The 57083-nt window shown below is 63.9% G+C and carries 52 protein-coding genes and 1 riboswitch (1 of these 53 running past the window's edge); of the genes, 32 read left to right on the plus strand and 20 right to left on the minus strand.

From position 1 onward, the window contains the following. Both E1N52_RS30930 and E1N52_RS30935 read right to left on the minus strand, forming a co-directional pair. Positions 1-208, minus strand: a 208-nt coding sequence (locus E1N52_RS30930; protein WP_484217452.1) for a transposase, incomplete at its 3' end; no start/stop codon positions are given. Positions 209-295: 87 nt separating this feature from the next. Continuing rightward, positions 296-1513 carry an FAD-dependent monooxygenase gene (locus E1N52_RS30935; protein ID WP_133187034.1) on the minus strand — a complete coding sequence of 406 codons (1218 nt, stop codon included), beginning with the start codon at positions 1511-1513 and terminating at the stop codon, positions 296-298. Between the two features lie 138 nt (positions 1514-1651). On the opposite strand from E1N52_RS30935, the gene E1N52_RS30940 reads away from it, so the two are divergent. The 3 genes from E1N52_RS30940 to E1N52_RS30950 all read left to right on the plus strand — a co-directional run bounded on the left by E1N52_RS30940 (position 1652) and on the right by E1N52_RS30950 (position 5495). Then, positions 1652-2596: a LysR family transcriptional regulator gene (locus E1N52_RS30940; protein ID WP_133187036.1), complete on the plus strand. Its 945-nt coding sequence runs from the start codon at positions 1652-1654 to the stop codon at positions 2594-2596. Between the two features lie 95 nt (positions 2597-2691). Then, entirely contained in the window at positions 2692-4512 is a 1821-nt protein-coding gene (locus E1N52_RS30945) for a chloride channel protein (protein WP_133187038.1), read from the plus strand. 50 nt (positions 4513-4562) lie between these two features. Then, positions 4563-5495, plus strand: a complete 933-nt coding sequence (locus E1N52_RS30950; RefSeq protein ID WP_133187040.1) for an SAM-dependent methyltransferase — start codon at positions 4563-4565, stop codon at positions 5493-5495. A 21-nt stretch (positions 5496-5516) separates the two neighbouring features. On the opposite strand, the gene E1N52_RS30955 is transcribed toward E1N52_RS30950, so the two are convergent. Together E1N52_RS30955 and zwf are read right to left on the minus strand one after the other, a co-directional pair. Further along, positions 5517-6356 (minus strand): ROK family protein, encoded by an 840-nt coding sequence (locus E1N52_RS30955; RefSeq protein ID WP_133187042.1) that lies wholly within the window; start codon positions 6354-6356, stop codon positions 5517-5519. 22 nt (positions 6357-6378) lie between these two features. After that, positions 6379-8013: a glucose-6-phosphate dehydrogenase gene (gene zwf / locus E1N52_RS30960; RefSeq protein ID WP_133187044.1), complete on the minus strand. Its 1635-nt coding sequence runs from the start codon at positions 8011-8013 to the stop codon at positions 6379-6381. Between the two features lie 222 nt (positions 8014-8235). Here zwf and E1N52_RS30965 point away from each other — a divergent pair, with 222 nt between their 5' ends. The 4 genes from E1N52_RS30965 to E1N52_RS44935 all read left to right on the plus strand — a co-directional run bounded on the left by E1N52_RS30965 (position 8236) and on the right by E1N52_RS44935 (position 12379). After that, positions 8236-9990 carry an IlvD/Edd family dehydratase gene (locus E1N52_RS30965; RefSeq protein ID WP_133187046.1) on the plus strand — a complete coding sequence of 585 codons (1755 nt, stop codon included), beginning with the start codon at positions 8236-8238 and terminating at the stop codon, positions 9988-9990. Between the two features lie 104 nt (positions 9991-10094). Further along, a riboswitch (SAM-I-IV-variant riboswitch) is annotated at positions 10095-10198 on the plus strand. A 42-nt stretch (positions 10199-10240) separates the two neighbouring features. Next, positions 10241-10558, plus strand: coding sequence for a hypothetical protein (locus tag E1N52_RS44230; RefSeq protein WP_165979476.1), 318 nt, complete (start codon positions 10241-10243; stop codon positions 10556-10558). Between the two features lie 43 nt (positions 10559-10601). Next, a complete protein-coding gene (locus tag E1N52_RS30975) occupies positions 10602-11570 on the plus strand; it encodes an ROK family protein (protein ID WP_133187048.1) in 969 nt (322 codons plus the stop codon). A gap of 113 nt (positions 11571-11683) precedes the next feature. Then, positions 11684-12379, plus strand: a complete 696-nt coding sequence (locus E1N52_RS44935) for a hypothetical protein (protein ID WP_246089286.1) — start codon at positions 11684-11686, stop codon at positions 12377-12379. 11 nt (positions 12380-12390) lie between these two features. Here E1N52_RS44935 and E1N52_RS45345 read toward each other — a convergent pair whose 3' ends face one another. Beyond that, a complete protein-coding gene (locus E1N52_RS45345) occupies positions 12391-12519 on the minus strand; it encodes a hypothetical protein (protein ID WP_281282771.1) in 129 nt (42 codons plus the stop codon). A gap of 22 nt (positions 12520-12541) precedes the next feature. Between E1N52_RS45345 and E1N52_RS30985 the strand changes: the two genes are divergently transcribed. The 3 genes from E1N52_RS30985 to E1N52_RS30995 all read left to right on the plus strand — a co-directional run bounded on the left by E1N52_RS30985 (position 12542) and on the right by E1N52_RS30995 (position 18315). After that, positions 12542-13531 carry a chemotaxis protein CheB gene (locus E1N52_RS30985; protein ID WP_133187050.1) on the plus strand — a complete coding sequence of 330 codons (990 nt, stop codon included), beginning with the start codon at positions 12542-12544 and terminating at the stop codon, positions 13529-13531. Between the two features lie 76 nt (positions 13532-13607). Then, positions 13608-17687: a CheR family methyltransferase gene (locus tag E1N52_RS30990; RefSeq protein WP_133187052.1), complete on the plus strand. Its 4080-nt coding sequence runs from the start codon at positions 13608-13610 to the stop codon at positions 17685-17687. 34 nt (positions 17688-17721) lie between these two features. After that, positions 17722-18315, plus strand: a complete 594-nt coding sequence (locus E1N52_RS30995; RefSeq protein ID WP_246089288.1) for a recombinase family protein — start codon at positions 17722-17724, stop codon at positions 18313-18315. Here E1N52_RS30995 and E1N52_RS31000 read toward each other — a convergent pair. Then, positions 18308-18664: a hypothetical protein gene (locus E1N52_RS31000; protein ID WP_133187056.1), complete on the minus strand. Its 357-nt coding sequence runs from the start codon at positions 18662-18664 to the stop codon at positions 18308-18310. The genes E1N52_RS30995 and E1N52_RS31000 overlap by 8 nt on opposite strands. 279 nt (positions 18665-18943) lie before the next feature. Here E1N52_RS31000 and hpnJ point away from each other — a divergent pair, with 279 nt between their 5' ends. Both hpnJ and E1N52_RS31010 read left to right on the plus strand, forming a co-directional pair. Further along, a complete protein-coding gene (gene hpnJ / locus E1N52_RS31005) occupies positions 18944-20365 on the plus strand; it encodes a hopanoid biosynthesis associated radical SAM protein HpnJ (protein ID WP_133187058.1) in 1422 nt (473 codons plus the stop codon). Between the two features lie 254 nt (positions 20366-20619). Beyond that, positions 20620-22299: a hybrid sensor histidine kinase/response regulator gene (locus tag E1N52_RS31010; RefSeq protein WP_133187060.1), complete on the plus strand. Its 1680-nt coding sequence runs from the start codon at positions 20620-20622 to the stop codon at positions 22297-22299. An 11-nt stretch (positions 22300-22310) separates the two neighbouring features. Here the strand turns inward: E1N52_RS31010 and E1N52_RS44235 are convergent, their stop codons facing one another. The 4 genes from E1N52_RS44235 to E1N52_RS31025 all read right to left on the minus strand — a co-directional run bounded on the left by E1N52_RS44235 (position 22311) and on the right by E1N52_RS31025 (position 23711). Further along, positions 22311-22466, minus strand: coding sequence for a hypothetical protein (locus E1N52_RS44235; RefSeq protein ID WP_165979477.1), 156 nt, complete (start codon positions 22464-22466; stop codon positions 22311-22313). A gap of 343 nt (positions 22467-22809) precedes the next feature. Then, positions 22810-23070, minus strand: coding sequence for a DUF1488 family protein (locus E1N52_RS31015; RefSeq protein WP_133187062.1), 261 nt, complete (start codon positions 23068-23070; stop codon positions 22810-22812). An 81-nt stretch (positions 23071-23151) separates the two neighbouring features. Beyond that, entirely contained in the window at positions 23152-23403 is a 252-nt protein-coding gene (locus E1N52_RS31020; RefSeq protein ID WP_133187064.1) for a hypothetical protein, read from the minus strand. A 98-nt stretch (positions 23404-23501) separates the two neighbouring features. Continuing rightward, complete coding sequence (locus E1N52_RS31025; protein ID WP_425468168.1) at positions 23502-23711, minus strand: hypothetical protein; 210 nt, start codon at positions 23709-23711, stop codon at positions 23502-23504. A 159-nt stretch (positions 23712-23870) separates the two neighbouring features. Here E1N52_RS31025 and sufB point away from each other — a divergent pair, with 159 nt between their 5' ends. The 10 genes from sufB (at position 23871) to E1N52_RS31075 (ending at position 33064) form a co-directional block, all read left to right on the plus strand. Further along, positions 23871-25319, plus strand: a complete 1449-nt coding sequence (sufB, locus tag E1N52_RS31030) for a Fe-S cluster assembly protein SufB (RefSeq protein ID WP_133187066.1) — start codon at positions 23871-23873, stop codon at positions 25317-25319. Positions 25320-25332: 13 nt separating this feature from the next. Next, positions 25333-26145 carry a Fe-S cluster assembly ATPase SufC gene (gene sufC, locus E1N52_RS31035; protein WP_133187068.1) on the plus strand — a complete coding sequence of 271 codons (813 nt, stop codon included), beginning with the start codon at positions 25333-25335 and terminating at the stop codon, positions 26143-26145. Next, positions 26142-27467 (plus strand): Fe-S cluster assembly protein SufD, encoded by a 1326-nt coding sequence (gene sufD, locus E1N52_RS31040; protein WP_133187070.1) that lies wholly within the window; start codon positions 26142-26144, stop codon positions 27465-27467. Before sufC ends, sufD begins: the two co-directional genes overlap by 4 nt. Then, positions 27464-28717 carry a cysteine desulfurase gene (locus E1N52_RS31045; protein ID WP_133187072.1) on the plus strand — a complete coding sequence of 418 codons (1254 nt, stop codon included), beginning with the start codon at positions 27464-27466 and terminating at the stop codon, positions 28715-28717. Before sufD ends, E1N52_RS31045 begins: the two co-directional genes overlap by 4 nt. Further along, positions 28714-29166 (plus strand): Fe-S cluster assembly sulfur transfer protein SufU, encoded by a 453-nt coding sequence (gene sufU, locus E1N52_RS31050; protein ID WP_133187074.1) that lies wholly within the window; start codon positions 28714-28716, stop codon positions 29164-29166. The genes E1N52_RS31045 and sufU overlap by 4 nt, the downstream gene beginning before the upstream one ends. Positions 29167-29194: 28 nt before the next feature. Beyond that, positions 29195-29521: an SUF system Fe-S cluster assembly protein gene (locus E1N52_RS31055; RefSeq protein WP_246089289.1), complete on the plus strand. Its 327-nt coding sequence runs from the start codon at positions 29195-29197 to the stop codon at positions 29519-29521. 1 nt (position 29522) lies between these two features. Continuing rightward, positions 29523-29855, plus strand: a complete 333-nt coding sequence (locus E1N52_RS31060) for a non-heme iron oxygenase ferredoxin subunit (protein WP_133187078.1) — start codon at positions 29523-29525, stop codon at positions 29853-29855. Between the two features lie 135 nt (positions 29856-29990). Further along, a complete protein-coding gene (locus E1N52_RS31065) occupies positions 29991-30206 on the plus strand; it encodes a hypothetical protein (RefSeq protein WP_028204280.1) in 216 nt (71 codons plus the stop codon). A gap of 69 nt (positions 30207-30275) precedes the next feature. Further along, the gene (locus E1N52_RS31070) at positions 30276-31022 is read left to right on the plus strand and encodes an SDR family NAD(P)-dependent oxidoreductase (protein ID WP_133187080.1); all 747 of its coding nucleotides are present in this window, start codon (positions 30276-30278) and stop codon (positions 31020-31022) included. Between the two features lie 371 nt (positions 31023-31393). Continuing rightward, positions 31394-33064 carry a phospholipase C gene (locus E1N52_RS31075; protein ID WP_133187082.1) on the plus strand — a complete coding sequence of 557 codons (1671 nt, stop codon included), beginning with the start codon at positions 31394-31396 and terminating at the stop codon, positions 33062-33064. Between the two features lie 92 nt (positions 33065-33156). On the opposite strand, the gene E1N52_RS31080 is transcribed toward E1N52_RS31075, so the two are convergent. Further along, the gene (locus E1N52_RS31080) at positions 33157-34527 is read right to left on the minus strand and encodes an MFS transporter (protein ID WP_133187084.1); all 1371 of its coding nucleotides are present in this window, start codon (positions 34525-34527) and stop codon (positions 33157-33159) included. Between the two features lie 267 nt (positions 34528-34794). Between E1N52_RS31080 and E1N52_RS31085 the strand changes: the two genes are divergently transcribed. After that, positions 34795-35535 (plus strand): hypothetical protein, encoded by a 741-nt coding sequence (locus tag E1N52_RS31085; RefSeq protein WP_133187086.1) that lies wholly within the window; start codon positions 34795-34797, stop codon positions 35533-35535. Positions 35536-35544: 9 nt separating this feature from the next. Here the strand turns inward: E1N52_RS31085 and E1N52_RS31090 are convergent, their stop codons facing one another. The 4 genes from E1N52_RS31090 to E1N52_RS31105 all read right to left on the minus strand — a co-directional run bounded on the left by E1N52_RS31090 (position 35545) and on the right by E1N52_RS31105 (position 40309). Continuing rightward, positions 35545-37305, minus strand: a complete 1761-nt coding sequence (locus E1N52_RS31090) for a peroxidase family protein (protein ID WP_133187088.1) — start codon at positions 37303-37305, stop codon at positions 35545-35547. Positions 37306-37565: 260 nt separating this feature from the next. Further along, the gene (locus tag E1N52_RS31095; protein WP_133187090.1) at positions 37566-39347 is read right to left on the minus strand and encodes an ABC transporter transmembrane domain-containing protein; all 1782 of its coding nucleotides are present in this window, start codon (positions 39345-39347) and stop codon (positions 37566-37568) included. A gap of 73 nt (positions 39348-39420) precedes the next feature. Then, a complete protein-coding gene (locus tag E1N52_RS31100) occupies positions 39421-39723 on the minus strand; it encodes a hypothetical protein (protein WP_133187092.1) in 303 nt (100 codons plus the stop codon). Between the two features lie 16 nt (positions 39724-39739). Next, a complete protein-coding gene (locus E1N52_RS31105) occupies positions 39740-40309 on the minus strand; it encodes an RNA polymerase sigma factor (RefSeq protein WP_133187174.1) in 570 nt (189 codons plus the stop codon). A 176-nt stretch (positions 40310-40485) separates the two neighbouring features. On the opposite strand from E1N52_RS31105, the gene E1N52_RS31110 reads away from it, so the two are divergent. After that, positions 40486-41427, plus strand: coding sequence for a flagellar brake domain-containing protein (locus E1N52_RS31110; protein WP_133187094.1), 942 nt, complete (start codon positions 40486-40488; stop codon positions 41425-41427). 19 nt (positions 41428-41446) lie between these two features. Here the strand turns inward: E1N52_RS31110 and E1N52_RS44940 are convergent, their stop codons facing one another. From E1N52_RS44940 to E1N52_RS31135, 5 genes are read right to left on the minus strand one after another with little or no spacing between them, the layout of a single operon-like run. Beyond that, positions 41447-42214 carry a phospholipase D-like domain-containing protein gene (locus E1N52_RS44940; protein ID WP_246089290.1) on the minus strand — a complete coding sequence of 256 codons (768 nt, stop codon included), beginning with the start codon at positions 42212-42214 and terminating at the stop codon, positions 41447-41449. A gap of 20 nt (positions 42215-42234) precedes the next feature. Continuing rightward, a complete protein-coding gene (locus tag E1N52_RS31120) occupies positions 42235-43263 on the minus strand; it encodes a hypothetical protein (protein WP_133187096.1) in 1029 nt (342 codons plus the stop codon). Between the two features lie 2 nt (positions 43264-43265). Continuing rightward, complete coding sequence (locus E1N52_RS31125; RefSeq protein WP_246089291.1) at positions 43266-43787, minus strand: (2Fe-2S)-binding protein; 522 nt, start codon at positions 43785-43787, stop codon at positions 43266-43268. After that, positions 43784-46513 carry a xanthine dehydrogenase family protein molybdopterin-binding subunit gene (locus tag E1N52_RS31130; RefSeq protein WP_133187098.1) on the minus strand — a complete coding sequence of 910 codons (2730 nt, stop codon included), beginning with the start codon at positions 46511-46513 and terminating at the stop codon, positions 43784-43786. Before E1N52_RS31130 ends, E1N52_RS31125 begins: the two co-directional genes overlap by 4 nt. A gap of 36 nt (positions 46514-46549) precedes the next feature. Further along, positions 46550-47785 carry a formylglycine-generating enzyme family protein gene (locus tag E1N52_RS31135; RefSeq protein WP_425468169.1) on the minus strand — a complete coding sequence of 412 codons (1236 nt, stop codon included), beginning with the start codon at positions 47783-47785 and terminating at the stop codon, positions 46550-46552. Between the two features lie 407 nt (positions 47786-48192). On the opposite strand from E1N52_RS31135, the gene E1N52_RS31140 reads away from it, so the two are divergent. The 8 genes from E1N52_RS31140 to E1N52_RS31175 all read left to right on the plus strand — a co-directional run. Then, on the plus strand, positions 48193-48618 hold the full coding sequence (locus E1N52_RS31140; RefSeq protein ID WP_133187102.1) for a DUF4399 domain-containing protein: 426 nt from the start codon (positions 48193-48195) through the stop codon (positions 48616-48618). Positions 48619-48669: 51 nt separating this feature from the next. Beyond that, complete coding sequence (locus E1N52_RS31145) at positions 48670-49095, plus strand: DUF4399 domain-containing protein (RefSeq protein WP_133187104.1); 426 nt, start codon at positions 48670-48672, stop codon at positions 49093-49095. A 324-nt stretch (positions 49096-49419) separates the two neighbouring features. Beyond that, entirely contained in the window at positions 49420-49686 is a 267-nt protein-coding gene (locus tag E1N52_RS31150) for a hypothetical protein (RefSeq protein WP_246089292.1), read from the plus strand. A gap of 171 nt (positions 49687-49857) precedes the next feature. Further along, complete coding sequence (locus E1N52_RS31155; RefSeq protein ID WP_425468170.1) at positions 49858-51282, plus strand: efflux transporter outer membrane subunit; 1425 nt, start codon at positions 49858-49860, stop codon at positions 51280-51282. A 177-nt stretch (positions 51283-51459) separates the two neighbouring features. Continuing rightward, positions 51460-53322 (plus strand): FHA domain-containing protein, encoded by a 1863-nt coding sequence (locus tag E1N52_RS31160; protein WP_133187108.1) that lies wholly within the window; start codon positions 51460-51462, stop codon positions 53320-53322. Further along, positions 53297-54730, plus strand: coding sequence for a beta-barrel domain-containing protein (locus E1N52_RS31165; protein WP_133187110.1), 1434 nt, complete (start codon positions 53297-53299; stop codon positions 54728-54730). Before E1N52_RS31160 ends, E1N52_RS31165 begins: the two co-directional genes overlap by 26 nt. A 48-nt stretch (positions 54731-54778) precedes the next feature. Further along, positions 54779-55531 carry a peptidylprolyl isomerase gene (locus tag E1N52_RS31170; protein WP_133187112.1) on the plus strand — a complete coding sequence of 251 codons (753 nt, stop codon included), beginning with the start codon at positions 54779-54781 and terminating at the stop codon, positions 55529-55531. A gap of 18 nt (positions 55532-55549) precedes the next feature. Then, positions 55550-57083: the 5' end (the start) of a peptidase domain-containing ABC transporter gene (locus tag E1N52_RS31175; RefSeq protein WP_133187114.1), read on the plus strand. The gene runs 1538 nt beyond the window's last position; the window shows 1534 of its 3072 coding nt (coding positions 1-1534); its start codon is at positions 55550-55552; the stop codon falls past the right edge of the window.

Here is a 57083-nt window from a genome sequence, read left to right on the forward strand (position 1 = left end):
GCATGGCTCGCAGCAACTTCTCTGGCGCGATGCTCGGCCGCCCGCCCTTTATGTCCGCTTCGTACATCTGGGCGAACTGTCGATCCATCTTCGCCAGCGCTTCATTCGCCATCACGCGGATCGAACGCAACGGATGCGACTTGGGGACGAAGTCGTCCAGCTTGCGCATGGAAAACAGACTCTCGGTGAATGTGTCGGCGCCGCGCATGATCTCCAGGGGACAAGTAGTGGTCCATCTATCAACGCCTCACGAGCTCTGCGCGATGACGTGTTTAAGCGGTATTTCAGCGGCCTGTTAAAGCCACGTTCCCCCTTGGCGCTCGTTCGGCTCCTGGGCAAGCGCGTCGAAATCGTGGATCCAGTCCAGATGATTGAGCACGCCCTCGCGCGAGCCGAGCCGGGCGTTGCGTTCCTGCGCAGCGGGGCCATCGGGAAGATGCAGCACGTCCGCCGTGGTGATCGAAGCGTACTGCACTTTGCGCGTACGGCCCCGGCGCAGGCGCTCGTAGGCTTCCTGCGCTTCACGCCAGTTGCCCGGGGCCGCCTTTGCCAGCTGGTCGGCCAGGACCACGGCATCCTCGATCGACTGGTTAGCGCCCTGGCCGTGGTGCGGCACCAGCGCATGCGCGGCGTCGCCGATCAACGTGATGCGGCCCTTGCTCCAGCGGCCGAGCGGCGGACGATGGAACAGCCCCCAGCGCTGGCTGATCGGCACGGCGGTAATCATCTGCACGACGGCGGGGTGCCAGTCCCTGAAAAGGCGCAGTTGCTCGCCCTCTTGGGCAGGCATGACCCACTCGCGCGACGGCCACGGCGACGGATGGCGCTCCACCAGCAGGAAGTTCTGGTCGCCCTTGTCGCCAATCGGATAGTGCAGCAGGTGGCCGCCCGGCCCGACCCAGAACTGAATGGTCTCGGGATCGGGCAGCAAGTCCATGCGTTCCGCGGGCACCACGCCGCGAAAGCCCGAGCAGCCCGAATACAGCGCGTCGTCGTAGCCCAGCATCCAGCGTCGCGTGATCGAGCGCGCGCCGTCGGCGCCGATCACGAGATCGGCGTCTACACGTTCACCGTTCGCGAACGTCAGGCTCACGCGATCGGGATGCTGCGCGAGATCGACGAGCCGATGGCTGAGCTTGATCCGCTCGAGCCCGACCGCGCCCGACAGCACCGCTTGCAGATCGGCGCGATGCACGCCCCAGTACGAGCCGCCGAATTGCCCGCGGTAGTCCGGTGTGCCGCGATGGTGGCCGATCACCGCGCCGCTGCGTCCGTCGCGATAGACGAGCCCCGGCACTTCCGCGCACACTTTTTCGAAGGCCGGGCGCAGGCCCATGCGCTCGTAGAAGCGCGTGGCGTTGGCCGAGAGCGCGACAGCCGCACCCACTTCGCGTAGCTCGTCGGTCTGCTCGAAGAGTTGCGCGTCGATGCCGTGCTCGCGCAGCGCGAGCGCAAGTGTGAGGCCGCCGATGCCAGCGCCGACGATCGCAATCTTCAGATCACGTGGTTTCATGACTGTGTCTCCGATATTCAGATTGATGGGTGCGGCTGGCGCGGGGTCGTCACGCGCACACCGTGTCCGTATTCTCGGTAGCCACATCTCATTCCACAATAAAATGGAATGAATCTGCTTCATCACTGGATTGAATGAATGGAACTGGGCGATATCGATCTGAACCTGCTGCTGCTTTTTCATCGGCTCATGCAGGAGCGGCGCGTGGCAAGCGTGGCCGAGCAGATGAACATGAGCCAGCCCGGCGTGAGCAACGCGCTCGCGAAGCTGCGCCGCCTGCTGGGCGATCCGCTCTTCGTGCGCGGGCCGGGCGGCGTGGTGCCCACGCCGTTCGCGCTGCGTCTCGCGGAACCGGTCGCGCAGGCGCTCGCCACGCTGCACGGCGCGCTCAATCCCGTGACCGGCTTCGATCCGCTGCGCGCCACGCGCACCATGACGATCGGCATGACCGACATTGGCGAGGTCGTGTTTCTGCCTGCGCTGCTCGAGCGCCTCGCGCGCGAAGCGCCGGGCGTCGCGCTCAATACCGTGCGCAATACGGGCGTCAATCTCAGCGACGAGATGGCAGACGGCCGGGTCGATCTCGCCATCGGATTGCTGCCGCAACTCAAAGGCGGCTTCTACCAGCGGCGCCTCTTCGATCAGCGCTACGTCTGCCTCTTCAGGCGGGGGCATCCGCTGGAGAACGCGCCGCTCACGCTCGCGTCCTGGCGTGAGGCCGAGCATCTGGTGGTGGTGTCGGCGGGCACGGGGCACGGCCAGGTCGACGAATGGCTGAAACGGCGCGGCGTGAAGCGTCAGGTGCGGCTCTCGGTGCCGCACTTCATGAGCGTGGGTTACATCCTCGAACGCACCGACCTGATCGCCACGGTGCCGGAGCGGCTCGCGCTGCAACTGGCGAAGCCGTTTTCGCTGAGCCTGAGCGCGCTGCCCATGAAGCTGCCTGCCGCGCCCATTCATTTGCTCTGGCACGCGCGCGTGCAGCACGACGAAGGCAATCGCTGGCTGCGCGAACTCGTGATCGAACTCTTCGCCGATGGGGGCGGGCAAGCGCGCAAGGGCGGCGCAGGTGTCCGCTCCTGAGCGGCGAGGGAATCAGCCAGCGCCACGAGTTACATCATAATGTGATATAAAGTGCGGAGGACGTTACTGACCGATCTAGAGCGGCAAGAGGAACCATGAGTAATCACAACGGCGACAGAGGCGATTTCGCAACCGATGTCCGGCTTCTGCGCATCAGCGCCATTGCGGCCGCTGGCGGCGCGTTGAGCACCGTCGCGGCGGACTTTCTCCTGCACCTCATCCGCTTTTTCACGAACCTGTTTTTCTTCCAGACGTTCTCCACGGCGAATCATTCGCCGGCGGAGAATACGCTCGGCTTGTTCGTGGTCGCGATGCCCGTGATCGGCGGCCTGATCGTGGGGCTGATCGCGCGCTATGGCTCCGAGCAGATTCGCGGCCACGGCATTCCCGAAGCCATCGAAGCCATTTTGTTCGGCAAGAGCAAGATGTCGCCGAAGGTGGCGGTGCTCAAGCCGCTGGCCTCCGCCATTGCGATCGGCAGCGGCGGCCCGTTCGGGGCAGAAGGCCCGATCATCATGACGGGCGGCGCGATTGGGTCGCTCATCGCGCAGTTCTTCCACCTTTCGGGGGCGGAGCGCAAGGCGCTGCTCGTGGCGGGTGCGGTGGCGGGCATGACCGCGGTGTTCGGCACGCCGGTCGCCGCCGTGCTGCTCGCCATCGAACTGCTGCTGTTCGAATTGCGGCCTCGCAGCCTGCTGCCAGTCGCCATTGCCTGTGCCGTCGCCGGATTCACGCGTCCGCTGCTGCTCGGCAGCGGCCCGCTCTTCCCGCTGCAAACCATGCCGCTCGGCACGGTCGGCATCGTGTCGTCGTGCATTGCCGGGCTCGTCGCGGGCGCGTTGTCGTGGGGCCTTTCCACGTGGCTCTACAAGGTCGAGGACCTGTTCGGCAAGCTGCCGATTCACTGGATGTGGTGGCCGGCGCTGGGCGCCATCGCGGTGGGCATCGGCGGGTACTTTCAGCCGCGCGCGCTCGGCGTGGGCTACGACGTGATCGGCGATCTGCTGCACAACCACCTCGCCATGCAGGCGGTGATCGGCATCGTGGTCGTGAAGGCCATCATCTGGGTCATCGCGCTCGCTTCGGGCACCTCGGGCGGTGTGCTGGCACCGTTGCTGATGATGGGTGCGGGCGTGGGCGCGCTGGCCGGCCCGTACATGCCGGGCCACGAGCCCGCGGTATGGCCGCTCATCTTCATGGCGGCGGCGCTCGGCGGCATGATGCGCGCGCCGGTCATGGCCGCCGTGTTCGCGTTCGAACTCACGGGCGACGCCAACGCCTTGCTGCCACTGCTTGCTTCGGCGGCTGTTGCATACGGCTTCACGGTGCTGCTCATGCGACGCTCGATTCTCACCGAAAAGATCGCGCGCCGCGGCTATCACATCTACCGCGAATACAGCATCGACCCGCTCGAGCGGCACTACGTGGAAGAGGTGATGACCAAGGGCGTGCAATCGATCGACGCCCGCACGACAGTCGCCGACGTGCTGCGCACCTACTTCGGCGCGCAGCAGAAGTTCCGCGCGTTCCCCGTGGTCGACAACGGCGTGCTCGTGGGCATGGCCGATCGCGCGCTGCTCGACCGTGCGGTGTCCAGTTCCGCGGATGCGCCCATCGGCGCGCTCTTTTCCGACGCGTTGCCCGAAATCGCGCTGCCCGGCGAGACCTGCCGGAACGTGGCCGCGCGCCTGGCCATCACGGGCCTCGACCGCGTTCCCGTCGTCGACGACGACAAGACCCGCCGCCTGCTCGGCATCGTGTCGCGGCACGATCTCGTCAAGCCTTCGCTGTCGGTGTTCACGGAAGAGCGCGAGCGCGAACAGTTCCGCCGCGTATGGGTGCCGCGCAGCGAGCGCTTCGCACCTACCGGCAAGCGCCCGGGCATGACGGACGAGCGCGCCGAAGCCAAACACTGAGCCCCGGCTGTACAACGCACACAACACAACGCGCCAAAACGGAGAAATAGATGCCTGATGAGGGAAAAGCAAAACACGGGTTTGGCTCCTTCCTTAGATCATTTGCGGCGCGCGTGCTGACCGAGCGCGACACGCACCTGGGCGATGTGCCCAACGAGTACTTCGCCATGTGGCTGGACCCCAGAATGGTCTACTCGTGCGCGTGGTTCGAAAGCGGCGAAGAAGACCTCGCCACGGCGCAGCTCAAGAAAATCGACCACGTGCTGACGAAAATCGGCCTGCAGCCCGGCCACCGCCTGCTCGATGTCGACTGCGGGTGGGGCGCACTGGTCATTCGGGCCGCTGAGCAATACGGCGCGCGCTGCGTAGGCATCACGCAGTCGAAGAATCAGTTTGAATGGGCGCGCGAGTCCGTGAAGGCCGCGGGTCTTGCCGATCTCATCGACATTCGCCTGCAGGCGTACGCCGATGTGAAAGGCCGCTTCGACCGCATTGCGAGCCTCGGCATGTTCGAATGCGAAGGCCGCAGCGATCTTCAGGACTACGTTTCAGTGTTGCAGCAACACCTCGAACCGGACGGCGTGCTCGTGAGCCACGGCATCATGTCGACGGCGCCCGGCGGCATCGACTCGCGCTTTGGCCTCGACAGCGGCGCATACCTCGCGCGCTATCTTTTTCCCGACGACGAACTGCCCGACCTGGGCTATGCGCTCACCGCCATGCGCGAAAGCGGCATCGAAGTGTCGAACATCCAGAACCTGCGCCGGCATTGCGTGCGCACGCTGCGCCTGTGGGAGGAGAATTTCCGCGCGAGGGAAATGGCGCTGCGCCAACTCGTGAACGACCGGAAATATCAAACGTGGCGTCAGTATCTGCGCGACTGGGCCACGGCGTTCGAGCGCGACGACGTTTCGATCTACGAGATCGTCGGGCGCAAGGTGGGCACGCGGGCCAGCGCGTTGCCCTGGCCCGGCGTGAGTTAGCCCACTCCCTAAGCGATCCCGCTAGCGGAATTTGCCCGCGCGCTGCGTGGCCGCGGGCAACTGCCGTGTTTCGCGCACCGAGCGCGGATGCCACAGGCGCGCGCCGCCCTCGATGCCCCGGTCGTTCGACACGGTCGCCACATTCGGCGGCAGATCGAACGTGAGGCGAGTCGCGTTGCCGCCGCCTATCCACAGCTTGTCGTAGTGCACGAGCGAGTCGAGTATCTCGATGATCTTTTCGACGCGCACGTTCCAGCGCTTGTTGCCGGCCTTGCTGCGCGCGGCGTCGCCGATGTACTCATCGTAAGCGCGCTTCTTGCTAACCGGATGATGCGCGAGTTCGAGGTGAGGCATCAGTTCGCCGTCACGGAACATGGCCGTGCCCACGCCCGTGCCGAGCGTCATCACGAATTCGAGGCCTTGCCCTTCGATCGCGGCGAGGCCCTGCATTTCCGCATCGTTGATCATGCGCACCGACGCGATGCCAAGGCGATCGCCGAGCATCTGCGCGAGCGGCACGTCGTTCCAGTCTTCAAGGCCGAGATGCGGCGCCGTGATCACATGATTGTTGCGCACGAATCCAGGAAAGCCGATCGAAACATGCGTAGCCGGATACTGCTTGAGCAGCGGGCCGACGAGCGTCGCGAGCGTTTCGACCAGCAAGGCGGGCGGGCACGGATGCGGCGTCGCCACGCGCACGCGCTCCGTGCGCATCGCGCCGTTCGCGTCGATGATCGCGGCCTTCAGGCCGGTTCCGCCTACGTCGATGGCGAGAATATTTTCGATGTCCTGCGAGGCGTGCGTTGCACTGACCGCGCTTTTCACAGCGCTTTTCTTGACCGCTTTTTCGATTTTGCTCATGCGTTCTCCTTAGCTGTCTGGCTCACTTCTTCTTCGCTTGCGTTTGCGCGAGTGTGCGCCACGCGCGGCCGTCGCGCGCGAGCAGTGCATCGGCCTGCGCCGGGCCTTCGCTGCCCGCGGCGTATTCGTACACGGGAAGCGCGGCGTCGAGTTCCGGGTGCAATACGCCATCCACCGTCGACCATGCCGCTTCTATGCCGTCGGCGCGTTGAAAGAGCGTCTGGTCGCCGAGCATGCAGTCGTAGAGCAGGGTTTCGTAGCCGACGTTGGCGCGCTCCGCGAAGAAGTCGTCGTAGTCGAACGACGAATGCACCGGGCCGATTTGCACGACCGGCCCCGGCGTCTTCACGTTGAAGTCGAAGCTCGTGCCATGCGACGGATCGATGCGCAGCGTCAGCACGTTGGGCGTGAGCGTATCGACTGGTGTGTCGCGAAAGAGGAGAAACGGCACGCTCTTCAACTGCACCGAAATCTCCGTGCGACGCGCGGCGAGGCGCTTGCCGGTACGCAGATAGAACGGCACGCCCGCCCAGCGCCAGTTGTCGATCTGCACGCGCGCGGCGGCATAGGTTTCGGTGCGGCTGTCTTGCGCCACGTCCGGTTCTTCGCGGTAGCCCACGCCCGCCGGGCCTTTCGCGTATTGACCGAACACCACGTCGTCGGGCGTGAGCGGCTTGAGCGCTTCGAAGATTTCGGCTTTCTTGTTGCGTACCGCTTCGGCGTCGAACGAGTTGGGCGGCTCCATGGCGACCATGCCGAGCAATTGAAACAGGTGATTGGGCACCATGTCGCGAAACGCGCCGGTCTGCTCGTAGAACTTGCCGCGGCCTTCCACACCGATCACTTCCGAAGCCGTGATCTGCACGCTGTCGATGTACTCGCGCCGCCAGACGGGTTCGAACATGGCGTTGGCGAAGCGCATCGCGAGAATGCTCTGCACCGTGTCCTTGCCGAGGAAATGGTCGATGCGATAGACCTGCGATTCGCTCGCGAAGCGCAGCACGTGCTCGTTCAAGTCGCGTGCCGAAGCGAGATCGGCGCCGAAGGGCTTTTCGATCACGACGCGGCGGAACACACCGTTGCTGTCGTTACCCTCGTCGAGCAGTCCGGCCTTGCCGAGGTGCTCGATGATCGGCTTGAAGAAGCGCGCGCCCACGGCGAGGTAGAACACGACGTTGCCGCGCGACTTGCCGTTCAACTGCTGCGCGAGCCGCTCGAACGCGCTGTCGTCCTCGAATTCGCCCGCCATGTAGGTGAGGCGCTGCGCGACCCAGTCCCACGCCTTGTCGTCGAGCTTGCCGGCGTGGAACGTGCTCGCCTTGTCGGCGGCGAATTTTTCCAGCGAGGCGTGCAGATCGTCGACCCACGCCTTCGTTTCGCGCTCGCCATGATTCACGCCGATGATCTTCATGCCGTCGTCGAGCAGGCGGTCGACGGCGAGGTTGTAGAGCGCCGGCATCAAAAGGCGTTTGGTCAGATCGCCGCCCGCGCCGAAGATCACGAGCGTGCAGGGCGGCGCGGGATGCTTGCCGGCAGGCGAGGCGGGCGCCACCGGCGCGCCGTGCGGATGCGCAGGCACTTTCGCGCTGGGGGCCGCGCGAGAAGCGTCGCTGGAAGAGTCAGGCTGGGTCGCGGGGATGTTCGGTTTCGTCGACATGATTTCGCTTCAGTGGGCCGAAATGAATACAGCGAGCAAATCCGGTTCCTTGACTGACCGAGTTTGCGCGCATTCAGTTCAATCCGCTATTGAAGGCGTTTTGTAATATCGTGAGCGCGTACATTGGGCCGCGCTGCAACTCGCTGATTGCGCAATTCGCAGTACCCTTACCGGCGACGGCACTTCGACCAGGCTGATTGAACCGACCCGAGGATGGTGGCTATGTCCGAAAAGCACTCCCCCGACGCAAAAGATTCCCATGATCCGCAGGGCATGCGCGGCGGACTGACGAACTACGGCGACACCGACTTCTCGCTGTTCCTTCGCAAGGCCTTCATCAAGGGCGCCGGATATACCGACGACGCGCTGGAGCGTCCCGTTATCGGCATCACGAACACGGGCAGTGCGTACAACCCGTGCCATGGCAACGTGCCCCAGCTTCTCGAGGCGCTCAAGCGCGGCATTCTGCTGGCGGGCGGCTTGCCGATGGAGTTCCCGACCATTTCCATTCATGAGAGCTTTTCGCAGCCAACCAGCATGTTCATGCGAAACCTCATGTCGATGGATACGGAGGAGATGATCCGCGCCCAGCCCATGGATGCGGTCGTGCTCATCGGCGGCTGTGACAAGACGGTGCCCGCGCAGTTGATGGGTGCAGCGTCTGCGGGCATTCCGGCCATTCAGCTCATTACCGGGTCGATGGTGACGGGCGCGCATCGCGGCGAGCGCGTCGGCGCGTGTACGGATTGCCGCCGCTACTGGGGCAAGTTTCGCGCGGGCGAAGTCACGGCGGAAGAGATCGCCGAGGTGAACGACCGCCTCGTGCCGAGCGTCGGCACCTGTGCCGTGATGGGCACGGCCAGCACGATGGCCTGCGTGGCGGAAGCCATGGGCATGACGATGCCGGGCGGGGCCTCGCCTCCGGCGGTGACGTCGGACCGCATGCGCGTGGCCGAGGAGACCGGCGCGCAAGTCGTGGAGATGGCGCGACGGCGGCTCACCATCGATCAGGTGCTCAGCGCCGAGTCGTTCGAGAACGGCTTGCGGGTGCTGCTGGCCATTGGCGGGTCGACGAACGGCATCGTGCATCTTGCCGCGATCGCCGGGCGCATGGGTTTCGACATCGATCTGGACGCGGTGGACCGCATGGGCCGCGAAACGCCCGTGCTGCTCAACCTGAAGCCGTCCGGCGAGCACTACATGGAAGATTTTCATCGGGCGGGCGGCATGGCCACGCTGCTTCATGAACTGAAGCCGCTGCTGCATCTCGACGCCATGACCGTGACCGGCCGCACGTTGGGCGAGGAGATGGAGCGCGCCGGGCCGCGCTTCGCGCAGGACGTGGTGAAGCCGCTCAGCGCGCCGATTTACCCGCAGGGCGGCCTGGCCGTGCTGCGCGGCAATCTTGCGCCGGGCGGCGCGGTCATCAAGCAATCGGCCGCTTCTGCGGCGCTCATGGAGCACGAGGGCCGCGCCGTGGTGTTCGAAGACGCCACCGATATGGCGAACCGCATCGACTCCGACGACCTCGATGTGCATGCCGACGACGTGATCGTCCTCAAGCGCATCGGACCCAAAGGCGCGCCGGGCATGCCCGAGGCCGGCTATATCCCGATCCCGAAGAAGCTGGCGCGGGCCGGGGTGAAAGACATGGTACGGATTTCAGATGGCCGCATGAGCGGCACGGCATTCGGAACCATCGTGCTGCACGTCACGCCGGAAGCCGCCATCGGCGGCCCGCTTGCGCATGTCCGCAACGGCGACCGCATCCGCTTGAGCGTAGCAAACCGCGAGATTGCCTTGCTCGTGGACGACGAAGAACTGCGGCGCCGGGCCCAGGCGAATCCGGTGACTGCGCCCACGGCAAGCCGCGGCTATCAGAAGCTCTTTCTCGACACCGTGACCCAGGCAGACAAGGGCGCCGATTTCGATTTCCTCCGGGCGGCCGAATCGCGAGGCGCAGTCCCCAGGAAGTAGCTTGCGGGCCGGGAGAGCCGGGTGGCCGCGCTGCTTGCCCGGTGCCCTGATTCCGGTATAATGAAAGCTCGTTCGGAATATCGAACAAAGAAAAACAAGCAGTAGCAAAGCATCCAGAGTCGGACTGACCGACGCCAACCTGCCCTCCCGGGCAAGGTGGAAGCCCTCGAGGCGATGCGGCCGATTTACGGCAACGAAACGGGAACAGCCTGGCTGGCACCGGTTCGATCAACCTTTATCCGGAGCCACCATGCATCAAGATATCTCCTCCTCGTCGACCGTCTGTGAAGACCTGTCGCACTGCCTCCCCGGTTTCACGCTCACTCACACCGTGCATCTGGTGTCCGGACTGGATCTCGGCGTCGTGTCGACCGCCGCCGGCGTCCTCGACGGCGAACGGGTGGTCGTCGACCGATGGGCCGTGACCCGCTTCGGTGACGTGCTCGAGCAAAAAATCGTATTTGGCGACATGACCGAACGGCGGGCGGCCCGGCTGCGCGAACAGCTCGCGGCCGTCGACGGTGTGTTGCGCGCGAAGATAGAGCATCATTTCGTTCGCGCCCGCTGAAACCGTCGGCTGGCGCCGCCGATGCACTTAACGAGGAGCCAGGGTGCCAGACACCAGCGTTGAACAAGGGCAACACCCAAGCGTCTTTGTCGCGGACATCGGCGGCTCTTATGTGAGGCTCGGCGTATCGGACAGTCCGGGCAGCGTGCGCCTCGTCGAAAGCGTGCCGACGCCCATCGACAGTTGGGAGGCGTTTGGCGCGACCCTCGAAGCCCTCGCGGACCGTCATATTGGCGAGACCCGCTCGCCTCTCGTCATCTCGATGGCGGGGGCGATCGATCCCGCAAGCGGCGTGATTTGCGCGTCCAACGTTCCATGCGTCTCGGGCCGCGTGCTCGGCGCGGAGTTGTCTTCCCGGCTCAAGCGGCGCATCCGCATCGCCAACGATGCGGACTGCCTTGCATTGGCTGAGGCCGTCGAGGGCGCAGGTGCCGGCCACGATGTGGTGTTTGGCGTGGTCCTCGGCTCCGGTGTCGGCGGCGGACTCGTCGTGGGCGGCCGTGTAGTCGGCGGCGCGACCGGCATAGCGGGAGAGTGGGGGCACGGACTGCCTGTCAGCACGCACGTCGACTTCGACGGCACGGGTCACGCAGAGCCCGTGAACGCATTGCGTTGCGCTTGCGGGCGCGTGGGCTGCGTCGATACCATCGGCGGGGCACGCGGTCTGGAACGGCTCAACGCGCTCCTGCATGGCGAGCAGAAAGACAGCCACGCCCTTCTCGACGACTGGCAGCAAGGCAGCGATCGCGCGCGGCGCACCGTTTCCGCCTGGCTCGCGCTGGTATCGGAGCCCCTCGCAGCCGTAGTCAACATCACGGGCGCTTCGGTCGTCCCGGTTTGCGGCGGCCTTTCAAATGTGGCGCCATTGATCGATGCGCTGGATGCGGCCGTGCGCGGGCGCACGCTGCGGCAGTTTCGCGAACGCGTCGTCGTTCCGGGCGCGTTTCGGCATGACGGCGGACTCATCGGCGCGGCCATCATCGCGAGGCAGGACGACTGGCGGGAGCCGTAACGCGCGCCGTGATTGCAAGCACAAGAAAAATGGGCTTCCGACGCCTAAACTAATCTATGAAGCCAGACGGCTATCGGTCAGCGTATCGGTCAGCGGCTACCGGGGTGAGCATCATGAAAGCGCGTGAATTGTGCAGACTCCTGCTCGTGCTCGTGGCGCTATGCATCAGCGCCGGGGCGAGCGCGGGTCGCGGCGGCGGCTGGGTACATGGCGGCGGCGGCGGTGGCTGGGGCGGTGGCGGAGGCGGTGGTTACGGCGGCGGCTGGGGCGGCGGCTATGGTGGCGTGAATCACAGCAGCAGCGGCTGGAGCGGCGGCTACCACGGCAGCTATAACGGCGGCACCTGGTATCACGGCGGTTATTACCACGGCGGCTACTACCATGGCGGTTACTACCACGGCTACGGCTGGTATCACGGCGGCTACTATCACGGCTGGTACGGCTGCTGCGGTTCGGCGAGCGTCGGCTTCTACTTCGGCCCCGGCTTCATCTACGGCTATCCGTTCTATCCGTACTACTATCCGCCGTACGTCGCGAGCGTCTACTACCCGTACGTTTCCGGCGACTTCTCACAGCCCACGCAGTGGATCGAACAAGGCCAGGGTCAGGCCCAGGTCGAGCCCCAGTATGGCGGCGCCAATATGTACGATCAAAACGAACAGTACGGACAAGGCGGCCAAGGCGGGCAGGGTGGCGAGGCGCCCTACGGCGTCTGGTACTACTGCGTCGCGTCGCAGACCTACTACCCGTATGTGCGGACCTGCCCAGGCGGCTGGCAGCAGGTTCCCGCGCGGCCACCTGACAGTTGAATGACGGCGCGTCAGCGCACCGCGTAGCGTTCGGCGTCGGCGTGCCGGAACGTCAGGCCATGGCCGTGGCGCGCGAGGTCGCCTGGCGTGCTCGCTGCCACTGCAGCAGGCACGGCGATTGCTCCAGATACCAGGTTCATCCCAAAGCAGCCTGGACACCAATTGATCTCCCGAGACTTCATTGCCATAGGCACATCGTCGGGCGGCGTCGATGCGCTTCGAAGTCTTGTGTCCGGGCTTCCGCCCGACCTGCAGGCGACGATCGCGATCGTGCTCCACGTGGGCAGCCATTACAGCCATCTGCCGTCGCTGCTCAGCAGCGCGGGCCCGCTGCGTGCGGTGCATGCCGAGGACGGCGAAACCTGGTCGCCCGGCCGGATTTACGTGGCGCCCCCCGACCAGCACATGATCGTGGAGGGCTCGCGCCTGCGTCTCGTGCATGCCGCGAAGGAAAACTTTGCCCGCCCGGCCATCGACCCGCTGTTTCGCAGCGTGGCCGCCGAACTCGGGCCGCGCGGCATCGGCGTGATTCTCACGGGCCTGCTCGACGACGGCGCGGCCGGTCTCGAGGCCATTCAGGCCTGTGGCGGCACCGGGGTCGTCCAGGACCCGTCCGACGCCTTCGCAAGCGAGATGCCCCTCAACGCCGCGCCGTTCGCCGACTACATCTTGCCGCTCGCGGGCATGGCCCACCGGCTCGTGGAACTGACAGGGCGCGTGCCGCCCGCAACGGCCGACGAGGTCCTCGTAAGGCGCCGCGCCGCCGAACTCATCAGCACGGAGCAGCGCGCGTGGCGCGAGGGCAATGGACTGGCCGGCGATCTGAGCCGCCTCGGCACGCCTTCGACGTTCACGTGTCCCGAGTGCAACGGCACGCTCTGGCGCCTCGACTACTCGCGTCTGCTGCGCTATCGCTGCCACACGGGCGACGCCTACACGGCGTCCTCGCTCAACCGGGGGCGCAGCCGCGACGTGGAGCGGGCCCTGCGCGACGCCCTGCGTGCGCTGCGCGAGCGCGAAACGATGAGCCGGGCCCAGAGCGAGCACTACAGGCTGTGCGGCGACTTCGATGCACAGCAGCGCGAGGAGGCAACCGCGCGGCGTGCGGGCGAGGCGGCAGGACTATTGCAGTCGATGCTCCTGGAGGGATAATGTCGGCGCAGCACCCGCGTCCTAAGGAACGCGCGAGTGCAAACGCAATTCATCCCACCTTCAGGACCTGGCAACCATGCCGAAACGACGTGGCCATATGCCCCGCAGCCAGACCAATTATCCGATCGTCGGTATCGGCGCATCGGCAGGCGGCCTTAGCGCGCTGCTGGCCTTCTTCGACGCCCTGCCTTCCCGCACCTCGATGGCGTTCGTGGTGGTCGTGCATCTCGCGCCCGACCACGAAAGCAGTATGGCTGCGCTGCTGCGCAAGGCGACCGACATGCCCGTGGTGGAGGTAACGAGCCCGACGCCCATCGAGCCCGACCATGTGTACGTCATCGCACCGTCACTCGATCTCGCGATGGTCGACGACTATCTGCGCGTTTCCCCTAGTCAGCCCCAGGAAGGCCGCCGCGCGGCGATCGATGTGTTCTTCCGCACGCTCGCCGAAACGCATCACGAGCGCGCCATCGGCATCGTGCTCTCGGGTGCGGGCTCGGACGGCTCCGCCGGCCTCTCGCGCGTCAAGGAAATGGGCGGCATCACGTTTGCCCAGGATCCCTCGGAGGCGGAATACGACAGCATGCCGCGCAGCGCCATCGCCACCGGCATGGTCGACTTCGTCACCACCGCGGCGGAGATGCCGCAGCGGCTGATGGACCTCTGGTCGACGACGAAGGAAATTCAGCTGCCCGTCGCGGAAAGCGAGGAGCGGCGCGAAGAGCATATCAACGAGGCGGCCGAGCGGGCGCTGCGCGAGATCATGATCATCCTGCGCACGCGCACGGCGCACGATTTCCGCCACTACAAGCGCGCCACGGTCCTGCGCCGCATCGAGCGGCGCTTGCAGGTCAACGGCATCACCGACCTGCAGGCGTATCGCGACCATCTGCATATGCATCCCGAGGAAACCCAGGCGCTGCTGCAGGACATGCTCATCAGCGTCACCAACTTCTTCCGCGACAAAGAGGCGTTCGACGTGCTCGAGCGCGAAGTCCTGCCGCAGCTATTCGAAGGGCGTGGGGAACAGGAGCGCATCCGCGTGTGGTCGGTGGGCTGCGCCACGGGCGAAGAGGCCTATTCGCTGGCGATGCTGCTCCAGGAGCGCTCGCTCAAGTCGACGGAAGGTACCTCGTTCCAGGTCTTCGCGACCGACATCGACGAACGCGCGATTTCGTTCGCGCGCACGGGCCTCTTCCCCGACTCGATCCTCGCCGACGTCACGCCGGCACGCGTGCGCCAGTTCTTCTCCAAGGACGCCGCGCACTACCGTGTGAAGAAAGAGCTGCGCGAGCACATGCTGTTCGCGCATCACAACGTGCTGAGCGATCCGCCGTTCTCGCGCCTCGACCTGATCTGCTGCCGCAACCTGCTGATCTATCTGGATCGCGAAGCGCAGATCGAAATCCTCAAGATGTTCCACTTCGCGCTGCGCCCGGGCGGCGTGCTGTTCCTCGGCAGTTCCGAATCCGCGGACAGCGTGAGTTCGATGTTCACCGTGGTGGACAAGCGCAACCGCATTTACCGCGCGAACATGGCGGTGCGCGGCGACACGCCCGTGCCCGTGGCGATTTCCGGCACGATGAACGCGCGGCCCGTGGTCGCGACCGTGCAGCCGCCGGGCCGCCGCCGCTTTTCGTTCGGCGATCTGCACCAGCGCCTCGTCGAGCAGTACGCGCCGCCTAGCGTGCTGGTGAGCCGCGATTCGGAAATCGTGCATCTTTCCGACCGCGCGGGCCGCTTCCTCCAGTATTCGGGCGGCGAGCCTTCGCACAACATCGTCGCCGCCGTGCGCCCGGAATTGCGGCTCGAGCTGCGCACCGCGATCTACCAGGCGCTGCACACGAACCGCAGCGTCGAGGCGCGGCGCGTGCGCCTCGTGCGCGACGGCCGCTCGTATTTCGTCAACATGACGGCGCGGCCGGTGCACGATCCTGAAGCCAATGCCGACTTCGTGCTCGTGCTCTTCGACGAAGTCGAAGACAGCATGAGCGGGGTGGAAACGGCTTCCGTGGATGTGCAGAAGGACCCGATCATCACGCAGCTCGAACGCGAATTGCAGCGCACGAAGGAGCAGTTGCAGTCGACCATCGAGCAGTCGGAAACCTCGACGGAAGAATTGAAGGCATCCAACGAGGAACTGCAGGCGATCAACGAAGAACTGCGCTCGGCGACCGAGGAACTCGAAACCAGCAAGGAAGAGCTGCAGTCGATCAACGAGGAACTCACCACTGTCAACGCGGAGCTGAAGTCGAAGGTCGAAGAAACCAGCAAGATCAACGACGACTTGCAGAACCTGATCGCGGCGAACGATATCGGCACGATCTTCGTGGACCGCAACATCTGCATCAAGCGCTACACGCCGCGCGCGACCGACGTGTTCAGCATCATTCCCTCGGATATCGGCCGCTCGCTGCTCGACATCACGCACCGGCTCGAATACGACAAGCTCGCGGACGACGCGGCCGAAGCCTTCGACTCGCTGCGCCTGATCGAGCGCGAGCTGAAGAGCAACGATGGGCGCTGGTATCTCGCGCGCTTCGTGCCGTACCGCACGACCGAAGACCGCATCGACGGCGCGGTGCTCTCGTTCATCGACATCACCGGGCGCCGCCAGGCCGAGGACCAGCTCCGCGAAGGCGAGCGGCGCATGCGCATCGTCGCCGAGGGCACGAAGGACTACGCGATCATCACGTTCGACGACGAAGGCTACATCACGAGCTGGAACGCGGGCGCGGAACGCATTTTCGGTTATACGGAGGCCGAAATGATCGGCCAGTCCGCCGATCTGCTCTCGACCGAAGAAGACCGCGTGAACAAGGTCGCCGACCGCGAGTTCGCGCTGGCGCGCCAGCATGGCCGCACCGACGAGGAACGCTGGCACCTGCGCAAGGACGGCACGCGCTTTTTCGCGAGCGGCGTGCTTTCGCGCCTCGATGAAGCGGGCGTGAGCGGCTTTGCCAAGATCGCACGCGATCTGGGCGAACTCGTGCCCGCGGACGCGGACGTGCGCGACTCCACGCTTGAACAGGTGCGCGACGCCGGCGAGCGCGACGGGCAGCGGCGCCAGGACGAGTTTCTCGCCGTGGTGTCGCACGAACTCAAGCATCCGCTCAATCTGATCTCGGCGAGCGCCGAACTCATTGCGCGGGCGCCGGAAACGCGTCAGAGCCTGAACCTCACGCGCGCCGCGGACACGATCCGGCGCACCGTGGTCGGCCAGGCGCAGATCATCGATGACCTGCTGGATATTTCGCGCGTGCGCACCGGCAAGCTCTCGGTCATGCGCTCGGCGGTGGATATGCGCGAGATCGTGCAGCGCGTTTGCCACGCCGTGCAGTTCGAGGCGCAGCAGCGCGGCATTGCGCTGAATGTTTCGATCACGGATACGCCGGTGATCCTGCATGCCGATTTCACGCGCATCGAGCAGATTGTCTGGAACCTCATCAGCAATGCGATGAAGTTCACCAATCGCGGTGCGGTGACCGTCTCGCTGGAGGTTATCGGCGACGAAGCCGTGCTGCGCGTGGCGGATACCGGCAGCGGTATCGAGCCGGCGCTGCTGCCGCACATCTTCGACATGTACAAACAGAGCCGCCAGTCCGCCGCGCGGCGCTCGGGTCTCGGCATCGGCCTCGCGCTCGTCAGGGAACTCGTGACGATCCACGGCGGCAGCGTGCACGCCGAGTCGCAAGGCCTGGGGCGCGGCGCGACGTTCACGGTTGCACTGCCGATGCAGCGTTCGTTCGCGCATGCGGACAGCCGGCACGGCGCGGCCATGGCGTCGCTGCAAGGGCTCCATATCCTGATGGTCGACGACGACGCCACTACGGTCGAAACCTTCAAGCTGCTGCTGGAGAGCGAAGGCGCGGACGTGCAGACGGCGACGAGCGGCGAGGAAGCGCTGACGCTGCTCAACGGCAACGCGCCGGATCTCGTGCTCTCCGATCTCGGCATGCCGGGCATGGACGGGTACGAGTTCATCGGCAAGCTGCGTGCGCAGCCCACGCTCGAATCGGTGATCTGCATTGCGCTGAGCGGCTTTGGCCAGGAAGCCGATGTGGAGCAGTCGAGGGAGGCGGGTTTCGACGCGCACCTCAAGAAGCCGATCCAGCTCGAAGACCTGCTGGCGACTTTCGCGCGCTTGCGCCGCTAGCTCGCGAGCTGCTGGACGAGTACGGGAGCCACGTGTGCAACGGACCTTTTTTTACATCAACGGTGCGGGCAACAGCGAGGTTCCCGAGCGGGAACTGATCCAGCTCGACAAGGCGGGCTACACGGTGGCGCTCAACCGCGTGGCGGTGGACACGGTGGCGCCCTACGTGGCCGCCGCCGAGCGCCCCGCGTTGACGAGGCTGCTTGGACGCATCGCGCCAGAGGACGAGGTCGTGGTTCTGCAGCTTTCCGCCCTGGGCTGCAACGCGCGCGACGTACTCTCCACGCTGCTCAACTGCCGCAAGGGCAAGATTGGCGTTCGCTGTGTCGAACTGGGCGGCGTCGATCTCGCGGGGCGCCCCGAGCCGCAAGCGGTCAAGATGCTGCGCGCGGTGGTGCGCATGGAGGCGGCGACGCGCAGCGAACGCAGCCGCAACGGCCTGAAGGCCGCGCGAAGCAACGGGCGCCCAACGGGCAGGCCCGCCTCGCTTTCGGCGCCCGATCGCGCGCGCGTGATGAGTTCGCTCGGCAGCGGGCTCTCGGTGAGCGAAGTGGCGCGGCGCTTCGGCACCTCGCGGCAGACGGTCCTGCGCATACGCGCTGCCGCGGGAGCGCCGGGTTTTAAGTGACCAGCGTATATGGGTCCGCTTCGAGCGCGACGCCCGCACCGCGAATCACCTGCATGTAAGCGAACGTGTCGCCCACGGCAGCGCTGGCTTGCTCCGCGAGACTGCGCACATCTGACGATTTTTCGGCGCTCGCCATCATGGTTTCGAGCACTGCCGAATCCGCGAACCCATGCGCGGCCGCCGCACTGAGAACCGCATCCAGAATACGCCGGGCCGCCGCGCGGGCATCGACCGAAGCGAGCGGCGCACGGTAGGCGAGAAAGCCCGCCATCAGTAGAAAGTCGGCTGGACTGATACGGTGGCCATTGCCAACCGGCACGCCTTCCGGCATGTCGTGATATCGCGACATACTTCGCCTCCCGCGTTGGAGCGCTGTGAATGCTGCTGCGGCTGCCAAAAAATATAGTACAGAAAGCATCGCTCATGCCGACGAATGCGGTTCTTCTGCAGTGTTCCAACCGGCGGCGGCCTTGTTAAGTGGGGGTTTCGATAAGTGGTACGGACATTTTTTCGACGTGCCGTCACAGCAAGTCGTAGTATTCTTGACCCGGGCTAAGCAGCCATCCAGCAAAGTGTCATGTTTTTGTAGGCTTCGAGACAAATTCGCGATTTTTCTCCGAGGGCATTCATGAAAACGCTGTTTCTGCAGGCACCTTCCTATGAAGGCTTCGATGGCGGCGCGGGCTCGCGCTTTCAAACGAAACGCGAAATCCGCTCGTTCTGGTATCCCACGTGGCTCGTCCAGCCCGCCGCGCTGGTCGAAGGCAGCCGCGTGGTGGATGCCCCCGCAGACGACATGACGCTCGAAGCGACCCTGGATATTGCACAGGAATACGAACTCATTATCATTCACACGAGTTCGCCCTCGTTCCAGAGCGATATTCAGTTCTGCGAGCACCTGAAGCGGCGCAAGAGCACGATCCTCATCGGCATGATCGGCGCCAAGGTGGCGGTCGATCCACATGGTTCACTGACTGCGAGCGACGCGCTCGATTTCGTGTGCCGCGAAGAATTCGATTTCACCTGCCTCGAGATCTCCCAGGGGCGGCCGTTCGAATCGATCCTGGGCCTGAGCTATCGGCTGCCCGACGGCGGCATCATGCACAACGACGCGCGGCCGATCCTCGAAGACATGGATCAGCTTCCCTTCGTCTCGCCGATCTACAAGCGCGACCTCACGCCCGAGCATTATTTCAGCGGCTATCTCAAGCATCCGTATCTCTCGCTCTACACGGGGCGCGGCTGCAAGTCCCGCTGCACGTTCTGCCTCTGGCCGCATACGGTGGGGGGCCATCGCTATCGCACGCGCTCGGTCGAGCATGTGCTGGAAGAGGTGAAATGGATTCGGGACAACATGCCCGAAATCAAGGAGATCATGTTCGACGACGACACGTTCACGGATCTCCGGCCGCGTGCCGAAGAGATCGCGCGCGGGCTTGGCAAGCTAGGCGTGACGTGGTCGTGCAATGCCAAGGCGAACGTGCCGTACTCGACGCTCAAGGTGATGAAGGACAACGGCTTGCGCCTGTTGCTCGTGGGCTTCGAATCCGGCGACGACCAGATTCTCGTGAACGTCAAAAAGGGCGTTCGCACGGACTTCGCGCGGCAGTTCAGCGAGGATTGCCGCAAGCTCGGCATCAAGATTCACGGCACCTTCATTCTCGGCCTGCCGGGCGAGACGCACGAGACGATACAGAAGACCATTCAGTACGCCAAAGAGATCAATCCCCATACGATTCAGGTCTCGCTCGCCGCGCCTTATCCTGGCACGGTGCTTCATAAGCAGGCGGTCGAAAATGGCTGGCTGAACGATACCAAGGTCATCACGCTCATCAATTCGGCCGGCACGCAGGCCTCGACGATCGGCTATCCGCACCTGTCGCGCGAAGAGATCTACCTTGGCGTCGAGGAGTTCTACAAGCGCTTTTATTTCCGGCCGTCGAAGATCTGGGAAATCGTCCGCGAGATGCTGGTGAGCTGGGAGATGATGAAGCGGCGCCTGCAGGAGGGCGCAGAGTTCTTCAAATATCTTCGGGCGCGCAAGGTCTGAAAAGGCCTCCCTCCAAAGAAAACGCCCGGAATTCCGGGCGTTTTTTGTCACTCGTCTGTCACAGTTGCCTGCTTTTTACGTCTGCAGTATTTCGCGAATTTCGCGCTCCGGTGCGTGGCGCCGGCCTGTCCGAAACGTTGTCATTACGAACACTGTACGGCCTTTAACATTTTTTCCGGTGGTGCCTAGAATGGCTCAGCCCTATCACGTACGTCATAACTCATAGCTTCATCGGGCCACCGGAGGAGACCGTAATGGCACCGAAAAGCAGGTCGCCCGCCATCGCGGATATCGATGCGCGGCCGTCTCGCGTGCCTGACCATGAGCGCGAGAATCAGGCGCTTCTCGCGCTGGTCACCGCGCAACTGGATTCCCGCGAAGTCTTGTTGCAGAGGATTGCGGACTTTGCGATGCGTCTGTGCTGCGCGCAATCGGCCGGCATCAGTTTGCTGGAGCGCGAGGGCGAAGAGCGCTACTTTCGCTGGCACAGCGTGGCCGGCAAGTTCGCGAACCTGTGCGGAACCCGAATCCACTGGAGCGACTGTCCTTGCGCTGTCGTGCTCGAAGCCGGCAAGCCGCTGCTTTTCACCGCGTTGAGCGCCGATTTCCCGGTTCTTGCCCCTGCATGCGCCAGCGTGCATGAGGCGCTCATCTTGCCGATCGTTTCGAAAGGGCGGCAACTGGGTGCGATCTGGGTCGCCTCGCTCGAAGAACGTTCGCGCTTTTCCCGCGAAGACCAGCGGGTGCTCGGCGAGTTTGCCGCCGTGGCCGGATCGGCGCTCGATCTGGTCGAGGCGCGCGACCATAGCCGCATGCAGACGCAGCGCTATGCGGAAGTGATCGCCGTGCTCGCGCATGAGTTCCGCAACCCGCTCGCGCCGCTCGAAAACGCGTTCCAGGCGCTCCAGATGATCAGCGAAGACCGCGTGCCGCAGCGCGAATACTTCGCGGTTGCGCAGCGCCAGATCGCGCAACTCAAGCGTCTGATGGACGAATTGCAGGATGCGTCGCGACTCGACCATAACAAGCTGAGCGTCGATCCGACCGATGCGTCGTTAAACGAAATCCTTTCCGACGCGCTCGCCTCCATCCGCGAACGTGCGCAGGCTCGCAGGCATACGCTGCGTGTTCATCCGCTAGCCGGCGACCTGCGGTTGTTCGCCGACCCGACACGGCTCACGCAGGTGATCGTGAACCTGCTTTCCAATGCGGTGCGCTATACGCCCGATGGCGGCGAGATCGTGCTCACCGTCGAACAAATGGGCACGGGCGACGCGCGCTGCGTCGAGATCGCGATTCGCGACAACGGTATCGGGATCGACCCGTCCGTGCTCTCGCGCATTTTCGAGCCGTTCGCGCAATTCGCGGGCAAGAGTGCGCGGCTGGAAGGCGGGCTTGGCATTGGGCTGCCCATCGCGCAGCGGCTCGCGCAGTTGCATGGCGGCGAGATTCTCGTGACGAGCGAGGGAATCGGACGCGGCACGCTGGCGCGCCTCTCGATCCCCGTGCGAACGGGCGGCGCCGAAGCCGTCAAGCCGGTCGCCGCTGTGATGGCGGGCAATGGCACGGCGCGCGTGCTCATCGTCGACGACAATGCCGATGCGTGTTTCGCACTCGGCGCGTTGCTCGAGCTGGAAGGGCACGAAGTCAGAACGGCGGGCGACGGCACGAGCGCGCTGACTGTGCTGAGGCAATGGAAGCCACAGCTTGCGCTCGTCGATATCGGCATGCCGGGCATGAACGGTTACGAACTGGCGGAGCGGATGCTCGCCATGCCGGATCATGTCAACGTGATGCTGGTCGCGCTGAGCGGCCATGTTTCGGACGGCGACCGGGCCGCGGCGCTGGCGGCCGGTTTCCATGCGCATCTCGCGAAGCCCGCCGATATCGGACGGCTGCGCGCGATGCTCGCGACGTGTGCGCAAGGCGGCTGACGCGCGCCTCGCTAGCGCGGGTGCGAAGAGCGGATTCCGTTGTGGTGGTGGAGGTTGCGCAACAGGCTTGCGCGGCGCCGTTCGCGGCGATAGTGCGCGACCACGGCCGCGGCCGCGATCACGATTACCATGACGCCGACGGCGGTTCCCCACTGCAATGCGTCCATGTCTGCCTCCTTGTCACGTCCGGGCCGTCGCGTCGAGGCGAACGGGTTCAAGCGTAGTGCGGCTGGCAGGGTGCGTCCCGCGGCAAGCGCCGGGGGGAACAACGCGACGCACACGAAAGGGTGGCGCTGGTCGCGGACGCAAGAAAAGATTAGCCGATCACGATGTGCAATTGAATCGCCGGGGTGTGTACGGATGCCAGTCATTGTGGACACTTCGTTTTCGCCAAACGGGCGCTCTGGCGAGCGCTTTTCAGTTCTTTGGGGAAGTATCAGGGCCTGCTGGGAGCAGGCCGATGCGGCTGACGATTCGCACCCTGTCGCAATTGCGCTTGCCTCGGTGCGATCACTCCAGATCGCGCGTTTCGAGTTCGACGGACTGGCCCCCGTTTTTCTCCAGCGCGTGGCGCGCGGCCAGTTCGATACTCGGGCGGTTCGCTTCGAATGCGCTCAATAGCGCATGTGCCGATGTGCCGGTGTTGCCGAAGCGGTCGTTCAGCGCGTCGAGTGACACGCTGCACCATACCGGGCGGTTGTCCACGCTGGCTTCGAACGCTACGCGTGCGGCAGCCACGGCGTGACGGCGACTCGTGAATTCGATTCTCATCTTGGTCCTCCGTGAGTTCTATCGTTAAAGGGTAGAGCCTGGCGCAGCCAATGGTGAGCTCTTTTTGCGCTTCTTTTTGCGCTATTTCGCCTGAGCGTCACTGGCGGGGTCGCTGCGCATCATCTTGTCGTGGGTGGCGGGCCCCTTGGGTTTCTTCACAGGCATGTTGTCGGGGTTGGCGTCGCTTGCCATGCCTGGCGCCGCTGCCGGCGGCATCACCATCGGCGGCGCAGGGGGATGAGCGCTGGTTTGGGCCTGCGCGCTGGCGGGCAGGGAGGCGGCGACCGCTACACAGGCGATCGTGCCCCAGACGAGAACATGCGGTGGCTTCATGGCTCCTCCGTGGTTTTTCATCGTCATTTCCCTGCGAAGTGTCGCGAATCGCGTGCCTCAGTGAAACAGCGCCGATGTGTCGACGTCGGCCAGTTGCTTCAGTTCGTCGCGGCGCGTGTCGCACGAGTGCCGTATGGTCGCGCCGCGATACATGCGAGACCGAATGCCGCGCCCATGGTCAGCACGGTGCCGATCGTCTCGGGCGTCCAGCCATGCGCCTGCAGATAGATGCCGAGAAAGGGGCCCGCGCCCGCCTGCGCGTCCGCGGCGAAGAAACTGACTGCCAGTAGGGGAAGGGTCGGCTTCACGCGGATGCGTTGTCAATTCTCTCTTGTGAGCAGGGTCTTTCGCATCGCGCATGCCTGCTACACGCTTCATGCGCTCCAAGCTTAAACCCCGGCCATGCCAGGGTTTTGCCAGGGGTTCTAGAATGAGGTCGTGAGTGTAAAGGAGACCGTAATAACGTCATGGATACACAAGCGAAAACTTTTGAGGAATTGCTGCGGCGGGAATATCAGCACGGGTTCGTTTCGGACGTGCAGTCCGATACGTTGCCGCGCGGTTTATCCGAGGACGTGATCCGTCTTATCTCGGAGCGCAAGCAGGAGCCGGACTTCATGCTGGAATGGCGACTCGCCGCCTACCGGCATTGGCTCACGATGACCGAGCCGCATTGGGCGAGCATCGAACACCCGCCCATCGACTTCCAGGACATCGCCTACTACTCGGCGCCGCATACGCAGGCGAACCGGCCGAAGAGCCTCGACGAAGTCGATCCGGAACTTCTTCGCACCTACGAAAAGCTCGGCGTGCCGCTGCAGGAGCGCGAGATGCTCGCGGGCGTGGCCGTGGACGCGGTATTCGACAGCGTGTCCGTCGCCACGACGTTTCGCCGGCAGCTGGGCGAGCTTGGCATCGTCTTCTGCTCGTTTTCGGAAGCGGTGCGCGACCATCCGGACCTCGTGCGCCAGTACCTCGGTTCGGTCGTGCCTTACACCGACAACTTCTTTGCCACGCTCAACTCAGCGGTATTCAGCGACGGCTCGTTTTGCTATATCCCGCCGGGCGTGCGCTGCCCGATGGAGCTATCCACGTACTTCCGCATCAACGCGCGCAACACGGGCCAGTTCGAGCGCACGCTCATCGTGGCCGACAAGGGCGCTTACGTGAGCTACCTGGAAGGCTGCACCGCGCCGATGCGCGACGAAAACCAGTTGCACGCCGCCGTGGTGGAACTCGTTGCCCTGGAGGGCGCGCAAATCCGCTATTCGACGGTGCAGAACTGGTATCCAGGCGACGCGCAAGGGCGCGGCGGCATCTACAACTTCGTGACGAAGCGCGGCGACTGCCGCGAGGCCAACTCCCGGATTTCGTGGACGCAGGTCGAAACCGGTTCCGCGATTACGTGGAAGTATCCGAGCGTGATCTTGCAGGGCGACAACTCGATCGGCGAGTTCTATTCGGCGGCGCTCACCAACCACTATCAGCAGGCCGATACCGGTACGAAGATGGTGCATATCGGGCGCAATACGCGCAGCACGATTCTCTCGAAGGGGATATCGGCCGGCCGCGGCAAGAACGCTTATCGAGGCCTCGTGAAAATGGCGCGCTCGGCCGAGAACGCGCGCAACTACACCCAGTGCGATTCGCTGTTGCTCGGCGACCGGTGCAGCGCCTTCACGTTTCCGTACATCGAGGTGAAGAACCCGAGTGCGAAGGTCGAACACGAAGCTTCTACGTCACGGATCGGCGAAGACCAGTTGTTCTATTGCCGGCAGCGCGGGCTCACCGAGGAGGACGCGGTGTCGATGATCGTCAACGGCTTTTGCAAGGACGTGCTCAAGGAATTGCCGATGGAATTCGCCGTGGAAGCGCAGAAGCTGCTGGGCGTGAGCCTGGAAGGCAGCGTAGGTTAAGAGGGAGAGAAGCATGCTGGAAATCAGCAATCTGAGTGTCGAAGTGGAAAGCAAGCCGATTCTGCGCGGTGTGGATTTGCGCGTGAATGCGGGCGAGGTTCACGCGATCATGGGGCCGAACGGCTCCGGCAAAAGCACGCTCGCCCATGTGCTGGCGGGGCGCGAGCAATACGTGGTCACGGGGGGCGGCGTGCAGTACGACGGCTGCGACCTGCTCGCGCTTGCGCCCGACGAGCGCGCGCGCCGTGGGCTCTTTCTCGCGTTTCAGTATCCGGTCGAGATACCGGGCGTGAGCAATATCTATCTGCTCAAGGCCGCGCTCAACGCCCAGCGCAAACATCGTGGCGAGGCGGAACTCGACGCCATGGATTTTCTCGCGCTGGTGAAGGAGAAAATGGCGGCCATGGAGATGAAGGAAGACCTTCTGTACCGGGGCGTGAACGAAGGGTTCTCGGGCGGCGAGAAAAAGCGCAACGAGGTGCTGCAAATGACGGTGCTGGAGCCGCGTCTCGCGATTCTCGACGAGACCGACTCCGGGCTCGATATCGACGCATTGCAACTCGTCGCCCGTGGCGTGAACCAGATGCGCAGCGCGGACCGAGCCATCGTGCTCGTGACGCACTACCAGCGTCTGCTCGACTACATCGTGCCGGACCAGGTGCATGTGCTTTCACAGGGGCGCATCGTGCGCTCGGGTTCGCATGAGCTTGCGCTCGAGCTGGAGCGCAAGGGGTACGGCTGGCTCGGCGCGGAGGATAGCGACGGACCGGCAGCGGGGCAAGGCGCCGGCACGCAACACACGGTAGCGGCCAGGGAGCAACGATGAGCGAATCAACGCGCGAACATTACCGCGATGCTTTCCGCACGATGGCGGGAACGCTGGCGGGCGTCGAGTTGCCGTGGTTGCGCAAGGCGAGGCGGCACGCGTTCGACCGGTTCGAGACGCTGGGCTTTCCCGGCACGCAACTCGAAGCGTGGAAATACACCAATGTGATGGCGATTGCGAAGCCGCATTGGCATTTCATGCCTTCGGACGGCGAGCACACCGACTATGCCCGCCTGATCGACGACCTCGTACCCGCCGATGCGGGCGGGCGTATCGTGTTCGTGAACGGCCGTCACGCGCCGAAACTCTCGTCCTTGCCGCCTTTGCCGGAAGGCGCGTTTGTCGGCACGCTCGCACAGGCAATACGCAGGATTCCTGAGCGGGTCGAATCCATCATGGCGCGGCGTGCGCCCGAGGACGGCTTTGCGGCGCTCAACGGCGCATTTCGCAGCGACGGCTACGTCGTTGTGCTGCCGCCCGGCTGCGCGCTGGACTGGCCGCTGCACGTGCTGTTCTTCAGCAGCGAGGCCGCGCTTGCCATGCATCCGTTCAACGCGGTCGTGGCGGAGCGCGGTGCGCGGTGCTCAATTGTCGAGCAGTTCGCGGGCATTACCGACGAGGCGTATTTCGTCAATACCGCCACGGAAATCGTCGCCGACGAAGAAGCCGACGTTCAGCATTGCCGTATCCAGCAGGAGGCGCGCAGCGCGTTTCATATCGCGCATGTAGGCGTTTCGCAGCGACGGGCAAGCCATTTCACCTCGCACTCGTTTGCGTTTGGCGGCGCACTGTCGCGCACGCAGATCGACACGCGTCTCGATGCGGAAGACGCGCAAGTCGACCTGAACGGCCTCTACTTCGTGAGCGCGCGGCAGCACGTGGATCATCACACGCGCATCGACCATGAGATGCCGCGCGGCACGAGTCGGGAATACTATCGCGGTGTGCTCGACGGCGCGTCACACGCGGTGTTCGATGGCCGCGTGATCGTGCATCAGGACGCGCAGCAGACGAACGCGCACCAAGGCAACGACAATCTGCTGCTCTCGCGCAACGCCGAGATCGACACGAAGCCGCAACTGGAAATTCACGCCGACGATGTGAAGTGCACGCACGGCGCGACCGTTGGCCAGCTAGACGAGAGTCCGCTCTTTTACCTGCGTTCGCGCGGCATAGACGAGCGTATGGCGCGCGCGCTCCTCGTGTGGTCATTCGCGCGCGTGAGCGTGGATCGCGTGGAAAGCGCCGCGCTGCGCAGCCGGCTCACGCAACAACTGCTCGCGCGTCTGCCCGGTGGCGAATACCTGCGAGGACTGTCATGAATCTACTCGAACCGGTGGGTATTCCCGACACCGAAGCGGTCATGGCCTGGCGCCGCGACTTTCCGATTCTGCGGGAAAGCGTGCACGGCAAGCCGCTCGTGTACCTCGACAACGCGGCTACGACGCAGAAACCCGCGAGCGTGATCGCCGCTGAGCAGACCTATTACGAGCACGACAATGCCAACGTGCATCGCGGCGTGCATCTGCTGTCGCAGCGCGCGACCGACGCCTACGAGGGCGCTCGTGCCCGTATTGCGCGCTTCATTCACGCGGCGCACGACAAGGAGATCGTGTACACGCGCGGCACCACGGAAGCGATCAATCTGGTGGCGCAAAGCTACGCGCGGCCGCGCCTTCAGGCCGGCGACGAAGTGCTCATCACCGCGATGGAGCATCACTCGAATATCGTGCCTTGGCAACTCGTCTGCGCGCAGACGGGCGCGGTGCTGAAGGTCGCGCCAATCGACGACGATGGCGCGCTCGACCTCGACGCCTACGAGCGCCTGCTCGGTCCACGCACGCGCATGGTCGCGGTGGCGCATGCGTCGAACGCGCTGGGAACCGTCAATCCGCTTGCGCAGATGATCGAGCTTGCGCATGCGCGCGGCGTGCCGGTGCTGGTCGATGGCGCGCAGGCGATTGCGCATCTTCCCGTGGACGTGGCCGCGCTCGATTGCGACTTCTACGCGTTCTCGGGTCACAAGATCTACGGCCCCACCGGCATTGGCGCGCTGTACGCGAAGGCTGCGCTACTGGAAGCCATGCCGCCATGGCAGGGCGGCGGCGACATGATCCGCTCTGTAACGTTCGAGAAGACTGAGTACAACGTGATTCCGTGGCGGTTCGAAGCGGGCACGCCGAACATTGCCGGCGCGATCGGGCTCGGCGCGGCACTGGACTATGTCAGCGCGATTGGCCTGGAAGTGGCGCAGAGGCACGAGGCCGATCTGCTCACGTATGCCGACGAAGCATTGCGTGCGATGCCTAACGTGCGGAGGATTGGAACGGCGAAGGAAAAGCTCGGCATCCTCTCGTTCGTCATGGAGAACGCACACGCACACGACATCGGCACGATACTCGACCAGTGCGGCGTGGCGGTGCGCACCGGCCATCATTGCGCGATGCCGGTGATGGACCGCTACGGCGTGCCGGCCACCGTGCGCGCTTCGTTTGCGCTGTACAACACGCGCGCCGAAGTCGACGCGCTGCTGGAAGGCCTCGCGCGCGTAGAGGAGGTGTTCCCGCTATGAGCGACTTGCGCGACCTGTATCAGGAAACGATTTTCGACCACTACAGGCGGCCGCGGAACTGTCACGCCTTGCCCGGTGCGACGCATAGTGCCGAAGGCTACAACCCGTTGTGCGGCGACCGCGTCACGTTGTATCTGCGTATCGAGGACGGCGTGGTCAAGGACGCCGGGTTCGAGGGCGCGGGGTGCGCGATTGCAACGGCTTCGGCTTCGCTGATGACCGAAGCACTCAAGGGCCGCACGCAGGCGGAAGTCGAGGCGCTGTTCGAACGCTTTCACGCGATGGCGACGGCGCCTTCGGATCGCCCGGCCTCTGCCGAAGGGCTCGGCAAGCTCGCGGTGCTTGCGGGCGTGCGCGAATTTCCGGCGCGTATCAAATGCGCGACGCTTGCGTGGCACACGCTGCACGCCGCGTTGCGCGACGAGCGCGGGACCGTTTCGACGGAATGAGGCCGCGCGGGCCAGGAGGCATATGACGATGAATACGCAAACGGCGAGCAACGACCTGCGCGAACGCGTAATCGACGCGTTGCGCTCGGTGTTCGATCCGGAGATTCCGGTGAACATCTACGATTTGGGGCTCGTGTATCAACTCGACGTGGACGCCGAAACGGGGCGCGTGACGATCCGCATGACGCTAACTGCGCCGGGCTGCCCGGTCGCGCAGACGTTTCCCGGCACGGTCGAGGAATACGTGAACGACGTGGAGGGCGTGAGCGAGACGAACGTGGAGTTGGTCTGGGACCCGCCGTGGACGAGAGCGAGCATGTCCGAAGCCGCGCTGCTGCAACTGGGGATGCTCTGATATGGCCAACTGGGTGGACGTGGCGCCATACGCCGAGTTTCAAACGGGTTCCGTGCGCAGCGTCGATGTGGACGGCACAGCGGTCGCCGTTTTCAATCTCGAAGGGACCTGCTATGCCATCGAGGACACCTGTCCGCACGACGGCGGCGTGCTCACGGGCGGCGACGTGGAGGGCGACGAAGTGATTTGCCCGCGCCATGGCGCCCGGTTCTGCATCAAGACGGGGAAGGTCCTCGCGCCGCCCGCGTACGAGGACGTTGCGGTGTTCGAGGTGCGCGTGGAAGCGGGCATCGTGCAGGTGCGGGATTCGCGCTGGGACGAGGGCTTTTCCTGAGCGCGGGGGCCATGTCAGCGCCTCACACACGGTTGTCGGCGGCATAATGGGTGCGCGGATTGGCGAAAGCGGTGGCTTGTACCGATCGCGCCGGTCTCCGCGCTTTGCATGCGTTGCAACTATCGAGAGGCATCCATGAAGGCTCTGTTCCATCTGGCGGCAGCCGCCGCGGCAGGCACCCTAGTCATGTTTTATCTGGACCCGGTTTCCGGCCCGCGTCGCCGCGCAAAACTGCGCACCCCGCCGTTTTCGCGACGTGGCGGCCGTGCGAACGCCCACGGCCATGCGGCTGAACTGGGCGTAGACGGCGAACTGGCGGGCCCGGGCGGCGGCATTGGCACTGCGCCGTGAGCGCGTCAAGGCGAGTGTCTTGCGCAAGGGCGGCTGTGAAATGGAAACAACTCGCAGAGGGAGTCCACCATGTCCGCTCTTTTGCCCGACCTGAATCATCGCGTTGCGCTGGTGACCGGCGGGTCGCGCGGCATCGGGCGCGCCATTGCCGTGGCGCTGGCTTCGGCTGGCGCGGCGGTTGGCGTGAACTACCGGCAGCGCGCTGACGAGGCGGACCAGGTCGTCGCGCAGATCGAAAGCGCCGGAGGCCGCGCGTTCGCCGTGCGCGCCGATGTGTCGGTGGCAAGCGAGGTCACGAGCATGATCGGCGAGATCGAGCGCCGCCTCGGCGCGGTCGATGTGCTCGTGAACAACGCGGGCACGGGCACCTTCAGCGACATCGAGACGCTTACCGAGGTCGAATTCGATCACACGCTCGCGGTCAACCTCAAGTCGGCGTTTCTCTGCACACAGGCGGTGTTGCCCGGCATGCGCGCGCGCCGCTGGGGGCACATCGTCAATCTTTCGTCGGTCGCCGCACGCGGCGCAGGCGCCGTCGGCGTTCACTACAACGCGTCGAAAGCGGGCCTCGAAGGCCTGACGCGAGGCTACGCCTCACGCGTGGCACGAGAAGGCGTGACCGTGAACGCCGTGGCGCCAGGGCCCATCGACACGGAAATGGCCGCGCCGCTGAAAGCCGCGAACATCGCCGAGCGGCTGCCCGTTGGCCGCCTCGGCGAAGCGGAGGAGGTCGCCCAGGTCGTGTTGATGGTGGTCGGCAATGGCTTCGTCACGGGGCAGACCATTGCCGTCAACGGCGGCATCAGTTTCATCTAGGCCGCCTGTTCCATTCCGGGCCGCTGCACTGCGGCTCAATTCATTTAGTTCAGCTTGTTTGCTAACCGGCGCGCGAACGGTGCGCAAGCGGTGCGCAATCTTCATACCTGAATTCAAGGCGGCCCTTATCGTTGCGTCAGCAACTGAGCGTGCCAATTGAGTGCCAATCGAGTGCCGATTCAGCGTCAAACTTTCCAATCGAAAATATTTCGTAAGGAGTCTGACGCCGAGCATTCATACCTCGATGCTCTAATCCTCATGCCGTGTAGCCTCCGCATTCAGCTGGCATGAGCGCCACGATGCGAGCTGCATAACGCCTTCACCCGGCTTCACGGTGATCCCGACAATACGAAACCAACCAGGAGCCGAAAATGCAATGGCGTCATATCGCAGTTGGTTCGCTCACAGCCGCAGCATTCGCATCGACAGTTGCGTGGAGTGCTGGTGACGATCACGACAAGAATCATCCGGAACACAATCACACCGCCACCCCGATCAAGCACCTGGTCGTGATTTATGGCGAGAACGTGTCGTTCGACCATTACTTCGCGACCTATCCGCATGCGACCAACCCGTCGGGCGAGCCTGCATTCAAGGCGCAACCCGGCACGCCCGAGGTGAACGGTCTCTCGGGCACGCTGCTGACGAACAACCCGAACTACACGAATACGGCCAATGGCGCGGGCGCGGCCAATCCGTTCCGTCTGGACCGCACGCAGGCCGCCACGGCCGACCAGAACCACGCTTATACGGCCGAGCAGCAAGCGTACGACAACGGCCACGCCGACCTCTTCCCGTTGTACACGGGTAACGGTACGAGCGGCGGCGCCGGGGCGTTTGGCACGAAGGGCCAGGTGATGGGCTATTACGACGGCAACACGGTCACGGCGCTGTGGAACTACGCGCAGCACTTCGCGATGAGCGATAACGCCTATACGTCGACCTACGGTCCTTCGACGCCCGGCGCGCTCGAAGTGGTCTCGGGCCAGACCAACGGCATGAAGGTTGTGCTCACAACGAAGAAGCCGTCGACCGCTGGTTCGTACTATGTGAACGACGGGCAGAACGGCTTTACGATGATCAACGACGTCGATCCGGCCTACGACCTCTGCTCGAGCACGACCGACACGGCGCAGATGACCGGCAAGAATATCGGCGACCTGCTGAACGCGCGTAGTGTCTCGTGGGGCGGCTTCATGGGCGGCTTCAACCTCGCGACGACGAACAGCAACGGCACGACCGGCTGCAAGCGCAGCACGGTCTCGCCGGTGGTGGGCTCGGCGACCGCCGACTATATTCCGCACCACAACTGGTTCCAGTACTACGCCTCGACGTCGAATCCGCAGCATCTGCGTCCGAGCTCGCTCGCCGCGATCGGCCATACCGTGGGCAAGAACGGCAACGCCGACCCGGCGAATCACCAGTACGATACCGACGACTTCTTCGCTGCCGTGAAGGCGGGCAATTTCCCGTCGGTGAGCTTCCTGAAGGCCCCGGCCTACCAGGATGGCCACGCTGGCTATTCGGATCCGCTCGACGAGCAGGCTTTCGTCGCGAAGGTCGTGAACTTCCTGCAGGAACAGCATGACTGGGAAGATACGGCCGTTATCGTGGCATGGGATGATTCGGACGGCTGGTACGACCACGCGTACACGCAACCCACGAGCGCTTCGTACGATAGCGTTGCCGACCAGCTGACCGCAGCCGGCATCTGCGGCACGGGCTCGGCGCCGGCCGGTCTGAACGGCAAGCCCGTGAACGGCCGCTGCGGCCCGGGCACGCGCATTCCGTTCGTCGTGATCTCGCCGTGGGCGCGTGAGAACTACGTCGACCATACGCTGATCGACCAGTCCTCCGTGGTGCGTTTCATCGAAGACAACTGGCTTGATGGTCAGCGCATCGGCGGCGGTTCGTTCGATGCGACGGCGGGCAGCATCATGGGCATGTTCGACTTCGACCGCCGCGGCCGCGGCCACGAAGACCGCAGGCTGTTCCTCGATCCGACGACGGGCGTAGCGCTCGACAAGGCACCGAAGGTCTGAGCGATCAGAAGCGCTGATCGCTGAAGTGTAGAAAAGAGCGCGCCCCTGCCAGATTCGTCAGGCAGGGGCGCGCTGTGTTTTTCGGCAGTCGATCACGCGGGGTGGGAAGCGTGCCCGTGATCGCCTGTTCCGCGCGCGTCGTCGTACTCGCGCGAAATATCCTTGTTCGTGTAATCGCCCATGCGCCACGCGGCGAGCAGACTGATCACCCCGCACACGGCGATATAGATCGCGATTGCATAACCCGTGTGGTAGAACGCGAAGAGCGCCGTTGCGATCAACGGCGCCGGGCCGCCCGCAATCACGGAAGCCAGCTGATAACCGAGTGAGGCGCCGCTGTAACGCAGCCGCCCTGTGAACGATTCGGCGATGAACGCCGCCTGCGGTCCATAGAGCATGGCGTGCGGTACGAGCGACAGCACCACGGCCGCGAAAATCAAAGCCGTGTTTTTCGTGTCCAGCATGCCGAAGTAAATAAAGCCGAAGATGCCCGCGGCCAGCGCGCCGATCATGTACATGCGCTTGCGTCCGATCAGGTCGGACACGTGCCCAAAGAACGGAATGGTCACGAACTGCAGAACGGCGGCAGCCAGAACCGCAGTGAGCATGAGGTCGCGCGAAACGTGCAGTGTCTTCACGCCATACGTGAAGACGAACGCCGTGTAGATGTAGAACGGCGCCTGTTCGGCCATGCGCGCCAACGCCGAGAGGAGAATGTCCTTGGGCTGGCGACGAATGACTTCGAGCATCGGCGTTTTCTCGATTTTGTTCTCGGCGAGGAGCTTCGCGAAGATCGGCGTTTCAAGGATGCTCAGCCGGATATAGAGGCCGATCGCGACAAGCACGATGCTCAGCAGGAACGGCACTCGCCATCCCCACGTCATGAACGCGTCTCCGGAGAACGCGCTGACGGCGAGCACCACGAGATTGGCGATAAAGAGCCCCGCCGGCACGCCGAATTGCGGCCACGAAGCGACGAAGCCGCGGTGCGAATTGGTGCGCGCCCATTCCATCGACATCAGGACCGAGCCGCCCCATTCGCCGCCCACGCCCACGCCCTGAATGAAGCGCAGCACCGTGAGCAGAACGGCGCCCCAGATACCGATGGATGCATAGGTCGGAACAAAGGCCACGGCGAAGGTGGCGAGCCCCATGAGCAGCAGCGTGACGATCAGCGTGGCTTTGCGGCCGACGCGATCGCCGTAGTGGCCGAATATGGCCGCGCCGACTGGCCGTGCGACGAAACCCACGGCATAGATCAGAAAGGCCTGCAGGGTGCCAACGAGCGGGTCGGATTCAGGAAAGTACAGTTTCGCGAAGATTAGCCCGGTGACAATGCTGTAGAGGAAAAAGTCGTACCATTCGATCGTCGTGCCGATGGTGCTGGCAATCACAGCGCGGCGCAACTGGCGATGGGCGTCTTCCTCCGAAAGGAGCGTGGCTCCCGGTTGATCGGCATTCATTTCGCACCCCCAAGGCAAGGGCGATATGGCCAATGCAAAACGCATGGCCAGGGTCCCGGTGGTGCGCAAAAAACGTGCCCCAATCTGCCGGGATGTTGGCTTCGCCGGAATCGCATGGAAGTGATACGTCCCTCGCTATCGCTCCATCGTGATCGGCATGGGTTGAGACGTTGTTATACAAGTAGATGGTATATCACGTTGTGATGCAGTGTGCGCATTTCGAATGAATTCGCCATGCGGCGGTGCATCACGCAGGATGGAGACGCGATGATCCCTCGGCTATCTTCGCAGGCGCTCAGCCCCTCGGAATATATTGCGCGGCATCTGCAGGATTTCGCTTCGTCCACGCCAGCTTCGGCGATCGTGGATCAGCATCCGCAATGGTTCGTGTGGAATGAGGGCGTATTCGCGGTTGCGGGCATTCTGTTCGTTGTGCTCGCATGCATCGGCGCGCGCCGGGACAAGTGGGCGCTGTTTACGCTCACGCCTGGGGTGTCGTTCGGCAGGCGTCTGTATGTCTGGTGGTCCTGCGCCTGGCGTCAGTGGCTCGCGAGCGCGCTGCTCTTCGTGGTGGCGTTCTCCGTGCTGCGTCTCTCGCTGGGTATGATTGCCACGCCGCTCATGGCGTTCGCCGCGAACCGGGTTCCGCACGACATCGCGCAATCGTCGCCGGCCGTTTCGCTTGCGATAGCCGGCATGCCTTTCATCGTGCCCATGCTCGCGTATTTGCTGCTCAGCCTGCCGCTCGTGGGGTACATGGTGCGGCGCGGGCTGGCCGCGCACGCCATGCCCGCGCCCAGGCGCTTCGGCTTCTGGCGCGCCACGCTGCTCGGCTTGATCACGTATGCGTGGACCTTGCCGGCAAGCCTCGCCATTGCCAATGTCGGGGTCTCCTCTGCGCATCCAGTCGCGAATGCACTGCGCGCGATACTGCTCGTGGCCTGGGGCATGTATATCGTGCTGCCGCGCCAGGCGCGCAGCGTCGCGCGCCTGGCCGCCCCTCGCTAGCGGGAACCTTCAGGCCGCCAGATCGACTACAGCTTTCAACGGTATCAGCCGCCATTCGCCGGCGGTCGCGAAAGCGATGATCTGCGAGAACGTGGCGGGCGCGTTGTTGAAAATCTCAGCCTCTAGCGCGGGCGTGCTGCCGGTGCGATGCATGATCGAATCCGGGTCCTCGTCCAGCAGCCCGTAGAACACCTCGACGACGATGCGGCCACCCACGGGGCCAAGACGCGTCAATGCGCCGACACCGAGCTTGTCGTCCTGCGTGCCGAGCATGGCGTCCTCGCTGAAAATCTCGCCAACGGGCGCAAGCGCGAGCACCGGAAGTTGTGCTTCAGCGAGGATATAAAACCATAGCGGCGTGTCGTCCTTGAACGTATCGCCAAGCGCCGGGCTCGTGCCGTCCGCATTCAGCGAGGCAATGCGGTCGAAGCGGAAGGTCTTCGACGGATCGCCCGAAACCTGTGTGCGGACCACGAGCTGGTCGGGACCGAGCGGCGTCACGCCGAGCGCGCTCGCCACCGTTTCGCCGCTGGGCAGGCCGTAGACGTTGCCGCGCAACAGGTTGAGCATGGCCAGCGAACGAAAGCCCTTCGCCGATGCGAGATTGTTTGCCGCGTCGGGAATCGGCACATCCGACACGCTGTGCGGAAGTTTCGAAAGCGGATCGACGAGCGATGGATCGAACTTGTACGCGTATTGCAGACGCTTGACGTCGTCCGAGGCATTGTCGGCAACACCGGCGGCGGCCTTGTTCGCGCCATCGAGTCCGGGGCCGCCTTTCTCGCCCGGCAGCGGATGCTCGCGCGGGAAGAAGCGCTGCCAGTCGTCGATCACGTGTGTTTCGGGCAGCCGGTCGAAACCGACGAGGCTATCCGTGTTCGCATCCGTGCCGGTGAAAATCTTTGCGCTGAAATTGTCGTTCAGTACATAGCCGTTGCGCACGCCCGAGTGACCATACCGGTACGCGGCCCCCGTGAATTCGCGTGGCATGTTGCGTCTCGCCGGGCCCGGACCATAGAGCTTGTAGGCATGCGCGCGGTCCTGATCGTGCGCGGTCACGAACGCGTCGACGACGGTCGAATCGACGATCCGATGCAGGAAGTCTTCGACCAGCACGCGCTGATAGGCCCAGCGCACCTGCGCGCGCGCCGCTTCGAACAGATCGCTTCCGCGCAGCGTGGCGTCGGCTTTCGCGAGCCGCGCGACCACGCGGTTATGAAAACGCAGGAACAGCATCTGGATCTGGCACACGATCGAATTCTCGTCGTTGCGCTTGTCGCCGATAATCGCGCGAGCGTTATAGGGATTCTCGGTGCGCGGCAGATCGTCGTGACCTTCGATCAACGAGGCGCCTTGATAAATCCCCTTATGCGGGTGGTTTTCGTCCGCATACATGTAGGGCGCGTCGTCGGGTCCCGGGCCATAGACGTTGTCGAGGTCGAAGCGCGGCGTGCGCAGGTTGGTCGGCAGCTGGCCGGTCTTGCGCGCCTGGATCAAGGTCAGCTGCGACGTGGTATCGAGCGTCAGGTCGTGATCGATGAACTGGCCGAAATACGTGTATCCGGCCGGTACATAGAGGTTCTCCTCCGGGTCGGGATCGTTCGATACGGTATCCGGCGCTGACTGCATACCTCGCGCGAGTACGGCCAGGTGCGCGGGGTCATAGTGATTGAAGCGCGGCGGGAAAATCGAAGTCAACTCTTCATTCAGGCGGCTCATTCCCGCATGTTCTTCGACGAGGTTGCGCGGTGTACCCTGGGGATTCATCATCGTTCTCCTAAGTAATTCATCGCAGAAAAACACTTCGCGAGCGAGCAGGCGAAGGACCCCGTTCGATTTCAGACTGAGTGGATTATTTTGAGCTGCTTGCGACGAGGGTCGCCGCAAGCGCAGAGGGCGGACTGACAGAAAGCAGGATTAATCTTTCTGAAAGCTTTGAATGTGCGCTAGCCCACGCTCGGGCGGCGCTTCGATTCGCGAACGTTCGAAAACGCATGTATGCAATCGGGCCGAAGCGGCCCGACTGATTGTTAGGTGACGGTATTCGTGTGCTGTGCGCCGAACTGCAGCGCCGCGAGCTGCGCATAAAGCGGCGAGCTTTGCAGCAGTTCCGCATGCCGGCCTTGCGCCACGATGCGGCCTTGTTCCATGACGACGATGCGGTCGGCTTGCTGCACGGTGGCGAGCCGATGCGCGATGACGAGCGTCGTGCGGTTTTGCGCGGCGTTGTCCAGCGCCGTTTGCACGAGGCGTTCGCTCGCGGCGTCGAGCGCGCTGGTGGCCTCGTCGAGCAGCAGAATGGGCGGATTCTTGAGGATCGCGCGCGCGATGGCGATGCGCTGACGCTGACCGCCTGAAAGGCGCACGCCGCGCTCGCCGAGGAACGTGTCGTAGCCTTGCGGCAGTTCCTCGATAAAGCCGGCCGCAGCCGCCATGTCGGCGGCGCGCCGGACGGCTTCGAGCGTGGCGTCGGGCGAGCCGTAGCGAATGTTGTCGAGCACGCTGCCCGAAAAGATCACCGACTCCTGCAGCACGACGCCGATCGCCTGGCGCAACGCCGCGAGCGATACCTGTTGGGTCGGGACACCGTTGATGCTGAGGCTTCCCGATTGCGGGTCGTAAAAGCGCAGCAGCAATTGAAAGAGCGTGGTCTTGCCCGCGCCGGACGGACCAACGAGCGCGACGTGTTCGCCCGGGCGCACGTCGAGCGAGAAGGCGTCGAGCGCGGCAATGCCGGGGCGCGAAGGGTAGGAGAAGCCAACGTTGTCGAAGCGGATGCCCGCGCCCTGAGCCGGCAGCGGCACGGTTGCCGCCGCCTGCGCCACGGGCGAGCGCGCGGCGAGCAATTGCAGCAGCCGTTCGGCGGCGCCCGCAGCCCGCTGCAGATCGCCCCACACTTCGGCGACGGCGCCCACGGCGCCGGCCGTGAACACCGCGTAGAGAATGAACTGGGAGAGCTGGCCGGCGCTCATCTGCCCGGCCAACACCGCCTGCGCGCCGAGCCAGAGCACGAACACGATGGCGGCGAATACGAACACGATCACCACGGCCGTCAGCCCGGCGCGCGCACGAATGCGTTTGAGCGCCGTTTCGAAGGCCGTTTCCACGGCGCCGCCAAAGCGCTTGGCCTCGAACGACTCCTGCACATACGACTGCACGGTAGGCATGGCGTTGAGCACTTCTCCCGCCAAAGCACTTGCGCTCGCCACCTTGTCCTGGCTTGCGCGCGAAAGCCGGCGCACGCGCCGCCCGAAGATGACGATAGGTGCGACCACAACGACCAGTGTTGCGATGATGTACCCGGACAGCACCGGGCTCGTCGCGACGAGCATCGCCACGCCGCCGACGGTGAGGAGCATATTGCGCAGGCCCAGCGAGAGGCTGGTGCCCACCACGGTCTGGATGAGCGTCGTGTCGGTCGTGAGACGCGAGAGCACTTCGCCCGTTTGCGTGGTCTCGAAGAACTGCGGGCTCATGCGTATTACGTGGTCGTACACGGCGCGCCGCAAGTCGGCCGTCACGCGCTCGCCCAGCCACGAGACCCAGTAGAAGCGCAGCGCCGTCGCAGCGGCGAGGATCAGCGAAACGACGAAGAGCGCGATGAAATAGCGGTCGATATGCGTGCGGTCTCCGCTCGCGAAGCCACGGTCGATCAGGTACTTGAAGGCCACCGGCAGCGCGAGCGTCGCGCCCGCCGAGGTCAGGAGCGCGAGGAACGCTAGCGCCCAGCGCCCCGCATAGGGGCGCAGGAAGGGCAAAAGGGCGAAGAGGGGCGCGACGCTTGAAGGGCGGCGGGCGGCGACATCGGACATGGAACTTCCTGGCGGATCGGCAATGGATGAATTGTGCCAGCCCGTGGCAGGACGCGGCTGGCCATGGGCTGGGTCACTGCGCGGGCGGCGTGGCTCCATTGCGCAGTTGCTCGCGCTCTTCCGGCGTCATGTTCTGCCATTGTTGCCATTGGTGCCAATGCATGCGCCTGCGGCAGCCGCCATGACCGCGGAATCCGCCGAACAGGATCCGGCAGAGCACCAGCAGGCCAATCGCACGTGGGTAGTCGATGGCATGCGCATTGGCCACGATCGCCGGTGCGATCCAGTTCCACAGGCCCATGACGATCCCGCCCAGCAGTGCGATGACCACGACCATCAGCAGCGCCTTGGCGAATATATTGCGGCGAAACTTCATTCCATTCTCCTTCGGTTCAATTCTCGAGGTCGTCCCATGACGCGCGCAAACGTTCGCGCAGATGCAGTACCGCATAACGTTTGCGCGCCAGCAGCGTGTTCACCCCAACCCCGCTTTCGGCTGCCATCTCCTTGAAACTGCGTCCGTCCAGTTCGTGCGCGATGAACACCTCACGCTGGCTGGCGGGCAATTCGTCGAGCGCGGCGCGCAGCGCGTCGAGTATCGCTGCGCGCTCGTAAGCGGCCTCGGGGCCGGCGTCGGGCGAGGGCAGCGCGAGGTCGAGGCGGTACTCGCTTTCGTCCCCTTGTGGCTCGGCGAGCGGCACTTCCTTGCGTTTGCGAAACCGGTCGACGATACGATTTCGCGCCACGCGAAAGAGCCACGCACCAACCTGCTCGATGGGGTCCGGTAGCCGCCACGCTTGCACGAGGTCCTCGAACACGTCCTGAAGAATGTCGTCGGCTTCGTCCTGGTCGATCACGCGGCGGCGGATGAAATTGCGCAGCCGCGGCCGCTCGCGGGCGACGGTGTCGGCGATTTCGCGGTCCTGCGCAGTCAGCGGGCTAGGGGTGGGCTGCGGTTCCATACCCGTGTAGACGATCCGGAAAGGGAAATATTGTGACGCGTAGTCTCCGGCTTTATGTGGCATGCATATTTCGTTAAACAAGGCCAGAAATAGCGGGATTTTTATTGACATCGGTCACTATATTTCGGTCACAATGCAGCATCGAACAAAACCAACAATTTCACACGCTATCGGTCATGCACCTTCACGAGCCTGGCAGCGGTACTGCGTCAAAAATTCTGGAACTCGTTGCGGACCCTGGGCAGTTGCCCCTGGAAACACCGCTGCCGTTGGCGGTGATTCACCATGACGGAACGATGCTGCTGCCGCAAGGCGGGGTGCTGAACAGCGAGCAGCGCGACTTCCTCTTCGCGCATTTCCAGCCTTATCGCAACACGGTGGAGGAGGCGAGTCTCGCAAGCACGCAAGACAGCCTGGCCGACCGTGGCGATCGCGGCAAAGGGCCGTTGACACTGGATGACATGAACCTCGCCATTGGCGCGCTGCTGGGTATACGCAGCCAGGCGGGCTCGGGGCGCGAGATGCTGCCGTGCCGGCTGATCGGTTTCCGGCCGGGCGGCGCGATGTTCGTCACGCCACCCGCTGCCGCCAAGCCCGCGTGGGAGCCGTTCCAGGGCGAACAGGTCGAGATCGTTGCGATCGCAACACAAGCCGTGTTCTGGCTCGTCTGCACCGTCGAGGCGGTCTGCACGCATCCGTTCCGCTATCTCGTGCTCTCCGAGCCGGGCACGATACGCCGGCTGCGCGAACGCCGGGCCGTGCGTGTGCGCACGCAACTCGCGGTGCGCTATGGCGTGGACTTGACGGGCTCGGAACTGGACCGGCTCGGCATTGGCTGCGATATCAGCGTGCTGGGGATGTCGCTCGCCGCCGGGCGCAAGATCGGCGAGGTCGGCGAGCGCATTTGCGTGGTGTTCCCCATCGAAGCGGGCAACGTCGGGGCGACGTTCCAGGCCGTCGCCGTGATTCGCAACCTGCGCGCCGATACCCCACAGCCAGGACTCACCTTGCACGGACTCGAATTCGACACGCTTTCTCACGAGAGCCAGGTCGCCCTCAAGACGTTCGTGTTCGATCGGCAGGACGCCGTGTCTTACTGGGCTGGCATGCCGACCTGAACGGGCCGCGCGATCGCGCCTAGTTCCGCCTGCTGCGTTTTGCCGCCGCCGTGCCTTTTTTGGCGGGCGCAGCGGTGGCCGTGGTTTTTGCGGCGGCTTTGGTGGTCGAAACGGCGGCGGGCGTGGCGGTGGACGGCGCAGCGGCGAGTGTGTAGCCCTGCGCTTTCGCTGTCATGTGCTCGGCGATCAACTCCGTCTGAAACCGGTTGATCGTGTCGGGGTCCGTAAAGATGGTCTGCGTGTTGTTCTGCGCCAGATAGCCCGGGCCTCCCGGCGCGCCCTTGGTCACGAACGTGCCCTCGCCAGACGCCGACCAGTTCACCGATCCCTCGCCACCCACCTTGCCGTCGGCCACGAATCCCTTCGTATGACTGATTTGATGAGTCGCCGATTCGCCGATCACGAAGAATGTGTTGAATTTGGCCGGGTCCTGCGCAATATCGGATTCGAGTAGCTTCTTTTCATGCACGCCGCCCGCCTGGCTTTTGTCGAGCGTGATCATCATGGTGATGGTCGGATCGAGCGCCTGCTGCATGAGGATCTCGTTGAGTTCTTCGTCGTCGAATCCGAACATGTTCATGTAAAGCGACACGCTGGCGCGGGAAAGGACGTACTTCAGGATGTTGTGAACGTCGTCGCGCCCAACGTAGAAGAGATGGAAGTCCTTGCTGGCCGTGCTCGAGTAGCTTTTCTCGCGCGTGTATTGCTGCAGTTCGAGCAGGTCGAAGGTCTGCAGCGTTTGCGTGACATCGGATATGACGTTGCTTGCACTCACGTTTTCGGGCATTTCAGGTCTCCTCGTGCAGGTCAATGCAATGACCGGTTGTTCGAACTCGAAGGCATGGGTGTGAACGCGCAATTCGGGTCTTTGTGCGCCGGGTCTTTGCAGCAGTCCAGCAAGGCATTGACCGACGCGACGTTTGCCTTGTCCCATTGTTCATTGCTCATGGCGTTGTCTGTCGGCATCCAGTGGTTCAGCGGATAAGTGTTGGCGAGCGGGTCGTTGCCTGGCGCTTTCAGCTTGCCCACAGAGAGTCCGAGAAAGGCGGTGCAGCTCTGCTCGCTGCCGATGCGGTGACAGCCAATGCAGGTGTTGCCCGGCGTGCTCATCGTCATGAGGTGATACGACGAGAAAGCCTGTCCGATGCTCGAATACTTCCCCCATGGGTCGGTGGGCACCTTGTCCCACACTTGACCGATATACGGGCTGAAGATGAAGGGGCCCGCGTCGTGGCATTTGAGGCAGGTGGGGTTCTTCGCGGTGTTGGTAGCAACTATGGCGGGTGTCGCCCAGAATTCGACCGCGGAAGTCTGTCCTGCAGGCGGCTTTCTCTCGTTTGGCGGTGGCACGCGGGTCGCCACGAATCCGCTACTCGCGGGCACGTCAGCTTGCGATATCGGTGGTGGCGGTGGTGGCTTCGACGCGAACCAGCAGGTCTTGCCGTTGCCCGAGTGATGCATCACGACGACTACGCCGTCATAGTGTGGATCCTTGTCGCCGCGCAGCACATCGCGACGGCAATACGCGGAAATTTGCGTGTTGCCTCGCGACAGATTCAGAATCTTCGAAAACGGGATGCATTGACCTTTTGCTTCTGAAGTCGGGCTCAGCAATGAAGGCTTGTCGCATCGCGTCGGGGACTCATTTGGCCCGGGCGGCTTTCCATCGATCGTAATCGGAATATCCGTTCCGTCATTGCAGTTGAACGGTGGGATTTCGCCAATTTCTCTCACGCATTGATCGGCGTATTCGAGCAAGGTCTGCTCATGCGTGAAGGCGGCAAGCGGCACGGCGAAGAGGAAGCACAGAGCGAACAGGCGGACGCGGACAGACATGGTCATCCTCCGCTTTTCATCTGCATTTGCGCGACTTTGCGAATCGCCTCGCGATACTTCACGTAGCCTGTGCACCGGCACAGATTTCCGCCCACCCAGGTGTCGATTTCCGTATCGAGCTGGTCCGCGCTGATGCGGTACGCCTTCACGTGTTCGAGCATGGCGGTCGCAGCCATCAGAAAGCCGGGCGTGCAGTAGCCGCACTGAAACGCGAAAGATTCGAGGAATGTCTGCTGCAGTGGCGAAAGCCTGTCGCCGTCCGCGAGGCTCTCCACGGTAAAGATATATTGATTCGCGACAGCGCTCACCGGCGTGACGCACGCCAGAGTCTTCTCCATCAGCGCGTCCTGGCGGCTGCGCAGGCCCACGGTGCACGCACGGCACGCGCCGATGCCGCAGCACACCTTGGTCCCCGTCAGGTCCATGCGCTCGTGAAGGAATTCGGCGAGGCTCATGTCGGTATCGGCGGCCGGCACGGTGACAGCGTGTCCGTTCACGTGAATCTTGACGTCGGCTTCGTTCACTTCAGGGCCTCGCGTATCTTGTCGGGCGTGACGGGGGTTTCCCTGAAGCGGTGCCCGGTTGCCATCGCCAGCGCGTTCAGCAGCGCCGGCGCGATGGGGCACATCACGGCCTCGCCGATGCCGCGCGCGCTGTGACGGTCTCCGTCTGGTGGCGGGAGCGCGATCAGTTCCTGCCGCGGGACATCGGTCATGCGCGTGATGAGGTACTGGTCGAGATTCCACGTGCCGTTGCCGGGGCCGTGATTGCCTAGCGGACACGATTCGCTCAGCACGTTGCTCATCGCCATGGCCACCGCACCTTGCGACTGGCCTTGCACGATCTCAGGACAGATCAGGCGGCCGGCGCTGAGCGTCGTGACGACATGTTCGACCTTCACGTCCCCGCTCTCGGGGCTCACGGACACGGCGACAAGCGCTGCCGAAGGCGCATAGTTTGTGCGCCCGAAATTGAACGTATCGCGTGGCGGCATCAACTTGCCGTGAGGCAAGCCCTTGAGATTGTGCGTATCGGGTCCAACGGCGATGTAGTCGCAGTCCATCTCGACGGCGCCCGATACGAACGTGTACCGGCTTGTCCAGAACCCGCCGGCGTAGGTGACATGGGCGGCGGCCACGGTGGGCAACTGCTGGCGGTTGATCTCGTCGAGCAACGCAGGCCAGCTGATTGCCGTGTGACCGGCGGCGATCAGCTTGCCATTCGTCCACTTGAGGTCTTGCCGCTCGACGTGCGGATTGCGCCATATCGCTCGCGCGGCAGGCAGCACGCTTTGCAGCATCAACACCATCGCGGCGCGGTCGACTGCCTGAAAGTGATGGAACGCACCGAGGCAGGCGCTCGAAGAATTGAAGGGGCTCGAGATCGCTTTGCTTCCCTGAGCATCCAGGATGCCCAGCTTTGTGTAATCGAAACCCGGTATCTGAAACGCCTCGACTTCGTTCATGGTGATTTTCTGCGCGTTCTGCCCAAGGCATGCGGCAGGCGCGAGGGCCAACGTGGTCGCCGCGCCATTGCCCATGTCCGTGTAATGCGTGAGCACATGCAGGCCCGCGTTCGGCTCGATCTGCACCATCGCGAATACGGCGTCTTTGCCGGTACCGTATGCCTGATTCGCCATGGCGAGCCCAACGCCATATCGCAACCCGAGCGCGTGGCGTTGCGCGCGCACGTTTTCCCTGTTGCGCCATAACTCGTGCGCTTCAAGCTGGTTCAGCAGGTCGGCGAGTTGAAGGTGGAACAGAATGGGTGCGCCAGTGAGCGTTTTGCCGTGCTTCTTGCTCAGCAGGTTGGTGCGTCGGATGTCGAATGGACTTTTGTGCAGCGCCTGGGCGGCCTCGTCCATGAGCGTTTCGATGGCGAGGTAAGCCTGAGGACCGCCGAAGCCGCGCTGCGAGCCGCCGAACAACGCGGGCGTATAACTCACGGAGCTTTGGGCAATGGCGCGCGGAATGTCGTAGCAACTCATGGCGCTCATGGCGGCAAGGTCGCCAACGGGGCCCGTGAGATTTTCCTTCGCGCCGCCATTGAAGCTGAAGGAACTGACGAGCGCCTGGAGCTTGCCGCTATCGTCGAGCCAGATGGACTCCGTGAAATCCGTTTCCGCGCGTTTCAATCCGACCTGAAATTGTTCGTAGCGCGACTGCTGCCAGCGCAATGCCCCCTTCGCGAATGGCGCGGCGAGCGCGAGATAAACGGGAAAATACGATTCGTCGCGGCCGCCGAATCCGCCGCCTGGGTAGCAGCTGATCACGTGAACGTGCTTGACGTTGATATTGCTGTCCTTGAACACCTTACATACGGATATGCAGTCGCCGCGCGGCGATTGTGTGCCGAGCACCAGGTTCAGACAACCGGAATCCGCCTGAAACCACGCCAGTCCCGACTCCGGTTCCATGAAGACGGGATCGATTGCGGGCGTTTTGAAGGCACCATCGAACTGGTGCCAGGCTTTGCTGTGGACCTTGGCGCTGGCCAGTTCGCAAATTTCTTTACTTGCGCTGTTGCGTGCGTTGGTGAATTTTTCAACGGGGAGGCTGCTACTCTGGAGGTTCGAAAACGACCTCGCGTCGTCGCGCACGTAAAACTTGGATGCGGACGCATACAAGGTGGTGATGGCGCTTTCCGGTACCGTTGCGCCGTACCGGATCACTGACTCGTTGAAATCGAGCAGTTTCTTTGCGTGGCGATAGGTATCGAAGTCTTCGAAGATCAACAAGGCGACGGGCTGGCCGTAGCAATTGGCGGGGCTGCCTTCCTGCGCAAAAAGATAGATATCCTGGTGACCGACCGGATCCTTCTCGGAGGCGAGATAGATGCGATTGTCATTCAACGTCTGGTTGGATACCACGGCAATCGGGCGAAGATCGTGCGGCAAGACGCTCAGGTCGAAGCCTTCGTAATTCTTGTCGATGCAATTGCATCTCAGCGCGTATAGCCAGTTTTCTTCTTTCGGACAGCCGTCGAAGTCGCGCGCCTTGTGGTCGCGCGCGTAGATCTTCGCGCCCGTGACCTTGCTCACGCCCTCGATGCGCCAGCGCGCCTTGCCCGGCTCCGGCGCCCAGTCGGGCGCGCCATTCGGTGCCTGTGGTGCGGAGTGGGCGCTCGTCGCGCCGAGTGCGGCTGGGCTGGCGGCCGTGAATGCGGTGATGGAGCTGACCGACATCGTGACCGCGCCGCTCCCCATGGCCTTGAGGAATGTCCGGCGAGTGATCGGAACATCGCAAGCCATGTGCGTCTCCAGGCGAGACCCGCAACGCGAACTGCGTTATTTCATGTCGCGTGCTACGCGAAATCCATTGGCTTCGTAGCGAACGCTGCTGTCGTATTTGAAGCGCGTGGCGGCGAGCATATAGCCCGCGCCGTCGCGCCACGATCCGCCGCGGATCACGCGCGTCTGGCAGTTGGGCTCGTCCCACGAGTGGCCATCGTTCGGCGCGTTCTTGTACGAGTTGTGCCAGCAGTCGCTGACCCATTCCCAAACGCCGCCGGCCATGTCGTAGAAGCCAAACGCATTGGCCGGGAACGAGCCGACGTCGTCGGGCGCCTCGACGTGCCACGGCGGCCCGCAGTCCTTGCAGTTCGCCGTGCCCTTGCGCATGTCGTTGCCCCACCAGTAGCGCGTTTCGGTGCCCGCGCGCGCGGCATATTCCCATTCCGCTTCCGTCGGCAGGCGATAGGGTTTGCCGCTGACCTTCGAAAGCCATTTCACGTATTGCTGTGCGTCATCCCAGCTCAGGTCGCGCACGGGGGCGTTCGGCGAGGCGTTGTTCTCGTTCGACAGGCGCGGGCAGGCGCTGGCGGCGACGCACGCGTTCCACTGCGCCACCGTCACCGCATATTTCGCGAGCGCATAGCTATGGCTGATTGTCACGCGGTGCGCGGGGCGCTCCGATACGTCGTCGGTGTCGATGCCCATGGTGAAGTTGCCGGGCGTCACCGCGACCAGCACCGGGCAAGATGGGCAGTCCTGAATGTCGTGTGGACCCGGCTTCGAAATGGCCGGATTGCCCTTGGCAGCAACTGCCGCCGCGGCTGCAGCCGTTGCCGCAGTCGTTGCGGCGGCCGGCGGCGCGGGTGGCGGGGCCGCCGCGGCAGGCGGTGTCTTCGCCTGAGGCACCGGCGCGGGTGCCGGTGTGGGCGTGGCAGCAGCAGCGGGGCTGCTAGCCGGATGCATGGCGGGCGTAGCGGGCGGGGCGGACGCTGCAGCCGGTTTCGATGCTTCCGCACGCAAACGTGTCAGGCGGGCCTGTGCGAGCGGTGCGAAACGGCCATTCGGATAGGCCTTGAGATACGCCTCATAGTCGCTCGCGTATTGACTGTCCTTGATCGAATTCCAGAACGTGATTTCGTATTCCTGGGAGGTGTCTTTCGGCATCAGGCCGACTCGCACGATCGCGACGCCATAGCGTTGCCGCGCTGCGCTGGCCGCTGCGAGCCGCTCATGCGCGGCGTGGGCAGTTGCGTACCGCCCCGGGTCTTGCGGCGCGATACGCGGCTGCACGCGTACTGGAGCCGAACGGTCATGCGCAGCCGGTGCAGCTGAGCGTAGAGTCGAGGTCAGGCCTAGCGAGATCAACAGGCACACAGGCAACACTAGCCGCCACATGTTCGTTCTCCCTATCAGGTGCCAACCCGGGTGCAAACCCAGGCGTCATCGCCTTTCAATGCCGACGGTGCGCTACCCCGCTGCAGTCGCCGGCCGCGCTCGCGCGAAACGCGCGCCGCCGCCGGCACAGGCACTGCCCGCGCACAACTACAAAATAGCACGCACGCCGCGCGATGCAGTAACTGGGTGGCACCCGCGCGCGCCGCGCCGATTTATCTCCATCCGCTTGAATCCGTCCTAAGCTGTAGAACACGCACCGAACTCCAAAGCCGCGCGCCGTCTGCCGAACGAGGAGCATAAAGATGCAACGAAGAGCAACCCTGTTGGCCCTGGCAGCGGCCGTCCTGATGCCGCGCCTCGCGTTTGCCGAGCGCACCCCGTCGCCACCCGGCGCGGAGGTCTACATCATCTGGCCGCCGGACGGCGCGACGATTCCCACCGGCAAGTTCTGGGTGCGTATGGGCCTGCGCAACATGGGCGTCTGCCCCAAGGGGATCAACAAACCGAACACGGGCCATCATCACTTGCTCATCGACACGGACCTTCCGCCGCTCGATCAGCCTATCCCGTCGGATCGCAATCATTTGCATTTCGGCGCGGGCGAAACGGAGGCCAGGATCGAGCTTCCGCCGGGCAAGCACACGCTGCAGTTGCTGATGGGCGACTACAACCACGTGCCGCACGATCCGCCGGTGTACTCGAAGAAGATCACGGTCACGGTCAAGTAGCGAAGGACATCCGGCTTTAGCCGCAGCGCAAAAGAAGCGGGAGTGCATGCCATGAACAGGTTCCTCGTTTTTGCTGCCAGCCTCGTGCTGCTCGCGGGCGGAGCGGCGCATGCAGGCACGACGCCGGCCGACCCGAACGCGCACGTTTATATCGGCTGGCCCAACGACGGTCAGGTCATGCCGGCCGGGCGCCCATTTCGTGTCTGGTTCGGCCTGCGCAACATGGGCGTGGCGCCTGCGGAAGTCGAGTTTCCCAACACGGGCCACCATCACCTGCTCGTCGATACGGACTTGCCACCGATGGATCAGCCCATTCCATCCGATCGCAACCACCTTCACTTCGGCGCCGGCCAGACCGAAACCATGCTGCAGTTGCCGCCGGGCAAACATACGTTGCAGCTGCTGATGGGCGACGCGCACCACGTGCCGCACAACCCGCCCGTCTACTCGAAGAAAATCACCATATACGTTAAGTGATCCATACGAATCGATCGCGAATGCTGCGGCAATGCCCGAACGTTTGCGACGCTTTTACCTTCTCCCGCCAAACAGTGTTCGCAGCGCGCCAACATAAGCCGTTCGACGCGTTGGCGAACGCCCATCACAACGCACGACTCGCGCGCGCCACGCGCCGCGCGTGAGATTCCGGGAATTCCAGAACAGTCCTTATGCAACGGGCGTTGCGCCGCCGTGCGCTTACGCGCTCGCGCATCTGGCACGCCTCATGCCTTGTTGGACCTGAGCCCGCAACCATGCAGCTCAAAACCCCAACAGTGTTGCATCCTTTTCTGGAGAACTGCCATGAGCAAGCTGATGATCGCCGACCTGAGCGTCGCGCAGGAACTCGACCGCCGTGAAATGAGCGCCGTGCGCGGCGGCCTGGGCCTTTGGCCCGTCTACTACCCGACGCCGAGCGTGAAGGTCGACTCCACCAACTTCTCCGCATCGCAGTTGATCGGCCAAACGAACACCATCCTGTCCAACACGGGCAACGACGTGGCGTTCGTGAACAACCTCCACGCCTCGACCAACCCCGTGCAAACGGCTCACAACACGATCCACTTCTGATCGTGCTGCCAGCCGTGGAGGCTTACCCGCTTCCACGGCGCCGCCCTCCACCGCATCCGCTGCACACCGCTTCTTCGTCGCGTCCTTCGCCGCCTTTCCCTCAAGGAGTCGATCGTGAACACACCGCTCTCGCCGTCCGCCGCACATGCAGGCCGCGGCGCGTCGCGCTGGCTGACCCGCTTCGTCGGAACGGCTGGGTTGTGTGCTGTGGCGCTGTGCGGGTGCACGGATCTGAGTACGCCTGCGTATAGGCGCCCGGACATGCCTGAGAAGGACGCCTGGGCGCATACGAGCCGCACGTTTTCCGCGGCCGATACGGTCAATCCGCAGTGGTGGAAAGAGTTCGACGATCCCTACCTGAATACACTCATAGAAAAGGCGATTGCGGGCAATGTCGATATCCGGGTACTGGCCGCGCGCATTGACGTGGTCGGCGCGCAGATCGGGGAAGTGCAGGCCGGTGCACTTCCCACGGTCGACGCGGGCGCGGGTATCGATTATGAGAAGAGCACGGGGCTAGCGCTCTCGAAGACCTATAACGTCGCCACTCAGGTGAACTGGGACATCGATATCTGGGGCAAAGTAGAAAAAAGCGTGCAGGCCCAAAAGGCCGAGTATCACGCTAGCGAAGCGGATTGGCGTGCAGGCTATTTGACGCTCGTTGCGAATGTGGCGAGCACTTATTTCCAGATTCTCCAGTTCGACGATCAGATCCGCGACGAGGAAGACACGCTCAGGCGGAACAAGCAGATTCTCACCATCTACCAGCAGATGTACGCAAACGGTGTCGCACCCAAGACCGAGGTGCTGCGCCAGAGCGCGGAAGTCAATGGCGTCACGAACGAACTGCTGGAATTGCACCGCGAGCGCGATACCGCCGAAAACGCGCTCTCCACGCTGGTTGGCGTGCCTGCGGGCGAGTTCAAGATGCCGTCAGGCCAGCTGCGCCAGCGCGTGAAGTTGCCGGACGTGCCCATGGGCCTGCCCGCGCAGCTGCTGGGGCGCCGCCCCGATGTGGTGGCCGCGCAGTACCGCATTCTCGAATCCTATCACGAAGTCGGTTCCGCGCGGCTCGCGCAATTGCCGACCATCAGCCTCACGGGCCGCGCCGGCACAGCCGCGTTCTCGCTCTCCGATCTCTTCAAAGTGTTCACGCTGAGCTTCATGCCGAGTATCGACTTCCCGATGTTCGACCCCAGCGTGCATGCTCATATCAAGACGACGGAGGCCCAGAGCAAGGTTGCCGAAGAGCAGTATCGCCAGGTCGTGTTCACGGCGTTCGAAGAAGTCGAGAACGCGCTCGTGAACCTCGATGCGCATAAAAAGCAGCGCATCGAATTGTTGCAGCAGAACGAACGGCTGCGCACCGTCGCGGCTCAGGTCGAGGCGCAGTTGAAGGAAGGGCTCGTGTCGCAACTCGAAGTATTGGAGTCCGAACGTTCGCTCGCTAATGCGGAACAGTCGCTTCTCTCCAACCATGAGCTGATCCTGAGCGACACTGTCACCCTCTACAAGGCGATCGGCGGCGGCTGGCCCGACGTCGCTGTCGCCAACGTGGCCTCGAATTCCGCTGTGTCGGCAGCGCCCGTCAAGTGAGCGCGTTCGTTGCGGCGGGCCGCCTCAGTTGTTTGACTCCAGCCAACAGTCGCCTACACTTTTCTAACACCCCGATCGCCGTGTGCAAGGCGCGCGGCTTCACACGGAGAGTCAGTGCGCACGCGGCGCTTGCGCCACGCGCGGCCTGGCTGACAACTGCTGATCGCTGGCGGAATCATGGTGCCTGACGCCGCTTCCATTGCCGAGAGCCAGACATCGCTCGACCGGACGTTCGATATCGTGCTGCGGCCGATATCGCATGCGGAGCTGGGCGAGATCCGCATCGACAAGGATCTTTTCGCAGTCGGGCGGACACAGCCGCCTTTTGCCGAGGCGAAGCCCGACGTCGTGGTCGATGTCTCGCGCCGTCACGCGCGCATTTTCCGCGAGGGCGCGGCGGCCTACGTCGCCGACCTGGGCAGCAAGAACGGCACTGCGGTCAATGGCATCGAAGTGACCCAGAAGCCCCACGTTCTCAAAGACGGCGACGAACTCAGTTTCGGCGGCGCGCTCGCGTTTCGCGTGAGCTTCGCGCCCCGTACGGTGCGCGCGCCCGCGCGGGCGATCGTGGTGACGCTCACGCCGGTGCGCGACGATCTCGGTTTGCAGCAGATCGTCGTCACGAGTTTTCCGTTCCTGGTCAGCAAGGCCGACGAGACGTTCTCGCAGTATCACGACGCGTATCCGCATCAGGTGAATTATTTGTCGCGGCGTCATGCGCATATCTATGCCGAAGACGATGCGATGTATGTCGAAGACCTCGGCAGCACCAACGGCACGTTCCTCGACGGACAGCGGCTCGACGATCACGCGGTCAAGCTCGAAGACGGCCAGCGGATCGCCTTTGGCGGCGAGCATTTCGTTTACCGGGTCGGCCTCGAGAGCACGAGTGGAAGCGATGCCACCGTGACCGCGACGCGCGAGCGCCGCGCGTCGGTGCTTGCCGAAGACGCCGACCGCACGACCTTCATCGGCAGCGCGCATTCGTTTCTCGACATTTTCTGCACGCCGCCCGCGCCCGCGCAGGAAGACGAAATCAACCCCGATGCGCCGCAACCCGCGCCGGAACCGGGCCATGACACGCGACGCCGGCGCGGCAAGATCGAGGTCTTCCTGAGCGAACTGAGCGAAGCGCTGGGCGGCAGCGGCAAGATCAACATGCGCGCTTTCGTGCGGTGGGGCGGTGGCGGGATTGCCGTGATCGTCGCGCTCGTTGCCCTCACGTATTTCCAGGGCGCGCCGCAGCGCGACATGCGGGCGTTGCTCACGAGCGGCCAGTTCGAAAGCGCGGCGCACATGGCCGATCAATATCTCGCGCGCCACCCGAACGACAGCACGTGGCGCGCGATGGGGACGGAAGCGCTCATCAAGGCGGACGTGCCCGACTGGGTCGCCGCGATCAACGCGCGTGCGTTCGACCGTGCGCGCGCCATCGTGGAAGACATGCGTACGCTCGCGCGCCACAATCCGGACGCCGCGCCGCTCGTGGAAAACATCGACTGGATCGGCGCGCTGCAATCGTTCGTGCAGGGACGGGGCGGTTCGCAGGCGCCGATTCGTCTCTATCACGACGAAGCCCCGATCCATGCGCTGACGAGCCGCTGGAACGACGACCCCGGCGAGCATCAACGTGCATTCGACCGGATTTCGGCCTATGTGCCGGCGTTTGCCGCCGTGTACGCGGATTCGCTCAGCCACTTGCGCAAGCTGCAGAGCGACGACTCCGTGTATGTCGCCGCGCTCGAGCGCATCCAGCAGGCAATCGACAGTGCGCTCGCGACCGACCGCTTCGACGCGCTGACCGCGATGCTGAGCGACTATGCGCAGCGCTATCCGCGCCTCGCCGGGCTCGATGCTGTGCGCGCCGACGTCGACCAGTACGAACAGATCGACAGCGAGGCGCACGCGGGCCATGTGCAGGCCGTGCACGACCGCCTGGCCGCCGCTCACTTCGTCACGCCACCGTTCGCAGCCCATGCGGACGCGCTCGAAAAGCTTGCGCTAGCGGGAGGGCATGGTGAATCCGCGCCAGCTCATTGAGCGCTTGCGCAAGGCGATCGGCTTGCTTGGGGGGCATGCGGCGCCGGAGCCGCCGCGGCCGCTTGGCGAGGCGCTGGGCGACCACAGCGAGGAGGGCGTGGCGATCCTCACCGCGCGCCCGTGGCGCCTCATCGAAGCCACGATCATCACGATGGTTGCGCTCGTGGTGTGCGCCCTCCTGTGGTCGTTCGTCGGACGCGCAGACGTCATCGTGAGCGCGCCGGGGGCGCTGGCTCCGGAATCCGAAGTGCGTCGCATCTACGCGCCGGTGGATGGGGAACTCGTGGATATCTACATCGCCGAAGGTCAGCCCGTGGAGAAGGACGACGTCATTGGCCGTATCAATGCGCGCGGTGCGATCCAGGCGGCGACCAACGCGCTCGACGCGCGCCTGAAGCTCGACGACGCCGAGCGCGACTGGAAGGAGTTCCCCGAGAAGAAGGCGCTCATGGAGCGCAAGGCCGAGGCGCTCAAGGCGCAGATGGACGTTGAAGCACATATGCATGAGACGCGCGTGGCAGAAGGCACGAGCAAGCTCCAGCAGTCCGAGAACGCCCAGCTCGACGAAGCGCGCGGCAATATCGACAACGCGCGCCACGTGCGAGACCTCGCGAAGGAAGACCAGGACAAGTACGAGCGTCTGTTCGCGCTGCCGGGCGGCGGCGGGGTCTCGCAAAGCCAGGTCGAGGAAAAGCGCAGCGCGTTCCTGCAGGCGGATAACAACTACCGGATCGCGCAGGCGCGGCTCACCGAATTGCAGGCGCAAACGAGCCACGACTTCGCGCAGGCGAAGGCGCAGCTCGAAGGCAGCGCCGGGCAGCTTACGTCGCTGCGCATCGAATACGACGCGACAGAGCGCGAAATCGCCAATACCGAGGACAAGCTGCGCCTGCAGGTGCAAACCGCGCGCCTTGCCGCCGACGCGGCGGCGCGTATCCGCTTCGAGAACATCGACAAGGACAACTTCCTGCTCGTGCTCGCGCCGGTCTCGGGCGTGATTACGGACGTGACGACGACGCAGCCCGGCGACAAGATCCAGGCGAACACGCCGCTCGGAGGCATTGCGCCCGCCAATGCGCGCCCTGTCGTGAAGGTGGCGATTGCGGAGCAGGACCGCGCGTTCCTGCATGAGGGCTTGCCCGTCAAGCTGAAATTCAACGCGTTTCCATATCAGCGCTATGGCGTGGTGGACGGCACGCTCGAATATATTTCGCCGACCACGAAACCCCAGGCGCAGACGAAGGAGCCCGTTTATGAGGGGCGCGTGCGTCTCGCGCGCGATCATTTTTCGATTGGTGGCGCGACGTATCCGCTGCGCTACGGCATGACGGCAACCGCCGAAATCGTGGTGCGCGAGCGGCGCCTGATCGACTTCGCGCTGGACCCGTTCCGGCAGGTCGCTGGCTGAAGACACTAATCAGTTCGGAATTCAGGAATCGGAAATCAGGGGAACGCAATGACGACAATTGTACGGATCGACGATGAAGCGATCGGCACGGAAGATTTCATCCGCGTGCTGAAACTCACGGGGCAGTTCGAGAGCCTGGTCGAGCAGCAGGTGCGCGACCGGCTGACGGTCATCGCCGCGAAGAAGATGGGCGTGAAGGTGGAGCCCGACGAAATCCAGCAACGTGCAGACCAGTTTCGCCGTGTGCGGGGGCTGCACCGCGCGGCGGACATGAATCGCTATCTGGACGTGTTCGGTATCAGTCTCGATGAATTCGAACGCTTCATTACCGACACGCTCTATCAGGAGAAGACCTTCAACCAGATCTGCAACGACGAGGCGGTCGAAAGCTATTTCAAGCTCAATTCGCCGAAATTCGACAGTATCGAAGTGAGCCACATCGTGGTGGACTCGGAAGGCAAGGCGCGCGAGGTCATGTCGATTCTGGAGGACGAGCCGCAGGCGTTCGGCGAAATGGCGCGCGAGCATTCGATCGCCGATACCAGCGAGCGCGGCGGCGTGATCGGCAAGGTGTTGCGCGGGTCGTTGAAAACGGACATCGAGGCGAAGGTGTTCAATGCGCAGGTTGGCGACCTGCTGGGCCCGTTTCCCGCGCCGGACGGTTCGTTCTTCGAAATTTTCTGCGTGACGGCAAAGCATCCGGCGTCGCTCGAAGCCGACGTTTCTGCCGAGGTACGGCGGCTCTTGCGCGAAGAGTGGCTCGCGGAGCGCGCGCAAGAACATATCATCGACGCGCACTGAGCGCGCAGAGCCACGCAGATGGACACCCAGGCGCCCCTACCTGCCAGCGCGCCGTCGCTGGTGGATTTTCTCGCATCGGTCGAACCGCTCTCGCTTTTTTCGCGCGAAGAGCTCGACCGTCTCGCCGCGCAGGTCGAAATGCACAGCTACGCATTCGGCGACACGCTCTGCAAGCGCGGCGAGCCCGCAGCCGGACTCTATGTGATCCGCTCGGGCTCCGTGCGGCTCATTGCCGAAGAGCGCGGCAAGGAAATGAGTCTAGGCGTGCGCAAGGAACGCGAAGTGTTCGGCGAGATCGCCATGCTGCGCGATTACTGGCACGAAGTGTCGGTGCGCGCTTCCGCGAAGACCGAAGTGCTTTGCATCCCGCGCGCGGCGCTCGAACCGCTGCTGGCTGCGAATCCGGCCGCGCAGTCGTTCGTGACGAGCTATGTCGCGATCAGCTCCGCGGGCGGGTTCGTCACCCGGCTATTCGACCTGCGTGGCAAGCTTTCGCGCGCCGAGCTGGAAGAGTATGTGTCGAGCGTGGGCGTCAAGCGCGTGAGCGCGGGCAAGGAGATCATCCATCAGGGTGCCGGCGGTGACATGCGCCTCTATGTCGTGCGTCAGGGCGAGGTCAGTATTGCACGCGAGGAAGATGGCAACGTCTATCAGATCGCGAAGCTCGGCGCGGGAGAGATTTTCGGCGAACGCGCGTGCCTGCTTCGCCAGGATCAGCCCGCGAGCGTCACGGCGCTGACCGATGTGCGGCTGCTGGTGATTCCCGAGAAGACCGTGCATTTCATGCTGGAGCGCAACCCGAAGTTGCGGGAGGTGCTGGAAGAGCGCGTGCGCTTCAACGAGCGCGAATTGCAGCGGCAGAAGAAGCTCGCCGAGCGCCGCAGCCGGCCCGTTGCCGTGGACAGCGGCGCGGACGCGGGATTCAGCGAACGCGTGGTCAAGCGCTTCGTGCTGGTCGAGCAGGCCGAGGAGATGGATTGCGGCGCGGCGTGCCTCGCCATGATTTGCCGGCATTACGGCATTCCCATGACGCTCGGCAAGTTGCGCGACCTCGCGAACGTGACGACGCAGGGCGCGACGCTGGACAGTCTCGCGCGCACCGGCGAGGCGCTCGGCTTCACCACGCGCGGCGTGCAGTGCACATATGAAGCGCTGCAAGGGTTCGAGCTTCCCTTCATCGCGCACTGGGAGGGCTACCACTATATCGTCGTGTACGGCGTGTCGAAGCAATGGGTGAGGGTGGCCGACCCGGCGCTCGGCTTTCGCAAGCTGAGCGTCGACGCGTTCGAGCGCGGCTGGAACGGCACGTGCCTGCTGTTCACCGCGGTCGAGACCACGGGCGCGCAAGCGGCGACGCGCTCGCCGTGGGTGCGCTTCATCGGTTATCTCCTGCCATACCGGAAAATACTCGCTCACCTGTTTCTTGCGACCTTCGTGATCCAGATGCTGGGCGTGGTGCCGCCGCTCATCATCCAGAACATTCTCGACAGCGTGATCGTCCACCAGAACGTGAGCCTGCTGCATCTCCTGATCGTGGGGCTCATTATTTCTC

It is taken from the genome of Paraburkholderia guartelaensis (assembly GCF_004353905.1).
In the GTDB taxonomy this organism is placed as follows: domain Bacteria; phylum Pseudomonadota; class Gammaproteobacteria; order Burkholderiales; family Burkholderiaceae; genus Paraburkholderia; species Paraburkholderia guartelaensis.

Excerpts from the sequence above, each read along its gene's own strand:
- E1N52_RS30935 (WP_133187034.1), bottom strand. The coding sequence starts at position 1,513 with ATGAAACCACGTGATCTGAAGATTGCGATCGTCGGCGCTGGCATCGGC.
- E1N52_RS31170 (WP_133187112.1), top strand. The coding sequence starts at position 54,779 with ATGACGACAATTGTACGGATCGACGATGAAGCGATCGGCACGGAAGAT.
- E1N52_RS31110 (WP_133187094.1), top strand. The coding sequence starts at position 40,486 with ATGCACCTTCACGAGCCTGGCAGCGGTACTGCGTCAAAAATTCTGGAA.
- E1N52_RS30950 (WP_133187040.1), top strand. The coding sequence starts at position 4,563 with ATGCCTGATGAGGGAAAAGCAAAACACGGGTTTGGCTCCTTCCTTAGA.
- sufU (WP_133187074.1), top strand. The coding sequence starts at position 28,714 with ATGAGCGACTTGCGCGACCTGTATCAGGAAACGATTTTCGACCACTAC.
- hpnJ (WP_133187058.1), top strand. The coding sequence starts at position 18,944 with ATGAAAACGCTGTTTCTGCAGGCACCTTCCTATGAAGGCTTCGATGGC.
- E1N52_RS31085 (WP_133187086.1), top strand. The coding sequence starts at position 34,795 with ATGATCCCTCGGCTATCTTCGCAGGCGCTCAGCCCCTCGGAATATATT.
- E1N52_RS31065 (WP_028204280.1), top strand. The coding sequence starts at position 29,991 with ATGAAGGCTCTGTTCCATCTGGCGGCAGCCGCCGCGGCAGGCACCCTA.
- E1N52_RS31045 (WP_133187072.1), top strand. The coding sequence starts at position 27,464 with ATGAATCTACTCGAACCGGTGGGTATTCCCGACACCGAAGCGGTCATG.
- E1N52_RS31090 (WP_133187088.1), bottom strand. The coding sequence starts at position 37,305 with ATGATGAATCCCCAGGGTACACCGCGCAACCTCGTCGAAGAACATGCG.
- E1N52_RS31120 (WP_133187096.1), bottom strand. The coding sequence starts at position 43,263 with ATGTCTGTCCGCGTCCGCCTGTTCGCTCTGTGCTTCCTCTTCGCCGTG.
- E1N52_RS30990 (WP_133187052.1), top strand. The coding sequence starts at position 13,608 with ATGCCGAAACGACGTGGCCATATGCCCCGCAGCCAGACCAATTATCCG.
- E1N52_RS31160 (WP_133187108.1), top strand. The coding sequence starts at position 51,460 with ATGGTGCCTGACGCCGCTTCCATTGCCGAGAGCCAGACATCGCTCGAC.
- E1N52_RS31000 (WP_133187056.1), bottom strand. The coding sequence starts at position 18,664 with ATGTCGCGATATCACGACATGCCGGAAGGCGTGCCGGTTGGCAATGGC.
- E1N52_RS44940 (WP_246089290.1), bottom strand. The coding sequence starts at position 42,214 with ATGCCCGAAAACGTGAGTGCAAGCAACGTCATATCCGATGTCACGCAA.
- E1N52_RS44230 (WP_165979476.1), top strand. The coding sequence starts at position 10,241 with ATGCATCAAGATATCTCCTCCTCGTCGACCGTCTGTGAAGACCTGTCG.
- E1N52_RS31060 (WP_133187078.1), top strand. The coding sequence starts at position 29,523 with ATGGCCAACTGGGTGGACGTGGCGCCATACGCCGAGTTTCAAACGGGT.
- sufC (WP_133187068.1), top strand. The coding sequence starts at position 25,333 with ATGCTGGAAATCAGCAATCTGAGTGTCGAAGTGGAAAGCAAGCCGATT.
- E1N52_RS31100 (WP_133187092.1), bottom strand. The coding sequence starts at position 39,723 with ATGAAGTTTCGCCGCAATATATTCGCCAAGGCGCTGCTGATGGTCGTG.
- E1N52_RS31055 (WP_246089289.1), top strand. The coding sequence starts at position 29,195 with ATGAATACGCAAACGGCGAGCAACGACCTGCGCGAACGCGTAATCGAC.
- E1N52_RS31075 (WP_133187082.1), top strand. The coding sequence starts at position 31,394 with ATGCAATGGCGTCATATCGCAGTTGGTTCGCTCACAGCCGCAGCATTC.
- E1N52_RS30955 (WP_133187042.1), bottom strand. The coding sequence starts at position 6,356 with ATGAGCAAAATCGAAAAAGCGGTCAAGAAAAGCGCTGTGAAAAGCGCG.
- E1N52_RS31145 (WP_133187104.1), top strand. The coding sequence starts at position 48,670 with ATGAACAGGTTCCTCGTTTTTGCTGCCAGCCTCGTGCTGCTCGCGGGC.
- E1N52_RS31150 (WP_246089292.1), top strand. The coding sequence starts at position 49,420 with ATGAGCAAGCTGATGATCGCCGACCTGAGCGTCGCGCAGGAACTCGAC.
- sufB (WP_133187066.1), top strand. The coding sequence starts at position 23,871 with ATGGATACACAAGCGAAAACTTTTGAGGAATTGCTGCGGCGGGAATAT.
- E1N52_RS31080 (WP_133187084.1), bottom strand. The coding sequence starts at position 34,527 with ATGAATGCCGATCAACCGGGAGCCACGCTCCTTTCGGAGGAAGACGCC.
- E1N52_RS31165 (WP_133187110.1), top strand. The coding sequence starts at position 53,297 with ATGGTGAATCCGCGCCAGCTCATTGAGCGCTTGCGCAAGGCGATCGGC.
- E1N52_RS30945 (WP_133187038.1), top strand. The coding sequence starts at position 2,692 with ATGAGTAATCACAACGGCGACAGAGGCGATTTCGCAACCGATGTCCGG.
- E1N52_RS30965 (WP_133187046.1), top strand. The coding sequence starts at position 8,236 with ATGTCCGAAAAGCACTCCCCCGACGCAAAAGATTCCCATGATCCGCAG.
- E1N52_RS31015 (WP_133187062.1), bottom strand. The coding sequence starts at position 23,070 with ATGAGAATCGAATTCACGAGTCGCCGTCACGCCGTGGCTGCCGCACGC.
- E1N52_RS31105 (WP_133187174.1), bottom strand. The coding sequence starts at position 40,309 with ATGGAACCGCAGCCCACCCCTAGCCCGCTGACTGCGCAGGACCGCGAA.
- E1N52_RS31140 (WP_133187102.1), top strand. The coding sequence starts at position 48,193 with ATGCAACGAAGAGCAACCCTGTTGGCCCTGGCAGCGGCCGTCCTGATG.
- E1N52_RS31095 (WP_133187090.1), bottom strand. The coding sequence starts at position 39,347 with ATGTCCGATGTCGCCGCCCGCCGCCCTTCAAGCGTCGCGCCCCTCTTC.
- zwf (WP_133187044.1), bottom strand. The coding sequence starts at position 8,013 with ATGTCGACGAAACCGAACATCCCCGCGACCCAGCCTGACTCTTCCAGC.
- E1N52_RS31010 (WP_133187060.1), top strand. The coding sequence starts at position 20,620 with ATGGCACCGAAAAGCAGGTCGCCCGCCATCGCGGATATCGATGCGCGG.
- E1N52_RS31020 (WP_133187064.1), bottom strand. The coding sequence starts at position 23,403 with ATGAAGCCACCGCATGTTCTCGTCTGGGGCACGATCGCCTGTGTAGCG.
- E1N52_RS31070 (WP_133187080.1), top strand. The coding sequence starts at position 30,276 with ATGTCCGCTCTTTTGCCCGACCTGAATCATCGCGTTGCGCTGGTGACC.
- E1N52_RS30940 (WP_133187036.1), top strand. The coding sequence starts at position 1,652 with ATGGAACTGGGCGATATCGATCTGAACCTGCTGCTGCTTTTTCATCGG.
- E1N52_RS44235 (WP_165979477.1), bottom strand. The coding sequence starts at position 22,466 with ATGGACGCATTGCAGTGGGGAACCGCCGTCGGCGTCATGGTAATCGTG.
- E1N52_RS44935 (WP_246089286.1), top strand. The coding sequence starts at position 11,684 with ATGAAAGCGCGTGAATTGTGCAGACTCCTGCTCGTGCTCGTGGCGCTA.
- E1N52_RS45345 (WP_281282771.1), bottom strand. The coding sequence starts at position 12,519 with ATGAACCTGGTATCTGGAGCAATCGCCGTGCCTGCTGCAGTGGCAGCG.
- sufD (WP_133187070.1), top strand. The coding sequence starts at position 26,142 with ATGAGCGAATCAACGCGCGAACATTACCGCGATGCTTTCCGCACGATG.
- E1N52_RS31130 (WP_133187098.1), bottom strand. The coding sequence starts at position 46,513 with ATGGCTTGCGATGTTCCGATCACTCGCCGGACATTCCTCAAGGCCATG.